Annotated in this window: 41 protein-coding genes (1 of these 41 running past the window's edge); 24 read left to right on the top strand and 17 right to left on the bottom strand. The window is 69.1% G+C overall.

Annotated elements, in window-relative coordinates:
* The 3 genes from Q5H91_RS11060 to Q5H91_RS11050 form a co-directional block, all read right to left on the bottom strand.
* Nucleotides 1-193: the 5' portion of an ABC1 kinase family protein gene (locus Q5H91_RS11060; RefSeq protein ID WP_370655259.1), read on the bottom strand. 1,175 nt of this gene lie to the left of the window's left edge; 193 of the gene's 1,368 nt are visible here — the first part of the coding sequence; the start codon lies at nt 191-193; its stop codon lies beyond the left edge, outside the window.
* 120 nt (nt 194-313) lie between these two features.
* Complete coding sequence (locus Q5H91_RS11055) at nt 314-895, bottom strand: YkgJ family cysteine cluster protein (protein ID WP_305173464.1); 582 nt, start codon at nt 893-895, stop codon at nt 314-316.
* A gap of 154 nt (nt 896-1,049) precedes the next feature.
* Nucleotides 1,050-3,881, bottom strand: a complete 2,832-nt coding sequence (locus Q5H91_RS11050; protein ID WP_305173574.1) for a glycoside hydrolase family 127 protein — start codon at nt 3,879-3,881, stop codon at nt 1,050-1,052.
* A 126-nt stretch (nt 3,882-4,007) separates the two neighbouring features.
* Here Q5H91_RS11050 and Q5H91_RS11045 point away from each other — a divergent pair, with 126 nt between their 5' ends.
* Nucleotides 4,008-6,395 (top strand): glycoside hydrolase family 127 protein, encoded by a 2,388-nt coding sequence (locus Q5H91_RS11045; protein ID WP_305173463.1) that lies wholly within the window; start codon nt 4,008-4,010, stop codon nt 6,393-6,395.
* Nucleotides 6,392-7,942 carry a family 43 glycosylhydrolase gene (locus Q5H91_RS11040; RefSeq protein WP_305173462.1) on the top strand — a complete coding sequence of 517 codons (1,551 nt, stop codon included), beginning with the start codon at nt 6,392-6,394 and terminating at the stop codon, nt 7,940-7,942. Before Q5H91_RS11045 ends, Q5H91_RS11040 begins: the two co-directional genes overlap by 4 nt.
* Nucleotides 7,943-7,949: 7 nt before the next feature.
* Here Q5H91_RS11040 and Q5H91_RS11035 read toward each other — a convergent pair whose 3' ends face one another.
* Nucleotides 7,950-8,873: a glycoside hydrolase gene (locus Q5H91_RS11035; protein WP_305173461.1), complete on the bottom strand. Its 924-nt coding sequence runs from the start codon at nt 8,871-8,873 to the stop codon at nt 7,950-7,952.
* Nucleotides 8,874-9,001: 128 nt separating this feature from the next.
* Here Q5H91_RS11035 and Q5H91_RS11030 point away from each other — a divergent pair, with 128 nt between their 5' ends.
* Nucleotides 9,002-10,483, top strand: coding sequence for a glycoside hydrolase family 27 protein (locus Q5H91_RS11030; protein ID WP_305173460.1), 1,482 nt, complete (start codon nt 9,002-9,004; stop codon nt 10,481-10,483).
* Nucleotides 10,484-10,494: 11 nt separating this feature from the next.
* On the opposite strand, the gene Q5H91_RS11025 is transcribed toward Q5H91_RS11030, so the two are convergent.
* The 4 genes from Q5H91_RS11025 to Q5H91_RS11010 form a co-directional block, all read right to left on the bottom strand.
* Nucleotides 10,495-12,279, bottom strand: a complete 1,785-nt coding sequence (locus Q5H91_RS11025) for a discoidin domain-containing protein (protein WP_305173459.1) — start codon at nt 12,277-12,279, stop codon at nt 10,495-10,497.
* An 11-nt stretch (nt 12,280-12,290) separates the two neighbouring features.
* A complete protein-coding gene (locus tag Q5H91_RS11020) occupies nt 12,291-13,826 on the bottom strand; it encodes a tryptophan halogenase family protein (protein ID WP_305173458.1) in 1,536 nt (511 codons plus the stop codon).
* Nucleotides 13,827-13,914: 88 nt separating this feature from the next.
* A complete protein-coding gene (locus tag Q5H91_RS11015; protein WP_305173457.1) occupies nt 13,915-17,043 on the bottom strand; it encodes a TonB-dependent receptor in 3,129 nt (1,042 codons plus the stop codon).
* A 270-nt stretch (nt 17,044-17,313) separates the two neighbouring features.
* Nucleotides 17,314-18,849 carry a carboxylesterase/lipase family protein gene (locus Q5H91_RS11010; protein ID WP_305173456.1) on the bottom strand — a complete coding sequence of 512 codons (1,536 nt, stop codon included), beginning with the start codon at nt 18,847-18,849 and terminating at the stop codon, nt 17,314-17,316.
* Nucleotides 18,850-19,006: 157 nt separating this feature from the next.
* Here Q5H91_RS11010 and Q5H91_RS11005 point away from each other — a divergent pair, with 157 nt between their 5' ends.
* The 8 genes from Q5H91_RS11005 (at nt 19,007) to Q5H91_RS10970 (ending at nt 32,857) form a co-directional block, all read left to right on the top strand.
* Complete coding sequence (locus Q5H91_RS11005; protein ID WP_305173455.1) at nt 19,007-21,274, top strand: TonB-dependent receptor; 2,268 nt, start codon at nt 19,007-19,009, stop codon at nt 21,272-21,274.
* 115 nt (nt 21,275-21,389) lie between these two features.
* A complete protein-coding gene (locus tag Q5H91_RS11000; protein ID WP_305173454.1) occupies nt 21,390-22,697 on the top strand; it encodes a spinster family MFS transporter in 1,308 nt (435 codons plus the stop codon).
* Nucleotides 22,694-24,325, top strand: coding sequence for a carboxylesterase/lipase family protein (locus Q5H91_RS10995; RefSeq protein WP_305173453.1), 1,632 nt, complete (start codon nt 22,694-22,696; stop codon nt 24,323-24,325). Before Q5H91_RS11000 ends, Q5H91_RS10995 begins: the two co-directional genes overlap by 4 nt.
* Nucleotides 24,322-25,908, top strand: coding sequence for an AMP-binding protein (locus Q5H91_RS10990; RefSeq protein WP_305173452.1), 1,587 nt, complete (start codon nt 24,322-24,324; stop codon nt 25,906-25,908). Before Q5H91_RS10995 ends, Q5H91_RS10990 begins: the two co-directional genes overlap by 4 nt.
* A gap of 137 nt (nt 25,909-26,045) precedes the next feature.
* Nucleotides 26,046-26,732 (top strand): TetR/AcrR family transcriptional regulator, encoded by a 687-nt coding sequence (locus tag Q5H91_RS10985; protein WP_305173451.1) that lies wholly within the window; start codon nt 26,046-26,048, stop codon nt 26,730-26,732.
* A gap of 102 nt (nt 26,733-26,834) precedes the next feature.
* Nucleotides 26,835-28,322, top strand: coding sequence for an ATPase domain-containing protein (locus tag Q5H91_RS10980; protein ID WP_305173450.1), 1,488 nt, complete (start codon nt 26,835-26,837; stop codon nt 28,320-28,322).
* Nucleotides 28,323-28,397: 75 nt separating this feature from the next.
* Nucleotides 28,398-30,389 (top strand): PAS domain-containing hybrid sensor histidine kinase/response regulator family protein, encoded by a 1,992-nt coding sequence (locus tag Q5H91_RS10975; protein WP_305173449.1) that lies wholly within the window; start codon nt 28,398-28,400, stop codon nt 30,387-30,389.
* Nucleotides 30,389-32,857 carry an ATP-binding protein gene (locus tag Q5H91_RS10970; RefSeq protein WP_305173448.1) on the top strand — a complete coding sequence of 823 codons (2,469 nt, stop codon included), beginning with the start codon at nt 30,389-30,391 and terminating at the stop codon, nt 32,855-32,857. Before Q5H91_RS10975 ends, Q5H91_RS10970 begins: the two co-directional genes overlap by 1 nt.
* Nucleotides 32,858-32,940: 83 nt before the next feature.
* On the opposite strand, the gene Q5H91_RS10965 is transcribed toward Q5H91_RS10970, so the two are convergent.
* Complete coding sequence (locus tag Q5H91_RS10965) at nt 32,941-33,816, bottom strand: CE1 family esterase (protein WP_305173447.1); 876 nt, start codon at nt 33,814-33,816, stop codon at nt 32,941-32,943.
* Nucleotides 33,817-33,923: 107 nt separating this feature from the next.
* On the opposite strand from Q5H91_RS10965, the gene Q5H91_RS10960 reads away from it, so the two are divergent.
* The 5 genes from Q5H91_RS10960 to Q5H91_RS10940 are packed head-to-tail and all read left to right on the top strand — an operon-like array spanning nt 33,924 to nt 40,470.
* Complete coding sequence (locus tag Q5H91_RS10960) at nt 33,924-35,846, top strand: M61 family metallopeptidase (RefSeq protein WP_305173446.1); 1,923 nt, start codon at nt 33,924-33,926, stop codon at nt 35,844-35,846.
* Between the two features lie 49 nt (nt 35,847-35,895).
* A complete protein-coding gene (locus Q5H91_RS10955) occupies nt 35,896-36,360 on the top strand; it encodes a MarR family winged helix-turn-helix transcriptional regulator (protein WP_305173445.1) in 465 nt (154 codons plus the stop codon).
* Nucleotides 36,351-37,754, top strand: a complete 1,404-nt coding sequence (locus tag Q5H91_RS10950) for an efflux transporter outer membrane subunit (RefSeq protein ID WP_305173444.1) — start codon at nt 36,351-36,353, stop codon at nt 37,752-37,754. The genes Q5H91_RS10955 and Q5H91_RS10950 overlap by 10 nt, the downstream gene beginning before the upstream one ends.
* Nucleotides 37,751-38,923: an HlyD family secretion protein gene (locus tag Q5H91_RS10945; protein ID WP_305173443.1), complete on the top strand. Its 1,173-nt coding sequence runs from the start codon at nt 37,751-37,753 to the stop codon at nt 38,921-38,923. Before Q5H91_RS10950 ends, Q5H91_RS10945 begins: the two co-directional genes overlap by 4 nt.
* A complete protein-coding gene (locus Q5H91_RS10940) occupies nt 38,923-40,470 on the top strand; it encodes a DHA2 family efflux MFS transporter permease subunit (protein ID WP_305173442.1) in 1,548 nt (515 codons plus the stop codon). Before Q5H91_RS10945 ends, Q5H91_RS10940 begins: the two co-directional genes overlap by 1 nt.
* A gap of 34 nt (nt 40,471-40,504) precedes the next feature.
* On the opposite strand, the gene Q5H91_RS10935 is transcribed toward Q5H91_RS10940, so the two are convergent.
* Together Q5H91_RS10935 and Q5H91_RS10930 are read right to left on the bottom strand one after the other, a co-directional pair.
* Nucleotides 40,505-40,903 (bottom strand): DUF6165 family protein, encoded by a 399-nt coding sequence (locus tag Q5H91_RS10935; protein WP_305173441.1) that lies wholly within the window; start codon nt 40,901-40,903, stop codon nt 40,505-40,507.
* The gene (locus Q5H91_RS10930; RefSeq protein WP_305173440.1) at nt 40,891-41,778 is read right to left on the bottom strand and encodes a glycosyltransferase family 9 protein; all 888 of its coding nucleotides are present in this window, start codon (nt 41,776-41,778) and stop codon (nt 40,891-40,893) included. The genes Q5H91_RS10935 and Q5H91_RS10930 overlap by 13 nt, the downstream gene beginning before the upstream one ends.
* 168 nt (nt 41,779-41,946) lie before the next feature.
* Between Q5H91_RS10930 and Q5H91_RS10925 the strand changes: the two genes are divergently transcribed.
* The 4 genes from Q5H91_RS10925 to Q5H91_RS10910 are packed head-to-tail and all read left to right on the top strand — an operon-like array spanning nt 41,947 to nt 46,168.
* Nucleotides 41,947-42,738, top strand: coding sequence for a TIGR04290 family methyltransferase (locus tag Q5H91_RS10925; RefSeq protein ID WP_305173439.1), 792 nt, complete (start codon nt 41,947-41,949; stop codon nt 42,736-42,738).
* Nucleotides 42,735-43,715: a glycoside hydrolase 5 family protein gene (locus Q5H91_RS10920; RefSeq protein ID WP_305173438.1), complete on the top strand. Its 981-nt coding sequence runs from the start codon at nt 42,735-42,737 to the stop codon at nt 43,713-43,715. The genes Q5H91_RS10925 and Q5H91_RS10920 overlap by 4 nt, the downstream gene beginning before the upstream one ends.
* A 4-nt stretch (nt 43,716-43,719) precedes the next feature.
* Nucleotides 43,720-44,820 (top strand): polysaccharide pyruvyl transferase family protein, encoded by a 1,101-nt coding sequence (locus Q5H91_RS10915; RefSeq protein WP_305173437.1) that lies wholly within the window; start codon nt 43,720-43,722, stop codon nt 44,818-44,820.
* Nucleotides 44,813-46,168, top strand: a complete 1,356-nt coding sequence (locus Q5H91_RS10910) for a Coenzyme F420 hydrogenase/dehydrogenase, beta subunit C-terminal domain (protein ID WP_305173436.1) — start codon at nt 44,813-44,815, stop codon at nt 46,166-46,168. Before Q5H91_RS10915 ends, Q5H91_RS10910 begins: the two co-directional genes overlap by 8 nt.
* Nucleotides 46,169-46,233: 65 nt before the next feature.
* Here the strand turns inward: Q5H91_RS10910 and Q5H91_RS10905 are convergent, their stop codons facing one another.
* Nucleotides 46,234-47,205, bottom strand: coding sequence for an SDR family oxidoreductase (locus tag Q5H91_RS10905; RefSeq protein WP_305173435.1), 972 nt, complete (start codon nt 47,203-47,205; stop codon nt 46,234-46,236).
* A 139-nt stretch (nt 47,206-47,344) separates the two neighbouring features.
* On the opposite strand from Q5H91_RS10905, the gene Q5H91_RS10900 reads away from it, so the two are divergent.
* The 3 genes from Q5H91_RS10900 to Q5H91_RS10890 all read left to right on the top strand — a co-directional run bounded on the left by Q5H91_RS10900 (nt 47,345) and on the right by Q5H91_RS10890 (nt 50,111).
* Nucleotides 47,345-47,932 (top strand): SRPBCC family protein, encoded by a 588-nt coding sequence (locus Q5H91_RS10900; protein ID WP_305173434.1) that lies wholly within the window; start codon nt 47,345-47,347, stop codon nt 47,930-47,932.
* A complete protein-coding gene (locus tag Q5H91_RS10895; RefSeq protein ID WP_305173433.1) occupies nt 47,929-49,119 on the top strand; it encodes a zinc-dependent alcohol dehydrogenase in 1,191 nt (396 codons plus the stop codon). The genes Q5H91_RS10900 and Q5H91_RS10895 overlap by 4 nt, the downstream gene beginning before the upstream one ends.
* A gap of 206 nt (nt 49,120-49,325) precedes the next feature.
* On the top strand, nt 49,326-50,111 hold the full coding sequence (locus Q5H91_RS10890) for an SDR family NAD(P)-dependent oxidoreductase (protein ID WP_305173432.1): 786 nt from the start codon (nt 49,326-49,328) through the stop codon (nt 50,109-50,111).
* 114 nt (nt 50,112-50,225) lie between these two features.
* Here Q5H91_RS10890 and Q5H91_RS10885 read toward each other — a convergent pair whose 3' ends face one another.
* Nucleotides 50,226-51,584 carry a sensor histidine kinase gene (locus Q5H91_RS10885; protein WP_305173431.1) on the bottom strand — a complete coding sequence of 453 codons (1,359 nt, stop codon included), beginning with the start codon at nt 51,582-51,584 and terminating at the stop codon, nt 50,226-50,228.
* On the bottom strand, nt 51,581-52,249 hold the full coding sequence (locus Q5H91_RS10880) for a response regulator (protein WP_305173430.1): 669 nt from the start codon (nt 52,247-52,249) through the stop codon (nt 51,581-51,583). Before Q5H91_RS10880 ends, Q5H91_RS10885 begins: the two co-directional genes overlap by 4 nt.
* Nucleotides 52,250-52,456: 207 nt before the next feature.
* On the opposite strand from Q5H91_RS10880, the gene Q5H91_RS10875 reads away from it, so the two are divergent.
* The gene (locus Q5H91_RS10875; RefSeq protein WP_305173429.1) at nt 52,457-53,035 is read left to right on the top strand and encodes a single stranded DNA-binding domain-containing protein; all 579 of its coding nucleotides are present in this window, start codon (nt 52,457-52,459) and stop codon (nt 53,033-53,035) included.
* Between the two features lie 20 nt (nt 53,036-53,055).
* On the opposite strand, the gene Q5H91_RS10870 is transcribed toward Q5H91_RS10875, so the two are convergent.
* The 3 genes from Q5H91_RS10870 to Q5H91_RS10860 all read right to left on the bottom strand — a co-directional run bounded on the left by Q5H91_RS10870 (nt 53,056) and on the right by Q5H91_RS10860 (nt 57,484).
* Complete coding sequence (locus tag Q5H91_RS10870) at nt 53,056-54,438, bottom strand: efflux transporter outer membrane subunit (RefSeq protein WP_305173428.1); 1,383 nt, start codon at nt 54,436-54,438, stop codon at nt 53,056-53,058.
* 275 nt (nt 54,439-54,713) lie between these two features.
* Entirely contained in the window at nt 54,714-55,841 is a 1,128-nt protein-coding gene (locus Q5H91_RS10865; protein ID WP_305173427.1) for an HlyD family secretion protein, read from the bottom strand.
* A complete protein-coding gene (locus Q5H91_RS10860) occupies nt 55,838-57,484 on the bottom strand; it encodes an MFS transporter (RefSeq protein ID WP_305173426.1) in 1,647 nt (548 codons plus the stop codon). The genes Q5H91_RS10865 and Q5H91_RS10860 overlap by 4 nt, the downstream gene beginning before the upstream one ends.
* Nucleotides 57,485-57,671 lie beyond the last annotated feature (187 nt).

The raw sequence follows: 57,671 nt of genomic DNA, 5'->3' as shown, positions 1-57,671 counted from the left end.
CGGCATTGGCCGGCGTCAGGACCAGTTCGCCAAGGCGCGGCCGCTCGCCCACGGCCAGCCGTCGTGCACCCTCCGCGATCATCCCGCCTGCAACCCCGCCAGCCAGCCGGCCGAAGGTGCCCAGCCGAGCGAGGCGTCCGGATGGTACTGCCCGGTCGCGCTCGCGCCGGCTGGAGGGATCGTCGTCGTTCACCAGGTCAGGACTGGCGGGCTCCGCAATCGTTCCCTGCGGCCAGTGCTGCGGTGCCCCGAACGCGCGGCTGTGATTGGCGATCACCAACGTCGAAAGCAACGCGGCGAGGCGTTCTGTCGATCAGCCGTCCCTGTCGGCGCCGACCGACGCGAAAAGGCCGTAGCGCAGCCGCCACTCCCGCACTTCATCCTGCAAGTGGACGGGTGCGGGCGTTCCGGCGATGACGTGCTGCGCAACGGCGTTGTCGGGGTGCACCAACATCTTCTCTGCTCCGCGGCTGACCCAGACGGGCACGAACCGATCGCACAGGCTGTCGAGCACGCGCGCCGCCATCCCGTCTGCAATCGCCGTACTGTCGGGCAGGATGCGGACGGTGATCGCGATACCCTCGAAGCAGTTCCTGGGCTCTCGAACGAAGCTGATCGAGACGAGGAGGCCGGATCGGTCGGGTCGCGCCTCTTCGGGCATCGCCGCGACCCGGCGCCAGGCGCAGAACCACGTCCTGCAGATGTGCGGACGGACGGCGTGGATGGTGCAGCCGCTCTGGCCGATATGACGACACGGCGTTTCGGCGGGCTTCTGGAAGTCGGGCGCGTCGACCCTCAGGGTCGTGCAGCACACGGTGCAGTCGCCGCAGCTGCGCTCTTCCAGTACCGGACCCAACAGGGTGGTTTCGACAGAGACGTCCGGTTGTTCCCGCATGCGATCGTTAAGCCATCTTCCTCGCCGGCTTCGACTATCTCACCGCGGATCCGGCCTGACAGTATCCGCCGCATTCTGGGGATCAAGTCCGGCGGGCGGCGGCGATGGCCGCCCGCCATGTGTCTGCCCCATTGGCAAGGTGCCGAACCGGCGCTTACCCGGTCGCGATCCAGACCTGCGAACGGGTGGTCCTGGTGTGCTGCCGTGGCTCGGCGCTGGCGACTTGTGCCGACGCATCGCCATCTGCCGCCAACGCGCCCGGTGCGTATTCCACGCCGGAAGGTTCGCCGGGAAATTCCTTGATTCCGCCACCATCGCGGTTCGCCCGCGCGAAGTTGGGGATGGCGAGCATCGGCGATCCGTCCGCCCATGTCCCGCGGATCACGGTCACACCGCCGAGCAGATCGGGCCGCCACTCCGGCGTCAGGGTCGCGTTCGACAGCGGCTGGTCGATGCGCGCCTGGTCCGCCCGTTCCACATTGTAGACGAGCGGGCCGAAGCGCAGCGCGACCTTGTTGCGCGTCGCGTCGACCCGCTTGTCGGCGGTGACGCGCTGTACCGCCATCGGCAGTTCCACCTCGATCCGGTCGCCGCGCCGCCACTCGCGGGTGATGACGGCGTAGCCGTTTTCGAGTTGGGGGGTCATTCGTTTGCCGTTGACTTTCAGGCTGAGGAGTCCGGCGACGGCGGGTTCGGCCGTGTAGAGCGCGCTCGTCCTGCGATCGGGAACGCGCACGCGGACCGCGAAGCGGCGGGTTTCGGCAGGGTTGACCGTGATCGCGACCGCGCCCTTCCACGGATAGTCGGTTTCCTGCACCATCTGGAGGCGGGTGCCCGCCACCTCGCCCACGTCGATGCGGCTGCCCACGAACAGGTTCACATAGACCCCGCCGGCATCCTTCACATAAGTCCACGTCGGCATCATCAGCAGGGTGCGCGGGATGTTGCCGACGCAGCACGGGCAGGTGTGCCACTTGGCCCGCTCGGTATTCTCCAGCGGGTTGGTGTAGCAGAAGCTCTTGCCCGCGAGGTCGGTCGCGCCGAGCAGCGCGTTGTACATCGTCTCCTCGTACAGGTCGGCGTATTTCGCGTCGTGGTACGACAGGTTCAGCTTGTACTGGAAGAAGATGAGCCCGCAGCTGGAGCAGGATTCGCAGTACGCGTCGTTGCGCAAGGCGTAGTTGCCGCCGAACCCCTCCGACGTGTCGCCGCTGCCGACGCCGCCGGTGACGTAGTATTTGCGGTTCACCATATTGTCCCACAGCGACATGGTGGCGCTCTGATAGTCGCGATCGCCGGTTTCGGCGGCGATGTCGGCCATACCCGAGTAGAAATAGACCGCGCGCACCGCGTGGCCCACCGCCTCATACTGCTGTTCGGGCGGCAGGTGGCTCTGGTCATATTCCGACCCGCCCTCGCGCGAATCGAGCAGGAAGCGCGCGAGCCGGATATAGGCGTCGCCGCGGCCGCCACCCTCGACATCGTTGACGAAGCGGCCGAAGCGGACGAGCGCCTGCTCCATCTCCTGATGCCCGTCGAACCACGGCTTCTTGCCCGGCCCGATGTTCGCCACCCAGCAGTCCGCCAGCTTCTTCGCCGCGTCGTAGAGGCGCAGGTCGCTGCCGCCGGTCAGCGTGTGGTGATTGATCGCCGATTCGATGAAATAGCCCGCGACATAGCCCTCATGGTCGCCGCGATGCTCGGGCGACCAGCGCTCCGGCCAGTCGCGTCGCTGGGCGAGAGTGTAGGCGGTGTGGAGATAGCCGTCCGGCTCCTGCGCGGCGAGGATGACGGGGATCCAGCGCGCCAGCGTCGCGCGCATGTGCGCCTGCGCCTGCGCGATGTCCGCGTCGCCCTGCGGATCGACCATCAGCGCGATGCACATCGACTCCATGGTCTGGTGGACCCAGGCGTTGGAGAAGACATAGCCCTTGTGGGGCGCATGGGCCTCCCCCCGCAACGCCTTGCCCGCCTCGACGAAGTTATCCAGCCCGCCCTGGCCGGTCTTCAGGTCGGTCCGCTCGCAATAGGCGATGCAGTGCGGGATCCAGTTGACGATCAGCGCCTTGGCCCGCTCGTTCCACAGCGGACTGTTGATCGCATAGGGGGTGGTGTAGACGACATCGAGCCGCTTGGCCGGCGGCGGGGCGACCACGCGCAGCGCCACGTCGGCGGTCGACGCCTTCGCACCGGCATTGGCGGACAGTCGCAGCACATAGTCGCCGGGGCGGTTCGCTGCCGCCTTGGTGGCGGGGGCGGCAGGATCGGCGAAGATCACCTCGCCGGGGCCGCTCACCTTGGTCCAGCGCACCCCGTCACCCGCGCCGCGCTGCAACCAGTCGGCCTTGCCCGCCAGATAGGTCTGCCCGCCCATGACCATCGACCGGTCGACGCCCGCCACGACGGCCGGCGCGAACACCGGCACGGGGCCGACGTTCCAGACCCGCCACTGGAGGATGCCAACCGACTTCTCGCCGTCGCCCTGCATCTCGAGCTTCAGCCGGGTCGTGGTGACGGGATCGAAGCCGATCCGGTTGAACCGGTCGGCGGCCAGCCCGCCCCCACGCGGATTGCGCACCGGCACGAAGTCGCTGCCGTTCCAGTAGAGCAGCCGCGCCGTCCGGGGCAGCGCGATACCCTGCCCATCCTGCCACCAATAGATGTCGACGCTGTCGGTCCTGACCGGTGCGCTCCATTCATAGCTGACCCACTGGCGGTCGGTGCGTGGCCAGGTGCCGAAGGCGCCCGATGCCGTGTCGGCGGAGTTGGCCGGCTCGGCCCCGCTGTTGAGTGCGCCCAGCCGGGTGTCGCCCGAGACATATCCGCCCGCCGGCACCGCCACCTTGGCCAGGTTGACCCGCGCCGGGGGTTCCGCCGCTCGGGCCAGGCCATTGTCCGCCAGGGTCACCGCCGTGGCGCCCGCGGCGGCCTTCAGCATCTGGCGGCGGTGAAGACCGCCCACGGGGAACGCCGCTTTGCCGGACATCACGCTTCTTCTCCTCGATCGACCTGCATCGGGCGGCATGCAATGCCGGACGCCCCTGCACTTTATCCAAAACCGTATACGAACTTAACTTGTCCGAGTATAGATGTGGAAAGACGGAGAGGTACCATGTTCGCTCGCCCCATCGCCCGCCGGACGTTGATGTCCGGATGCAGCATGCTCGTCGCGACGGCGATGATGCCGCGCCCGCTTGCTGCCGCGACGCTTGCCGAGGGTGGATCGCTGCCCCCGGCGCAGCCGCTGCCGCTCGGGAATGTTCGCCTCATGCCATCGGACTTCGCGACGGCGGTCGATGCCAACCACCGCTATCTGCTGGGCCTGAGCGCCGACCGGCTGCTGCATAATTTCCGCAAATATGCCGGGCTGGAACCCCGGGCGGAGATCTATGGCGGTTGGGAGAGCGACTCGCTCGCCGGCCATACCCTGGGCCACTATTTGACCGCGCTGACCCTGATGCACGCGCAGGTCGGCGATCCCGAGTGCCGGCGCCGCGCCGACTATATCGTGGCGGAACTCGCGGAGGCGCAGGCGAAGCGTGGCAGCGGCTATGTCGGTGCGCTCGGCCGCAAGCGTAAGGGCGAGAGCGCGATCGTCGACGGCGAGGAGATCTTCCCCGAGATCATGCGCGGCGAGATCCGCTCGGGCGGGTTCGACCTGAACGGCTCGTGGTCGCCGCTCTACACGGTGCACAAGCTGTTCGCCGGCCTGCTCGACGTCCATCAGGCATGGGGCAACCGCCAGGCGCTGACCGTCCTGATCGGCCTTGCGACCTATTTCGAGCGGGTCTTCGCCGCGCTCGACGATGCGCAGATGCAGGCGGTGCTGGGTTGCGAATATGGCGGCCTGAACGAGAGCTATGCGGAGCTGTACGCACGCACCAAGGACCCGCGCTGGCTGAAGGTCGCGGAGCGGATCTGGGATCGTCGCGTGCTCGATCCACTGGCGGCGCGGGAGGACAAGCTCGCCGGCTTCCACGCCAACACGCAGGTGCCCAAGCTGGTCGGGTCGGCGCGGCTGTGGGAGCTGACCGGGCAGGAGAAGTATCGCACCGCCGCCCGCTTCTTCTGGGACCGGGTGACGGGGCATCACAGCTATGTCATCGGCGGCAATGCCGACCGCGAGTATTTCTTCGGTCCCGACCGCATCGCCGGCGCGCTGAGCGAGGCGACGTGCGAGCATTGCAACACGTACAACATGCTCAAGCTGACCCGTCAGCTGTTCAGCTGGGCACCCGATGGCGCGCTGTTCGACTATTACGAGCGCGCGCACCTCAACCACACGCTGTCGCAGATCAATCCGCGCAATCGCGGCTTCACCTATTTCACGCCGATGCTGTCGGGCGCGGCACGCGAATATGCGCCGGCGGGTGAGGAGGGCTTCGTCTGCTGCGGCGGCAGCGGCATGGAGGCGCATGCCAAGCACGGCGATTCGATCTTCTGGGAAAGCGGATCGATGCTGATGGTGAACCTCTACATCCCCGCACAGGCGAAATGGGCGAAGGCGCGCGCGGTCGTGACGCTGGACACCGGCTATCCCTATGGCTCCGACGCGCAGCTTGCCTTCACGGCGCTCGGCCGGCCCGGCCGCTTCGCCGTGGCGCTGCGCATCCCCGGCTGGGCCGCCGGTCGCGAGACGGTGACGGTCAACGGCGAATCCGTAAACGTCACCCGGCGCGCGGGCTATGCGGTGGTGGAACGCCGCTGGAAGGAAGGCGACACGATCGCGATCAGCCTGCCGCTCGACCTGCGGATGGAGACGGCACAGGGCGGCGGCCCGGTCGCGATGCTGCGCGGGCCGCTGGTGCTGGCGGCCGACCTGGGCGCGGCCGATACGCCATGGACCGGGATCGAGCCCGCACTGGTCGGCGACACGCCGCTGGCCGGCTTCGTCCCCACGGCATCGCCCGGCAGTTACGACACGCGCGGTGTGATCCGCCCGGCCGATCTGGGCTTCGTACCCTTCTATCGCCAGTATGACCGCCGCAGCGCCGTCTATTTCCGCCGCTTCACCGACGCGGAGTGGCGCGTCGAGGAAGCCGCATACGCCGCCGAGCAGCAGCGGCAGAAGGACGTGGCGGCGCGCTCGATCGACATCATGCATTTCGGCGAGATGCAGCCGGAGCGCGATCATGGGCTGGAGAGCGAGCAGTCGTGGCCGGTCAGCTATCGCGGACGCAACGGCCGCGACGTGCGGTCGGGCGGCTATATGGCGTTCACGCTGAAGGCACGGTCGGGTCCGCTGATCCTCCAGGCGACCTATTGGGGGGAGGACCGCAACCGCGGCTTCGACATCCTGGTCAACGATGTGAAGGTCGCGAGCGAGCTGCTGAAGGGCGAGTCGCCGGGCAAGTTCGTCGATGTCGACTATCCGCTGCCCGTGGCGCTGACCCGCGGCAAGGCGGCGCTGCGCATCCGCGTCGTGCCCCATGACGGGCAGACCGCCGGGCCGATGTTCGGCGCGCGCCTGCTGGCGGCCAAGGCGGGAGAGACGCGGTGAGAGCGATCGCGACCGCAGCCGCCGCAGTGATGCTGCCTGCCGCCGCGGCGGCGCAGACGGGGACGCCGGTCACCGCACCGGGTAACCCGATCCTGGCCGATGGGCGCTATTACTCGACCGACCCGGCACCGATCGTGGACGGCGACACGCTGTGGATCCTGACGGGGCGCGACGAGGCGGCGGCCGGCGTCAACGACTTCGTGATGAACGAGTGGCAGCTGCTGTCGACGCGCGATCCCGCGTCCGGGCGCTGGACGCACTATCCGGCGATCGCCCGGCCGGCGGCCGTGTTCGCCTGGGCCGAGCCGGGCCGCGCCTATGCCGGACAGATCGTGAAGGGACGCGACGGCCGCTTCTACCTCTACGCGCCGGTCCTGCAGCGCGACAGCAAGGCCGAGGACCGCTTCGCCATCGGCGTCGCGGTCGCCGACCGCATGACCGGCCCATGGCGCGACGCGCATCCTGCCGGCCCGATCGTGTCGCAGGTCACGCCGGTCGCCAACACCATCCAGAACATCGATCCCACGGTGATGATCGACGATGACGGCCGGGTATACCTCTATTGGGGTACGTTCGGGCAGTTGCGCGGGATGGAGCTGGCCGCCGACATGGTTACGCCCAGGGGGCCGGAGGTGCCGGTGACGACGCTGACCGGCTTTTTCGAGGCGCCGTGGCTGATGAAGCGGCGCGGCACCTATTACATGCTGTACGCCGGCAACAATGCCGGCCCGGATTCCCGCTGCACGCCCGCCCTCTACCATGCCTGTATCGGCTATGGCACGGCGCCGTCGCCGCTGGGGCCATGGACCTATCGCGGCACGGTCCTGAAGCCGGTCAGCTCCACCACCAGCCATGCCGGCGCGATCGCGTTCAAGGGGCAATGGTATCTTACCTACCACACCGCCGACGCGGTGGGCGGCGGCCATTTCCGCCGCAGCGTCGCCATCGACCGGATGGAGTGGGACGACAGCGTCTCGCCGCCCGCGATCCGTCCCGTCACCCCCACGCGCCGGCCGGTTCCGCCCGCCGCCCCGACCCGCAACATCGCCGCCGGGGCCGAGGCGCACGCGTCGAACGAGCCGGTCCCGGTGCAATACTGGATCAAGGCGCTGAACGACGGCCTGGTCAGGGCGGCGCCGCTGCCGCCCGACCTGTGGGGCAGCTGGACGCCGAACAATCCGCCCGGCCAGTGGATCGAGTATCGCTGGGCGAACCCCGTGACGCTCGACGGCAGCCGCATCCGCTTCTGGGCGGATCACCCCGCCGGGGCGGACGAGGGCGTGGCCCCGCCGGCATCGTGGCGGCTGGACTATTGGGACGGCGGGTGGAAGCCGGTGCCGGATGCCACCGCCTACGGCACCGCTGCCGATGCGTGGCAATCCGTCCGCTTTCGTCCGATCACCACGCGCTGCCTGCGTGCCACGTTCGTGGCGTCGGGGCGGGCCGGCCGTCATGCCGGGCTGGCGGTACAGGAGTGGGAGGCGCTTGCGCCCCGACCGCAGCCGGCGCCGTCGTCACCTGCGGCGCCGGTCGCGGGCTGCGGCTGACGGTCGGTCAGCAGACCTCGGCGGTCGATGTCGGCAGCGGCCCCGGCGGAACGCGCGCCGGATGCTCGAAATATGCGTCGCCGGGCAGCCGGTGGCGCGTGCCATAGACCTCGCTCAGCACGTTGTAGAGCGCCACGTCATAGCTGGCCAGGTCCGCGTCCGACAGGATGCGGCGGCCGTCGACGACCGCCACCTTGTTCGAATTGAACCAGGTCTGCGTGCCTTCCGCCCAATATTCGTCGATCGTCACCGCCGCATATTCGCCCTTCCACATGCCCCGCTGCATCGCGGCGGCATAGGCGCGCTCGACCCGGGCGTAGAGCGCCGGATCGACCTGCCGCGCGGCTTCGAGGATCGCGTGCGAGAATTCGTGGACGAAGATATTCTCGCCGTAATAGCGGGTGCCGGGTACGCCGAGCAGGTTCTCGGTCGCCGCGCTGGTCAGCAGGCCGCCCATGCCCCGTGCCCGGCCGTTCCAATATTCGCGGTCGCTCAGCTTGCCGATCCGCTCCGCGTAATGCTTGCGCTCGCAGATGGTCAGCCGCGTGTCGTCGGCGGTCGGCTTCTTCCAGTCCCGCTGCTCGGGCAGGTCGACCGTCCCCTCGGCCGCGGCCATGATCGCGACGCGAAAGCCGGAGGCCACCATGGCGCGGCGCAGATCGGGGCGATCGGCCAGCATCGCGACCGCGATATCGCGCGCCACGAGCAGAGCCGCATCCGGCACTGCGGCCGACGATGCGATCGGAATGCCCTGCGCATCGATGTATCGCTGGTAGAAGGGATCGAGCTTCGCCGCCGTCGGCGGGCGGCCGATCACCTGCGCGGCATAGGCGGCGGCCGATCCGTCGTTCGCCGGTGGAGCCGCCGCGGCGGACGCGGCGGACAGCAATGCCACCGCGACGAGCGGAAAGAACGACCTGTATGCGGACACCATGAATTTTCCTTGGCAATGACGGTATACCGTATAATTACGCGTGGGAAACAGGCAAGGGGAGGTCATCGATGATCGCGCAGGGCATATACGCGTCGGCACGGCAGGCTCTGGCCATACTCGCAGTCATGATCCTGTCGGCTCCGTTTGCGGCCCACGTCGCGGCGGCGGAGACCTGGCTGTTCGACGACGGACCGGCCTATCCGGGTGTCACGATGCTGCAGGTCGCCGATGGCGCGACGCCGAGTGGCGCGCTCACGACGACATGGTACGGCACCATTCCGATGCTGAACCCGCGGCGGACCGGCGACACGCTGGTCTTCGACACCCGCAACCTGAACGATCCGGCGCGTCCGACGCGGCACTGGACCGCCCGCTTCGCCGACGGGGCGGTCACGCTGGAGGGCGGGATCTGGCATGCCGACCTGAAGCAGACGGGGCACCCCGGCACCGACGCGGAGGCGGCGCGCCGCGCCTTCCACCCCGCACCCGACCTGCCGCCGCTCGGCACGCTGCCGCCCGACAATCTGGCGCTGACGCCGCCGATGGGCTGGTCGAGCTGGAACAAGTTCGCCGAGCATATCGACGACGCCACGATCCGCGCCATGGCGGACGCGATGGTATCGAGCGGGCTGCGCGACGCCGGCTATCGCTACATCAACATCGACGATGGCTGGCAGGGCACGCGCGACCGCAACGGCGTGCTCCAGCCCAACGCCAAGTTCCCGGACATGAAGGCGCTGGCCGACTACGTCCATGGCAAGGGGCTGAAGCTCGGCCTCTATACCTCCCCCGGGCCCCGCACCTGCGCGGGGTATGAGGGCAGCTATGGCCATGTCGAGCAGGACGCGCGCAGCTTCGCCGGCTGGGGCATCGATTATGTCAAATACGACCTGTGCTCGGGCGAGTGGTTCTACGCCGATGCCGACAGCGTGCAGCGCACCTATTACCAGATGGGCGCCGCGCTGAAGGCGACCGGGCGGCCGATCATCTACTCGCTGTGCGAATATGGCCGCTTCGCCGTATCGCGCTGGGGCCAGCAGGTCGGCGGCCATCTGTGGCGCACGACCGGCGACATCACCGACGATTATGCCACCATGTCGGACATCGGTTTCACCCGTAACCCGAAGTTCGCTCCCGCCGGGCCCGGCGCGTGGAACGATCCGGACATGCTGGAGATCGGCAATGGCGGGATGAGCGACGACGAGTATCGCACCCACATGACCCTGTGGGCGATGCAGGCCGCGCCGCTCATCATGGGGCACGACCTGCGCCGGACGACCCCGGCGGCGCTGCGGCTGCTGACCAACCGCGACGTGCTGGCGATCGACCAGGACCCTGCCGGCGTGCACGGGCAGATGGTGCGCAAGGTGGGCGATGTCGAGATATGGCGCAAGGACCTGCGCGACGGCTCGGTCGCAATGGCGCTGTTCAACCGGGGCGAGCGTGCGGCCACCGCCAGCGCGCTGCCGGCGGATACCGGACGACCGACCATCGGGGCGATGCGCGACCTGTGGGCGCACAGGGCCGTGCCGGCCGCCACGCGCTTCCGGATACCTCGGCACGGCGCGATCCTGCTGCGGATCGACGGTCCCGCGCCCCCGAACTGACGCTGCGCGCGTTACATCGGGGCTACGCGGCTGAGCGCGGAAACCCCGTTCTCGTCAAAGGCCTCGACCGCGACGTAATAGTGCTGCCCCACCGTCAGCGCACGCAAGGACAGCGTTGCGGCCTCGCCCGCGGCGACGCGGTCGGCGAACACCTGATAAGTCAGCGCGAGGCGGTCGGGGCGGATACCCCAGCGCACGTTATAGCCCACGGCTCCGGGTACCCGCTGCCAGCGGATGGTGGCGTTGCGAGAGTCGCTGTCCCGCGTCGCTGCGATCATCGCGGGCGTGGGCGGCGCCGTGCCGCCCGCGCTGCCGAAGACGCGCAGGTCGCCGATGGCGAGATTCGCGCCGCCGATATGGCCGTGCACGTAGCGGACGTATCGCGCCCGCACCGGTGACGGCAGTTCGAAATAGGCGTTGGGGCGATCGCGGCGCGGTGCGTCCGTTCGCGCCAGCGGGTTCCAAGTGCGACCGTCCAGCGACCGCTCCAGACGGAAGGCGGTGTAGATGTCGGGCGCATCGCCGAACCGGCCGGCGCGGTAATCGGCGAAGTTTACCTGGACCGCGCGCACCGTCTTCGCTGCGCCCAGATCCACGGTCAGCGTGGTGCCCGGCGCCTTGGTCGGCGACAGCCAGAAGCTGCGGGGATCCTCGTCGGTGGCGTCGGTGGCGGGGTGGTCGGAGACGCTGGCGCTGGCGGTCGCCGCCTTGCGGTAGCTGAGCAGCATCCACCCGGTGAACAGCGCGTCCGGGTCGGTGATCCGCGCCGTCGGCATGCGCTGCGGGAAGTCGCCGAAGCGTGTGGACACGCGCATCTGCCCGTCCGCGTCGAAGACGGTCGGCCACATGGCGATCCGTCGCTCGAACGCCCAGTTATAGCCGACCCACGGCGTTCCGGTGTTCCACCAGTTGCCGTGCAGATCCCGGAAGGTGTTGCCATGCCCGGCGCCCTGCACGAACCCGCCGGGCTTGTACCCGACCGGATTATACGCCGCATAGGTGAACGGCCCCATGGGAGAGGAGCCGACATAGGTCCCGGTGGCATAGGCGTTATACTCGGTGCCGGGCGCGCCGTACTGGAGATAGTAGCGCGTGCCCACCCTGGTCATCCAGGCGCCCTCCATGAAGGGCTTGATCGGCGTTCCATCGGGCAGGGTGCCGCTGTGGTCCTGGCCGAAGCGTTCCCAGCCGTGACGGTCGGGATCGAGCAGGATGAACGCGCGGCGTGGCTCGCCATAGGTCATCCTGCCATCCGCAAAGGCCACGGGGGCGCCATAGATCGGGAAGACGTTGGAGGAGTTCCAATAGAGGTACCAGCGCCGGTCCGCGTCCTGAAACAGGTCCGGATCCCAGGGGCCGGGCGGTACCTGGCCGGGTCGGACCGTGTCCTCCTGACCCGATCGCACCGCGCCGGGCAGGGCCGGCATGCGGCGGACGAAATAGTCGATCCCGCCGCTCGCCGGATCGCTGGTGGAATAGATCGTCCCCTGCGTCGTCATCGACGGCATGATGAGCAGCCGCGTGCCGTCCGACGTGACGGCAGGGGCGACGATCCCTTCCGCCGGCCAGCGGCTGGGCTTGACGAACCGCCAGGTGACGAGGTCGGTGGAGCGCCAATAGCCGTCCGCCAGCGTGAGGAACAGGTAATAGGCGCCCTTGAACGGCACGATCACCGGATCGGCACCGGTGCGGTACGATATGCCCTCGTTCACCTGTTCGAAGTTGTAGCGGTAATCGAGGTCGATCGGGTTGGCATAGGTGTGCGCGGCTGCGACGGCGAGGAGCAGCGGCGTCATGGCATCACGCTCTAGGACGCCCGGCCGGCGGATGCGGCACAGCAGCGCGCGATGAACTGTTCGTGCGCCGGCATCAGCGACACATTGGACGCGACGACCTTTTCCACATGATCGACCAGCGCGTGGAGATCGGCCGGCGCGACCCAGTCGACGGCGGGGTGATGGCTTTGGGGATAGAGACCCTGACCCAGCATCACCTGCACCCAGCTGGTCAGCCCGAACATCTCGGTGCCCGAACGGAAGAACTGGCCGTTGGCGACGAAGAGGTCGATCACATGCCGCAACGTGTCGGGCACGGCCATGGTCCGGACGTAGGTCCAGAAGTCGGAATCGGTCCGCTGGGTGACGTGATAGTGCAGGATCAGGAAATCGCGGATCCGCTCATATTCGAACGCCGACTGCGCGTTGTAGCTGGTCTGCAGGGCGGGGTCGCAGTCGCTGTCGGGGAACAGCTGCATCAGGCGGTTGATCCCCGCCTGGATCAGATAGATCGCGGTCGATTCCAGCGGCTCGAGAAAGCCGCCTGCCAGGCCCACCGCGACGACGTTGCGATCCCACAGGCGCCGTCGCATGCCGCTGGTGAAGCGCAGCGGTTTGGGGTCGGCCAGCGGCTTGCCGTCCAGGTTGCGCATCAGCAGGTCGGCGGCGCGTTCGTCGCTGGTGAAGCGGCTGCTATAGACATAGCCGTTGCCGGTGCGGTGTTGCAGCGGAATGCGCCACTGCCACCCCGCCTCCCGCGCGGTCGAGCGGGTATAGGGCGTCGGCGGCCCGACCTTCTCGCACGGCACCGCCAGCGCCCGGTCGCAGGGCAGCCACTGCGACCAGTCGTCGAAGCCGACATCCAGCGCGTCGCCGATCAGCAGCGCGCGAAAGCCGGTGCAGTCCAGGAACAGGTCTGCGCCGATCCGCTCGCCGGTTTCCAGCTGCACGGTCTCGACGAAGCCGCGTGTTCCGCCGCGATGCACCGCGACGACCTTTCCCTCGACCCGCCGCACGCCCTGCGCCTCGGCGCGGCGGCGGAGGAAGCGGGCGTAGAGCACGGCGTCGAAATGATAGGCATAGGCGATCTCGGCGAGCGGCGAGTTCGGCGGCGCGTCGCTCGCCGAGGCCATGAACTTGCCGAGTGGTGCCGCGACGGTGTTGAGCGAGTAGCGGCCGATGTCGCCGCCGCGACCCTCTGCCCGCGCCTTCAGCCAATATTGGTGGAACGGCAGCATGCCGACGTCGCGGCCGATCGTGCCGAACCCGTGGATATAGCTGTCGCCGATCTGGCCCCAGTCGTTGAACTGGATACCCAGCTTGAAGCTGCCCTGCGTCTGACGGACGAACTCCGCTTCGTCGATCTCCAGCAGCCGGTTGAACGCGGACAGGTGCGGGACGGTGGCCTCGCCAACGCCGATCAGGCCGATCTCTTCCGATTCGACCAGCACGACGTCGACCGTGCGCCCGAACATCTTGGAGATGGCGGCCGCGCTCATCCAGCCGGCGGCGCCGCCGCCGATGATGGCGACCGACCGGATCGGACGTGCGGTTCGCTGCTCTGTCATCGCCCACCGGATAGCATAGCAGAACGCGGCGAACATCCGCCCCCCATGGCCGGCGCACCGGCATGGGGAGCGGCATCGCGGCCGGCCGTCAGAATTTCAGCCCGGCCGACAGCTTCACCGTGAAGGGCACGCCGATGATCGGCCCCTGCCTGTTGTACACCGGCGTTGCCCTCAGCGTCTCGTTCGTCGCCTGTTGCGCGTCGGTCGCGGTGCTCGCCGGATAGGAGACGGCGGCCGGATCGTAGTTGTGGAAGTTGAACAGGTTGAGCACGTCGACGCGGACATAGCCGGACAGGTCGTTCCAGAAGTCGATGTTCTTGGTCAGCTGTACGTCGATTTCCTTGTAGCCCAGGAATTCCTTGGGCGGACGGCTGACGAACAGGGTGGCGCCGCCCTGCGCGTTGCAGACAGTGGGACAGCCCACGATGTTGGTCGTGCTGTTCGGGGTTGCCAGCTCGACCTTGGTCGCCGCCTGGATGCCCCAGAACAGGTCGCGGCTGTAGGTCGCGACGATGCGATGGCGCGGCGCCGCCGTACCGCGCACGAACGGATAATCCGAAGCATAGGGCAGATCGAAGAGATACTGGTTGCTGTTGATCGCGTAGGGATTGGCGCCACCGGCCAGGTTGTTCTGCTCCGAGAAGGACAGCGTGTACGAGAAGGTCGCGCTCCAGCCCGAGTCCTTCGTATAGGGCTTCTGCGCGCCGAGGCCGAGCTGGAGCAGCCGATCCTTCGCGCCGTTCTCGAAGATAATCAGGCCGCCGACACCCGGCACACCCTGTCCGCCCCAGGGCGAGCCGTTCTGGAAATAGGCGCCGTTGGCATAGCGGTTGCCGAGCCGGCCGACGATCCCGTCGAAGCTGGCGACATAGGACACGGTCGCCTGCGTGTTCCACTCGCCGATGGTGTTGCGCATGCCGAGGCTGAACTGGTCGGAATGCGGCGTCCGGATCTTGTTGGGCAGGACGTCGACTTCGCTGGCGCTCGAGCTGACCTGCAGCCGCGCCAGCCCCTCCGGCGTCAGATACGACGGATCGAAGGCGTAGCAGTGGTTGGCGGGGTTGATGTCCGCTGCCGTGGCGCAGGGGCCGAACGCGTTGCGCGTGATGGCGGAAGGGAAATAGATCTCCGGATTGTTGTTGAGCGCCAGCTTCGTGCTTTCGAGCGCCAGCGTCGAGAACTGGTTGCGGTTGTACGCGCGGGCGTAGCCACCGAAGATCACGTGCCGACCATCGCCGCCGAAATCGTAGGAGAAACCGATACGCGGCGAGAAATTATTTGGCGCCTTCCGGTTGTTGCCGGTGCTGATATAGTCGTTGATGTCGTAGCCGCGGGTCGTGCCGTTCCCCTGTGCCAGCACCGAGGCGTAGCTCTGGCTCGTACCGGGGAAGGGGCCGTTGATCGCGGCGACGACGTTGGCCGGCGTGACATAGTCCAGATAGGCCGGCACCACCTCGTGATCCCAGCGCACGCCGAGGTTGAGCGTCAGATGCTCGTCGACGGTCCAGTCGTCCTGGACATAGGCGGCATATTGCTTGGCGTTCGTGGTGACGTTCCCGCCCCCTGTGAAGCCCGAGTTCACCACGGGAAACTGCAGGAGGTACGGCGTCGCTGCCACGCCGCTGGGCGTGACTCCGTAATAATAGGTCGCGTTGGCAAGATCGGCGCTGGCGTTCTGCGACGTCAGCTTGATCGCGGCAAGGCTGGCCCCGACGCGCAGCGTATGGCTGCCCATGAGCTGGATGTTCGGCAGCGTCAGGTCGTCCTTGAACGTGAAACCCCGCTGCCGATTGATCGCGCCGACGCCCGATCCGGGGCCGCCGACGGTGATGAGTGCGGTCGTCGGCGCGGAGGGCGAATTGTTCGGAAAGTAGACATACTGGAACTGCGGCGACGCGGTCGTCGCCGTCGTCGACGCGCGCGTGTTCTGGTAGCTCAGCCGCGCCTCGTTGACCCAGCGATCCTCGCTGTGCTGCCAGCGGATGTCGCCGCGCTTGTCGTTGTTGATGAACGGCGCCGCGGTCGAGGCTGCGGCCTGGCCGTTGCCGCCCGAGATCTGGTCCTGGATACGGAAGCGGCCGGTAAACTCGATCCGGTCCTTGTCGGTCGGCTCGACGTCGATCTTGCCGAAATACAAATTCTCTTTGAACGGGTTGGTCACCGGTCCGTATTGGCTGCCGACATCGGTGGGCAGCAGCGCCACCGCCTGCGCCTGGGTGACGCCCGAACCCGGGTAGACGCTGCTCTGGATCGAGAGGCTCTTATGCTCCCAGGTAAAGAAGAAGTGGGCGACGTCCTTGATGATCGGACCGCCCAGCGCCGCGCCATATTCCCAGCTCGGCAAGCGAGCCTTGGCGATATCGGCTGCCGTTTCCGCCGGGGTCTTGAGGCGCAGGTCCTGGTTGGTGAACTGGCCGAATGCCTCGCCGTGGAACTGGTTGGTGCCCGACTTGGTCTGCGCGATGATGATCGCGCTCGCCGCGTCGCCATACTCGGCGCTGTAGTTCGACGTCGCGACCTTGTACTCGGCGATGGCGAGCTGCGGGAAGGGGTTGCCCGGGTCGCCGTTCCCCTGCGCGCCGGCACTGCCGGTGATGCCCGATCCGCCGCCGACATAATCCTTCTGGCTGACGCCATCGATATAGACGTTGACCGCCGAGGCGAGCTGCGCGCCGCCGCGCAGCGAGGTGTTGCCGGTGGCATCGACGTTGAACTGGACGCCCGGAACCGTGTCGGCGAATTCCAGGAAGTTGCGCGTGGTCTGCGGGATCACCGCGATGTCGTGGAGCGACACGAACTGGTTGACGGTCGAGGACCGCACATCGACCGTCGGCCGTGCGCCGGTGACCACGATCTCCCCCGCATCGGCGCCCGCTTCCGCCGTCGGTTCATCCAGGTTCAGCGTCCCCGTCGACGCCACGGCGATGACGGTGTCGGCCGATCGGTCGCCGGCAGTCACATGATAGCTGCCCGGTTGCAGGCCGGCGATGACATAGGTGCCGTCGGTGCCGGCCGTCGTCCGGCGAACCGCGCCGGTGTTCACTTCGGTGGCGACCACCTCTACCCCGGCCGGCGCCCGCCCGCGCAGGGTCGATCCGGCGGTCTGGGCCACGGCGATCGTCGGGGCCATGCCGACCATGCCTGCCGCGGCAATCGCTGCGAGGCTGGTCCCCGCCTGCGCAAAAGCGGCGAACTTGCCGACGAAAACCTTCTTCATGCCAACCCCCTCCATGCCCTCAGCGGTTGCGGCTCATGCAACGCGCGTTGCCCGGATTATTGACGATGTATCCGGTTACATGGATGATTAGGCGGGGTCGATGGCCACGCAAAGTGAAGAAAATGTCATCGAAAGACATTATCCGGCATAATGACATGCCGGATATTGGACCGGGACTGCGCACGCGATCACGGGTTGTTGGATGACGACTCTGTCATCTTTCGCGTCGGAGCCCGACAGGAGGCGCGGATGCCAGGTGGAAGGTCGCCGTCAGGGCCGCGGCATCGCCGCCCATTTCCGGCGCGCGTCCGCCATGGCTGCGGCCTTGGCCTTTTCCTGTACGGGCTGAAGCCGCGCGGCCTTCGTCGTCGCGCCGACGGCCAGATAGGCGGTCGGCAGCGTCGTCGCTTGCGGCCAGTGCGGGGTGCCGCCGCCATTGGGATCGCCGGTACGGGCAAAGCGGACCCAGTAATCGCCCATCAGCTTCGACACCGCCGCGTCGCGGGCGTCCCAGCGGTGCTCGACCGGCTTGGTGCCGAACACATATTCGATCTCGCCGCCGTGATCGGCGCCTGCGGCGGTGGCACGCTGGTCAACCGGGACCTGGTCGAAATAATAGACAAAGGCCCTGTGTCCGGCGGCCGCATGCTGGTCGGCGAGCGCGAAGGAGGGAAGGACGAAACCGGTATCCTCGGCCAGGTCGACCGCGGCCGCCGCGGCGGGCTTGCCGGTCATCGCCACATATCCGTCGAGCAGCGGCTGGAAGTCGGCGCCGAGCAGCGCCTTCGCCGCCGCCTCGGTCATGCCGCCCAGGCTCGATTCGTTCGAGTTGCCACCGATGATGAGGGGAATCGGCAGCTGCGCCTGGCGATAGAAGGGTTCGCCGGGGCTGTGCACCACGACTCTGCCGTCGATGAACGGAAAGGCGCGGCCGTTCTTCACCACGTCCGCGAGCGGGATGGCGCGCAGCTGCTCGGCGGTGGCGTTCGGCAGGCCGAGGCTCGTCGCCCATAGCTGCCCGACCGCCTCTGCGTTGAGCGCGCCGCCACGGATCGGGAACAGCGCGCTGCTGCCCGCCCCCGACTCGGAGATCGCCTTGTGGAACAGCCCCTTGGCGTCGGGCGAGTCCATCAGGATCTGGACGCTGCCGGCACCCGCCGACTCGCCGAAGACGGTGACGTTGGCGGGATCGCCGCCGAACGCCGCGACGTTGCGCTTCACCCACTGGAGCGCCGCGATCTGGTCCATGATCGCGTAATTGCCGAGCCGACCCTCCGGGCTCTCGCGAGTCAGCGCCGGATGCGCGAAGAAGCCGAGCCGACCGAGCCGGTAATTGATGGTGACGATCACGGCCCCACGCGCCGCCAGCGCCTCGCCGTCGTAGAGCGGCACGCCCGCGGCACCGTAGGTGAAGCCGCCGCCATGGATGAACACCATCACCGGATATCGGCCGCTGCGCGCGGGGCGCCAGACGTTGAGGAACAGGCAATCCTCACTCTGCGGACCGACCTGCGCCCAGGGTTCCTTGTGCTCGGGACCCTGCGGGCAGGCGGCGCCGAACCGACTCGCGTCGCGGGTGCCGACCCAGGCGGCGGGCATGGCCGGTGGTCGCCAGCGCAGCGCGCCGACCGGCGGCGCGGCATAGGGGATGCCCTTGAACACCAAGGTCTCGCCCGAGCGCGCGCCCCGCAACGCGCCGGTGTCGATCGTGACCTGCGGTGCCTGGCCGGCGGCGGGACCCGCGATCGTCAGTGCGGCCAGACCGGCGATGCGCAGCGTTCTGCGCAGCATGTGAGACATGCCCATGATCCTCTCCTCGACGCCGGTTTGTCCGGCTCTGCGTGCTTCATGCCACACCGGGATAATACTCACTAGCGATTTAATGAAAGTTGACGTGGGGCCGGATCGGTGTCAGTCATCACCTGGACGCGCCAAAGAGCGCGACATTCAGAGAGGATGATTGATGCGCACGTTCCTGCTGTCGGCGTCGGTGATCGCCGTGATGACCTCCACCGCCGCGTTCGCGCAGGTCGGTCCTGCCGAATCGCCCGCCACCGCCGCCCAGAAGACGCCGCAGTCGTCGCAGAACCCGGTCGACGCGACCGACCCGAATGCGATCCCCGGCGACACCGGCAACGACATCGTCATCACCGCCGAGCGCCGCTCGACCAGCCTGCAGAAGACCGGCGTCGCCGCATCGGTGCTGACCGGCGAGGACCTGATCCGCAAGAGCGTGAACACGGTCGAGCAGCTGCAATTCTCGACCCCGTCGCTGACCGTCAACACGTCGGGCCAGGCGAACAGCTTCAACATCCGCGGCATCGGCAAGACCGAGATTTCCAGCTCGGTCGGCGTCGGCGTCGTCACCTATCGCGACGGCGTGCCGGTCTTCCCCGGCTATTTCCAGAGCGAGCCCTATTACGACATCCAGTCGGTCGAGGTGCTGCGCGGGCCGCAGGGCACTTTCGCCGGCGGTAACGCGACGGGCGGCGCGGTGTTCATCACCGAGACCAACCCGACCCTGGACCGGGTGAAGGGCTTCGCCACCGCGCAGTACGGCAACTACAACCAGCTGAAGGCGCAAGGCGCGGTCAACCTGCCGCTCAGCGACACGCTGGCGATCCGCCTCGCCACCAATCTGGAGAAGCGCGACAGCTTCTTCACCGTGACGGGGCCGTGGACCGGCAATCCCGGTAACCTGAATTCGATCAGCGGCCGCGCCAGCCTGCTCTGGCAGCCGGACAGCCACCTGCGCCTGCTGGTGAAGGGCGATTACAACAAGATCAACATGGGCGGTTTCCCCAACACGCCCGCCTATTTCGGCAGCGCCAATGCGCCGACGCTGAACACCAGCGATCCGTTCAACGTCACCAGCAACGCGTATCTGACCGGCCAGGACGAGTTCGGCCGCATCTCCGCGAACCTGAGCTACACGTTCGACAGCGGGCTGATGATCCGCTCGATCAGCGCGTTCCAGAAGGGCACGCTGCAGGAGACGCTGGACGCCGACGGCACCAGCACCGGCCGCGACACGTTCCAGGACTTCGCCAACGAGCATATCTGGTCGCAGGAGGTGAACATCATCTCCCCCGACACCGGCCGGTTCACCTGGCTGGTCGGCGGCTTCTACCAGTATGACAAGTACGAGTTCCCGGTTGGCAACGGCTATGTCGCGCTGTCGCCGACCGGCGTCGTCCGCTCGCTGCGGATCGAGGGCACCAATCCGCACACCGCCACCGCGGTGTTCGGCCAGATCGGCTACAAGCTGACCGACGCGCTGCAAGTGACGCTGGGCGGGCGCTGGTCGCGCACCACGTCGCGCAACGACGTCAACTATCCGATCGAGCTGGCGCTGGGCGGGCCGACCACGTTCAAGACCGTGCTGGTCCAGAACGACTTCACCGCCAACAAGAACGTCGACGCCAAGCTGGCGCTGAACTGGACGCTGAACCCCGACCATTTCCTCTACGCGTTCGTCGCGACCGGGACCAAGGCGGGCGGGCTGAACGGCGCCAACCTGTTCGGCGTGACGCCGCGCGGCTTCGTCCCCGAGAAGGTCACCGATTACGAGATCGGCTGGAAGGGCACGCTGATGAACGGCCACCTGCGCACGCAGCTGGGCGGCTATTACAATACCTACAAGAATTTCCAGGTGACGATCGTCGACCCGAACACGCCCAACTTCAACTCGATCTTCAACGTGCCGGAGCCGACCAAGCTCTACGGCGTCGAGGCGTCGGCGCAGGGGTCGTTCGGCCAGTTCCTGTTCGACTTCTCGACCTCGGTCTCGCACTCGGAGCTGGGCCAGTTCTTCGCCTTCGATCCGCGCCGCGCGCATACCGGCGCATGCAACCCGGTGAGCGGCCCGGCGACCACCACCGGCTGCGTCGACCTGGGCGGCCGGCGCCAGACCTATGCGCCGAAGTTCACGCTGAGTGCGGGTGCGCAGTACGCGATCCCGGTCGCCGACGGCATGACGCTGACCCCGCGGCTCGATTACGCGCACATCGCCGGGGTCTGGGCGGCCCTGTTCCAGCAGCGCCAGCTGGGCGACTATCTGGTCCCGCGCAACATCTTCAACGCGCAGCTGACGCTCGACAACGGCACCTGGTCGGTCGCCGGGTTCAGCACCAACCTGAGCGACCAGCACTATATCGGCTCGCTGAACGGCATCCGTCGCCAGGCGGGCGCGCCGCGCCAGTATGGCATCCGCGTCAGCACCAAGTTCTGATCGGGCGCCGGGCGCGGGACTTTCCCCCCGCGCCCGGCCGGACGCCATCGTCACGGGCCATCGTCTCAGGCCCCGTTTCAGGCCCCGTTTCAGGCCATCGTCTCAGGAGCGTGTCATGACATCGGCCACGCCAGCCGCACCGCCAGCCGCCGCCCCCCGGAGTGATCGATACGCCTGGCTCGTGCTCGGCATATTGTGCTTCGTCTATGTGCTGAACTTCCTCGACCGGCAGCTGCTGTCGATCCTCGCCAAGCCGATCCAGGACGATCTGGGCATCACCGACGGTCAGCTCGGGCGGCTGGGTGGTCTCTACTTCGCGCTGTTCTACTGCATCCTCGGCGTGCCGGTGGCGTGGCTGGCGGATCGCGGCAACCGCACCCGCGTGCTGACGATCGCCTGCGCGCTGTGGAGCGCGGCGACGATCGCGTGCGGGCTGTCGGCCAATTACGGCCAGCTCGCCGCGGCGCGGATGAGCGTGGGGATCGGCGAGGCGGGCGGCGTGCCGCCCTCCTATTCGATCATCTCCGACTATTTCCCACCGCACAGGCGCGGCCGGGCACTGGCGCTGTTCAACCTGGGTCCCCCGCTTGGCCAGGCGCTGGGCGTGGCGTTCGGGGCGAAGATCGCCGCGGCGTATGACTGGCGGCTCGCCTTCATCCTGCTGGGTGCGGCCGGGCTGATCGCGGCGGTCGGCGTGTGGGCGTTCGTCCGCGAGCCGCGGCGCGGTGCCACCGATACGCAGCCGGTCGCGGCCGACATGGCAGGCGAGGCGGTCAGCTTCTGGATGACGGTGAAGACGTTCTTCGCGACGCCGACGCTGCTGCTGGTCGCGCTGGCGGCCGGCGCGACCCAGTTCGTCACCTATGCGACGCTCGGCTTCACCACGCTGTTCCTGATGCGCGAGAAGGCCATGACGCTCGACCAGGTCGCGATCTGGTACGCGCTGGTGCTGGCGATCGGGGTGAGTTCGGGCATCTACCTGTCGGGCCGGCTGATCGACCGGTACGCGGCGCGGCGTCCGCAGGTCTATGGCACCATTCCCGCCTATGCGCTGCTGCTCGCGGTGCCGTTCTTCATCGGCTTCGTCGCCGCGCCCGGCTGGCCGCTCGCGATGACGTTCCTGATCGTCCCGACCTTCCTCAATTACTTCTACCTGACCCCGGCGGTGACGCTGGTCCAGAACTCGGTCGCGCCGCGGCAGCGGACGCTGGCGGGGGCGGTGCTGCTCCTCATCATGAACCTGATCGGGTTGGGCCTCGGGCCAACCTGGCTCGGCGCGGCGAGCGACTGGTTCAGGGCGAGCCATCCCGACCACTCGCTGCAATATGCCTTCTACACGCTCGTCCCCTTCTACCTCATCGCCGCCGCCCTCCACCTCGCGGTCGCCCGCACGGTGAAGCGCGCCCACGGAGTCCAGTCATGAAGATGCTCGCTTCGATCCTCGCCGCCGCGCTGTCGGTCGCGGCAGCACCCACGCCGCCGACCGTGACGATCGCGCAGGGGCAGCTCGCCGGTACGACCCTTGCCGACGGCACGCGGGTGTTCCGCGGCATCCCCTATGCGGTGCCGCCGGTCGGCGACCTGCGCTGGAAGCCTCCCGTCGCCGCCGGCGGCTGGCAGGGCGTGCGCGACGCGACGCGGTTCGGCGCGGCGTGCATGCAGCCCAAGTCCAAGCCCGACAGCCTCTATGCCGACGATCCGGCGGCGATGAGCGAGGACTGCCTGTCGCTGAACGTCTGGTCGCCCAAGGGTGCGAAGAAGGCGCCGGTGATCGTGTGGATCCATGGCGGCGCGCTGGTCGCCGGCTATGCCGCCAGCCCGATCTTCGACGCGCAGCACATCGCCGCGAAAGGCGTGGTGGTGGTGTCGGTCCAGTACCGGCTCGGCATCCTCGGCTTCCTCGCCCATCCGGGCCTCAGCGCGGAGTCGCCGCAGCACGCTTCGGGCAATTACGGGCTGCTCGACCAGATCGCGGCGTTGAAATGGGTGAAGGCCAATGTCGCGGCGTTCGGCGGCGATCCCGCCAACGTCACCATCATGGGTGAGAGCGCCGGCGGCCTCAGCGTCATGGACCTGCTCGCCAGCCCGCTCGCCAAGGGCCTCTATACCAAGGCGATCGCGCAGAGCGCGTATATGGTCACCAACCCGGCGCTGAAGAGCGCGGTCTACGGTGCGCCGGCGGCCGAGCAGGTCGGTACGATGGTCGGTCAGGCATTCAAGGCGCCCGATATCGCCGCACTGCGCGCGGTGCCGGCGGCGACGCTGACCGACACCGCGCCGACGCTCGGTTACCTCACCCAGCCGACCATCGACGGCTGGGTACTGACCAAGCAGCTGGTCGACACGTTCGACGCCGGCGAGCAGGCGCATGTGCCGCTGCTCGCCGGGTTCAACGCGGGCGAGATCCGCTCGCTGCGCCGGCTCGCGCCGCCGATCCCGACCGATGCCGCCGCCTACGAGAAGGCGATCCGCGCCAATTACGGCAACCTCGCCGATGCCTTCCTGAAGCTCTACCCCGGCACCGACGTCGAGGAGAGCGTGCTCGCCGCGACCCGCGACGGCATCTATGGCTGGACTGCCGAGCGGCTGGCCGAGAAGCAGAGTGCGGCCGGGCAACCCGCCTATCTCTATTATTACCAGCACAGCTATCCGGCGGCCGATGCGCGTGGGCTGAACGCGTTTCATGCCAGCGAAATCCCGTACGTCTTCGGGCTGATCGGCGCAGCCCTGCCGGTCAACTGGCCGGCGCCACCGGTGACCCCGGCCGAACGGGGCCTGTCGGACGCGATGATCGACTATTGGACCACGTTCGCGAAGACCGGCACGCCGCGTGCGGCGGGCCATCCGGCCTGGTCGCCCTATGGCAAGGCGAAGGCGTACATGGCGTTCCGCGACCGCCCCGTGGCGGGCACGAACGTGCTGCCCGGCCACTATGCCTTTAACGAAGAGGTGGTGTGCCGCCGCCGCGCCGCCGATCAGCTATGGTTCGTCAATATCGGCGTCGCCGCGGGCAGCGTGCCCCAGACCCCCTGCGCCGGACCGCAGCGATGACCCCGGGCGCGATGCAGCCCTATGCGCTGACCCTCGACAAGTTCATCGACCATGCCGCCAGGTGGCACGGCACGACCGAGGTGGTGACCGGCGGCGACGGCGGCAGCGCGCGGATCGGCTATGCCGCGCTGCGTGAGCGCGCCAACCGCCTGTCGGGTGCCTTCGCGGCGCTGGGCCTGCGCGCGGGCGACAATCTTGCGACGCTCGCGTGGAACAGTCAGGCGCATATGGAGTGCTGGTACGGCGCGATGGGGACGGGGATCGTCTGCCACACGCTCAACCCCCGCCTCGCGCCCGCGCATCTGGCGGCGATGATCCACCAGGCGCAGAACCGCGTGCTGGCGGTCAGCCCCGGCCTCGCACCGCTGGTCGAGGAACTGGTACAGCTCTGCCCGACGATCGAGCACGTCGTCCTGTTCGACGAACCCGGCGCGCCGTCGCCGGCACCGGTGTCGGACCGGGTGCGTGTCTGGCAGCTGGAGGAGCTGCTCGCCGCACATGGCGCGACGGTGCCCTGGGGCGGGTTCGACGAGCATGCGCCGGCCGGGCTTTGCTTCACCTCGGGCACGACCGGCGCGCCCAAGGGCGTGACCTATACCCATCGCTCCAACTATCTCCACACCACCCACCTGCTCGCCGCCGACGTGATCGGCATCACGGCGCAGGACGCGGTGCTGGTCGCGGTGCCGATGTTCCACGCCAATGGCTGGGGCTTCGCCTTCGCGGGACCGGCGGCGGGGGCCAAGCTGGTGCTGCCCGGACGCAACCAGGACGGTGCCAGCCTGGCGCGCCTCATCAACGAGGAGGGAGTGACCGTCGCCGCCGGCGTCGCGACCGTGTGGCTGGGGCTGGTCGATCACCTGGAGCGGACCGGCGGCACCGTCCCGTCGCTCCAGCGCGTGCTGCTCGGCGGATCGTCGGTGCCGCAGGCGCTGATGGACCGGCTCGAGGCGCGGCTGGGCGTCACCGTCCAGACCAGCTGGGGCATGACCGAGCTGTCGCCGCTCGGCACGATCACGCCCGCGATCGCGCCGATCCGCGCGTCGAACAAGTCGGGTCGGCCGCCGATCGGCGTCGACCTGCGCCTGACCGATGCGGACGGTGTGCCGCTGCCCGACCAGCGCGATGGCGAGGGGCATCTGTGGGTCAAGGGGGCGAGCACGGTCGCGCGCTATTTCGGGCAGGAGGCGGACGCGACCGATGCCGAGGGCTGGTTCGACACCGGCGACCTGGCGCGGATCGACGGCGAGGGTAACCTCAGCATCACCGGCCGCGCCAAGGATCTCATCAAGTCGGGCGGCGAGTGGATCAATCCCGGCGAGATCGAGGCGATCGTGGGAGCCCTGCCAGAGGTCGCGCTGGTCGCGGTCGTCGGCCGCGCGCATCCGCGCTGGGGCGAGCGCCCCGTGCTGGTCGTCGAGGAGCGACAGGGCGCCGACCTGCCCGACGAGAAGCTGCTCGATGCGCTGCGCGGCCGGATCGCCAGCTGGTGGCTGCCCGACGCGATCGTCCGCGTGCCCGCCATGCCGCTGGCGCTGACCGGCAAGATCGACAAGATGCGCCTGCGGGCCGAGCATGGCTGAGAGTCCGTCCGACAATGCGCCGGGGGCGCACTTGGCACCGCTTCGAAGCTCGCCCTTTCGCGGGTGTTCAAATGGCCGCTGACGCGTCGGCCCGGCCCGGTCTTGCCCGCTCCCCCGCACGGGCGCAGAGGAGCGGCATGACCGACGCGCCGATCCGACCCAAGCGCCGCCCCAAGACCAAGGCCGACCAGCGCGCGGCGACGATGACGCAGATCTTCGACGCCGCCGAGGAGTTGTTCGCCAAGCACGGCCTCTATGGCGTCACGCTGAAGGAGGTGGCGCAACGGGTCGGCGTCCACCAGTCGCTGCTCCACTATTATTTCAAGGACAAGAAGGAGCTGTTCGACGCGGTGATCGCCCGTCGTGCGCCGGTCACGATCGAGCGGCGGATGGCGACGCTCGACGCCTATGAGCGCGAGGCGGCGGGCAAGCCGACCGTCGAGGGGGCGCTCCACGCCTATCTCGATGCCGACCTCGACCTTTATGGCAATGGCGATATCGGCTGGCGCAACTTCGGCATGCTCGGCGCGCAGATGAGCAACACCGCCGAATGGGGTGCCGAGCTGATGGACACGCACTTCGATGCGGTCGTGCTGCGCCTGATCCAGATCCTGAAACAGGCGCTGCCCGCGTGTTCGGAGGAGGACCTGTTCTGGGGATACCACTTCGTCACCGGCGGGCTGATGCTGTCGCTGGGGCGGACCGGGCGCATCGACAAGCTGTCCGGCGGGCTGTGCCGGTCGGAGGATTTCGAGGCGATCAAGTCGCGCATGGCGCGGTTCATGGCGGCCGGCTTCATCGCCACCTGCGCCGCGCGGAGCTGACCGCCCCTATCACGACCGTTGTCGTTCTTGTCGCCGCGTGCGAGATGCGGGCGCGAGGGGCGGTTGTTGAACCGTCGTAACGCGTTGGAACGGCTGCGAACGATGGCGACATCCGAGATCATCTCGACGGGCAACCAGGGGCTCGACACGATCCTGCGCGGCGGCCTTCCCGCAAACCGGCTCTACCTGCTCGAAGGCGCACCCGGATCGGGAAAGACGACGCTGGCGCTCCAGTTCCTGCGCGCCGGCGTGCAGCGCGGCGAGAAGGCGCTCTACATCACCCTGTCCGAAACCCGCGAGGAGCTGGACGTCGTCGCCGCCTCGCACGGCTGGGATCTGAACGAGTTCGACGTGTTCGAACTCAACTCCGCCGACGGCGTGCTGGGCGAGGGGCGCGAACAGTCGATCCTCCACCCCTGGGAAATGGAGCTGAGCGGCACGATCAAGCTGATCCAGCAGGAGGTCGAGCGCGTGCAGCCGTGCCGCGTCGTGTTCGACAGCCTGTCCGAGATGCGGCTGCTGGCGCAGGACCCTCTGCGCTACCGCCGCCAGGTCCTGGCGCTGAAACAGTTCTTCGCGGGGCGCCGGACCACCGTGCTGCTGGTCGACGACCTGACCGGCGCGCGCGACGCGGGCGGCGACACGCACCTGCACAGCCTGTGCCATGGCGTCATCACGCTGGAGCGGCTGACGCTCGATTTCGGCGCCGCGCGCCGGCGTTTGCAGGTGCAGAAGCTGCGCGGCATCGACTTCGTCGCGGGCTATCACGATTTCGCGATCCGGCGGGGCGGGCTGGACATCTATCCGCGGCTGATCGCCGCCGATCATCACGCCAGCTTCGTCGGCGATCCGGTGCCGAGCGGCGTCACGGCGCTCGACTCGCTGCTGAACGGCGGGCCGCTGCGGGGCACCAGCACGCTCCTCACCGGCCCGGCGGGCACCGGCAAGACGACGATCGCGCTGCAATATCTCCACGCCGCATGCGAGCGGGGCGAGTGCGCGACGATCTATGAGTTCGACGAGCGGATCGGCACGCTGGTCGCACGCGCGCGCGCGTTCAACCTGGACCTGCAAAAGCACCTCGACAGCGGCTGCCTGTCGATCCAGCAGGTCGACCCCGCCGAGCTGTCGCCCGGCGAGTTCGCCGCACGCGTTCGCCGCGAGGTGGAGGAGCGGGGCATACGCATGCTCGCGATCGACAGCCTGAACGGCTATCTGGCGGCGATGCCGCAGGAGCAGCAGCTGATCCTGCAGATCCACGAGCTGCTGTCGTACCTGAGCCAGAAGGGCGTGGTCACCTTCCTCATCAATCCGCAGCAGGGGCTGCTGGGGACGATGGCGACCAACCTCAACGTCTCGTACGTCGCCGATGCGGTGGTGATGCTCCGCTTCTTCGAGGCGGACGGGCGGCTGCGCAAGGCGATCTCGGTGCTGAAGAACCGCGCCGGCCAGCATGAGGATGCGATCCGCGAACTGCGCATCGACACGCACGGCGTGCGGGTCGGCGATCCGCTGGTGGCGTTCCGCGGCGTGCTGACCGGCACGCCCGAGTATAGCGGCGCGCGCAGCCCGCTGATGGAGGACCGCTGAACCTTGGGCCATCGGACGGCATCCGAGGGGAGCAGGGTCCTGATCGCGGCACCGTTCGGCCGCGACGCCGAAAGCGTGCGCGACCTGCTGGCGGGGCAGGGCTATGACGCGCGCGTCTGTGCCGATCTGACGGCGGTCGTGGCGGCGCTGGACGAGCAGGTCGGCGTCGTGGTGATGACCGAGGAGGCGCTGGCGGGGGACAAGGCGGTGCTCCAGGCCGCGCTCGACGCGCAGCCGGCCTGGTCGGACGTGCCGTTCGTGCTGCTGGCGGCGCGTCGGACCGGGCATCCGCTGGCCATCGAGCGCGCGCGGGTCGCGCTAATCGAGCCGTTCACCAACGCGATCGTCCTGGAACGGCCGATCGGATCGGCCTCGCTGACCAGCTCGATCGCCTCGGCGATGCGCTCGCGCCAGAAGCAGTTCGAGGCGCGTGACCAGCTGCTCAACATCGAGGCGGCGCGGCGCGCCACTGCCGCGAGCGAGGCGGAGCTGCGGCTGGTCGCCGATTCGCTGCCGGTGCTGATCGGCTTCATCGATCGCGACCTGCGCTACCGCTTCGCCAACAAGGCGTATGAGGACTGGATGTACCGGTCACCGCAGGAGGTGCTGGGCCGGACCGTGCGCGAGATCGTCGGCGACCAGGGGTTCGCGCTGCGCGAGGACGCGATGCGCCGCGCGCTGGCGGGCACGCCGGTGTCGCTGGCGCTGTCGTGGCCGCACCGCGACGGGCGCCGGCGCGAGGCCGAGATCCGCTATCTGCCCCGCCGCGACGCCGACGGGACAGTCGACGGCTTCTACATCTTCGCGCTCGACGTCACGATGCAGCGCGAGGCCGAGGAGGAGCTGGAGCGCCGCGTCGCCGAGCGGACGGTGGCACTGGAGCTGGAGATGGAGCGCCGGGCCAGCGCCGAGACGGCGCTGCGCCAGAGCCAGAAGATGGAGGCGGTGGGCCAGCTGACCGGCGGTATCGCCCATGACTTCAACAATATGCTCACCGGCGTGATCGGCGCGATGGACATCATGCGCCGCCGGCTCGCCGATGGCCGAACCGACGATCTGAACCGGTTCATGGACGCAGCGACCCAGTCGGCCCAGCGCGCGGCGGCGCTGACCGCGCGGCTGCTCGCCTTCTCGCGGCGGCAGTCGCTCGACATCCGCGCGACCGATATCGGCGCGCTCCTGACCTCGCTGCAGGACCTGCTGCAACGCTCGGTGCGCGAGGATATCGTGCTGCGCGTCGTGCAGGGTACGGATCTGCCAAAGGCGACGACGGACGCCAACCAGCTGGAAAACGCGATCCTCAACCTGGTCATTAACGCGCGCGACGCGATGCCCGAAGGTGGCACGCTGACGGTGGAAACCAGCGTCGTCGTGCTCGACGAGGCTTATGTCGCGACGCGGGGCGACGCCGCACCCGGTCGCTATGTGATGGTCGCGGTGTCCGACACCGGCGTCGGCATCGCGCCCGACGTGCTGGAGCGAATCTTCGAGCCGTTCTTCTCGACCAAGCCGATGGGCGAGGGCACCGGCCTTGGCCTGTCGATGGTCTATGGCTTTGCGCGCCAGTCGGGCGGGCAGGTGCGCGTTCACAGCCAGGTCGGGCAGGGCACATCGGTCAAGCTGTTCCTGCCGGTCGCTGCCGACGACGAGCAGGGCGCCAATCCGCCCGAAGCGCCCGCGGCGATCGAGGGGCGCGGCGAGACCGTGCTGCTGGTCGAGGACGACAGCTCGGTCCGGCTGCTGGTGCGGGCCGTGCTGGAGGAGCTGCGTTACCGGATCATCGAGGCGGGCGATGCGGGCGAGGCGGTGCCGGTGCTGGCATCGGACCGCCATATCGACCTGATGATCTCCGACGTCGGACTGCCGGGCATGAACGGCCGTCAGCTCGCGGAAATCGCCCGCCGCCACCGGCCCGACCTGCCGATCCTGTTCGTCACCGGCTATGCCGAGAATGCGGCGATCCGGTCGGGCTTTCTCGGTACCAATATGAGCATGATTACCAAGCCCTTCACGATCGACACGCTGTCCGCGAAGATCGCCGAGATGATGCCGGCGGATCGCGGCTGATGGACGACCGCACCATGGTGGCGCTCCGCGAGAGCGAGGTGCAGCTGCGTTTCCTGAGCGAGCTGGACGGCGCGCTGCAGACGGCGCGCGATGCGCCGACGGCGATGCGGGCGGCGGCCGAGCTGCTGGCACGCCAGTTGGACGCGTCGCGCTGCGCCTATGCCGATCTCGACGCGGACAATGACCGCTTCGTCATCCGCGACGACTATACCGCGCCCGGGGTGGCGAGTTCGGCCGGCGTCTACAGCCTGGACCTGTTCGGTTCGCGTGCCGCGGCCGATATGCGCGCCGGGCGGACGCTGGTGGTGCGCGACGTCTCGCGCGAGCTGTTGCCGGCGGACGGGCGCGACATGTTCCTGTCGATCGGCATCGCCGCGATCATCTGCTGCCCGCTGCTGAAGGACGGGCGGCTGGTCGCCATGATGGCGGTGCATCAGGACGGCGCGCGCGACTGGCACGATCACGAGATCCGGCTGGTCGCCGCCGTCGTCGCGCGGTGCTGGGCGCATGTCCAGCGGATCGGCGCGGAGGCGCGCCTGTCGGAGAGCGAGGCGCGCTACCGCACCCTGTTCGAGGCGGTCGATGTCGGCTTCTGCGTGGTCGAGATGCGCTTCGACGCGGACGGCCGTCCGGTCGATTACCGGTTCGAAGAGGTCAACCCCGCATTTCAGCGCCAGACCGGGCTGGCCGACGCGGTCGGCCACTGGGCGAGCGAGCTGGTGCCCGGCCTCGAGCAGCACTGGTACGACATGTACGGCGCGGTCGTGCGCACCGGCGAGCCGGTGCGGTTCGAGAACGGGTCGGCGCAGATGGCCCGCTGGTTTGACGTCCACGCCTTTCGCACCGGGCCCGCCGGGCGCCGCCGCGTCGCCATCCTGTTCAACGACATCAGCGCGCGCAAGGCGGCCGAGGACCGGTTGCGCGAGTTGAACGAGACGCTGGAACGACAGGTGGCGGCGCGCACCGACGAGCTGCGCCGCTTCCACGACATCGTCGAGGCGACCGTGTCGCCGATCTGCGCGTTCGACCACGACTTCCGGCTGATCGCGTTCAACAAGGCGCACAACGACGAGTTCCGGCGCGTCAACGGGTTCGAAACCCGGCTGGGCGACCGATTTCCCGACCTGTTCATTCCCGAGCAGCGCGACATCATCCGCGGCTTCATGGCCCGCGCGCTCGCCGGCGAGACCTTCACCGTCACCGAGACGTTCGGCCGCGTCGAGTTCGGCCAGCCCTGCTGGGAAATTCGGTACACGCCGCTGCGCGACGATGCTGGCCGGATCATCGGTGCGTTCCACCTTGCCGACGATATCTCGGCCCGGCTGAACGCCGAAGCCGAGCTGATGAGCGCGCAGGAAGCGTTGCGCCAGAGCCAGAAGATGGAGGCGATGGGCAGCCTGACCGGCGGTGTCGCGCACGACTTCAACAACCTGCTGACCCCGATCGTCGGCAGCCTCGACCTGCTTCAGCGCAAGGGCGTGGGCGGCGAGCGCGAGCAGCGGCTGATCGCGGGCGCGATCCAGTCGGCCGAGCGCGCCAAGACGCTGGTCCAGCGCCTCCTCGCCTTCGCGCGGCGCCAGCCGCTCCAGCCCCGTCCGGTCAATGTCGGCACGCTGGTGACCGAGATGGCCGACCTGGTGTCCAGCACCTCCGGCCCGCAGACGCGGGTCGCGATCGACGTCGCCGACGACCTGCCGGCCGCGATCGCCGACCAGAACCAGCTGGAAATGGCGATCCTGAACCTGAGCGTGAACGCCCGCGACGCGATGCCCGATGGCGGGCGGCTCAACATCGCGGCGCGTGCGGTCGACCTGGCCAAGGGGCACCGCTCGGGCTTGAAGCCCGGGCGCTACGTCCACCTGTCGGTGGCCGACACCGGTCAGGGCATGGATGCCGAGACGCTGCAGCGCGCGATCGAGCCGTTCTTCTCGACCAAGGGCATCGGCAAGGGTACCGGCCTAGGCCTGTCGATGGTCCACGGCCTCGCCGCGCAGCTGGGCGGCGCGCTGGCGATCGACAGCCGGCCGGGGCTCGGCACCAATGTCGAGCTGTGGCTGCCCGCGACGGACCAGGACGCACCCGACCCGGTGCGCGCCGACGAGCCGGAGGAGCGCGCCGGCGTCGGCCGCGCGCTGGTCGTCGACGACGAGGAGATCGTCCGGGCCAGCACCGCCGACATGCTGGTCGAGCTGGGCTATCAGGTGATCGAGGCGGGATCGGCCGAGGAGGCGCTGCGCCTGGTCGATGGCGGGCTGACGCCGGACCTGCTCGTCACCGACCATCTGATGCCGGGGATGAACGGCACCGAACTGGCGCGCGAGCTGCTCCGCCGCCTGCCGGGCACGCGCACGCTGATCGTCTCGGGCTATGCCGCCGTCGAGGGCGTGGCGCCGGACCTGCCGCGCCTCGTCAAGCCGTTCCGCCAGACCGACCTTGCCGCCCGCCTGGCCGATCCGGTCGGATCCTAGAGTGTGATCCACCGAAACTGAAGCACTTCCCCGGCCTCCGCCGGGGAGGCCAAGTGGCTGGTTCAATCCGAGAGGATCACACTCTAACCGCCGCGCCGGTGGCGCGACAGCAGCTCCCACAGCGCTTCATTGTCGACCACCCAGCTATGTCCGCCGCCGACGGTGATCCGCGCCACCACTTCGGTTCCCTGCCGGCAGTCGGCGTAGCGTTCCTCATAGACGCTGCGCGAAACCCGGCGGGTTGTCGGGGAGGCGGTGCAGCCGTTCAGCTGCGCCCAGCGTTGCTCCGCGGCGTGCATCGGATATTGCCAATATCCCGCGCCGCCGCCGCCGACCGGGTTGGTCCTGTCGGCGTCGCCGGCAAAGGCGATCACCGTGACCGGTGTCTTCGGACGGCAGGTACGGGGATCGGGACGCTGCGGGTCTCCGGCCAGCGGGTTGCCGGCGCGTAGCCCGACCACCGGCGCGATCGCGGCGAACCGGTCGGGGGCGACGCAGCCGAGCCACGACGTCATCCGCCCGCCGCCCGACAGGCCGGTGACATAGACCTGCGCCGCGTCGGCACAGCCCGCCGCGACCAGCCGGTCGACCATCCCGGTAAGATGGGCGACATCGTCGCGCGCGTCGGGGCCGGGTACCTTGCCCTCGACCGTCGGTACGCCGGGAATGTTCCAGACGAAGCCGCCGCCCGCCCGGATGCCGCCGTCCGGATAGGCGATCAGGAAATTATGCCGGTCCGCCGTCGCGGCCAGCCCGGAGTCGCGGAGCATCGCCGCGCCGGTCGCCGTGCTGCCGTGGAGCAGGATGACGAGCGGCAGCGCGCGGTCCCCCTGCCACCCGGCCGGGGCGCGGACATCGGCGGGCAGGGTGCAGCGCTGCGCCGTGGCCCGTCCCGCCACCAGCAGGGCGAACGCGGAGGCGAGCAGTATCGGCAGGCGGGAGCATGACACGGTCTTCATCGGCCGCTGGTGCGCGGTGCAGCCGCGGCGGTCAAGCGCGTCGACAGGGGTCGCTTTCCTGGAAACAGCTGATAACGTTGCGCTATCCCGATCGAAAGTTGCTCCCGATGATCCGTTTGTTTCTCGTATCTGCCCTGCTCGCCTCGACCGCCGTGTCCGCCGTGGCGCAGGTACCTGCCGGTAATTCCGCGCCGCAGCCGGTGCCGATCGTCGACACCATCCCGGCGCCGCGCGACGTGCCCTGGCCGGGCGGCACCATCCTGCTCGACGTCGATGCGACCGATACCGAGCGCGGCATCTTCCGGGTCAAGGAGACGATTCCGGTCGCCGGCGGCGGGCATCTGGTGCTGCTGTTTCCCAAATGGCTGCCGGGCAGCCACTCGCCGACCGGGCAGATCGACAAGCTCGCCGGGCTGGTGATCCGCGCCGGCGGGCAGGTGGTGCCATGGACGCGCGACACGGTCGACGTCTTCGCCTTCCACCTCGACGTGCCGGAGGGCGCACGCCAGCTCGACGTGCAGTTCCAGTTCCTGTCGGCGACCAAGAGCGACCAGGGCCGGGTTGCGATGACGCCGAACCTCATCAGCCTGCAGCCCAATTCGGTCAGCCTCTATCCCGCCGGCTATTTCACCCGGCAGATTCCGATCCGGATGACCGCGCATTTTCCGCAAGGGTTCACCGCGGCGGGCGCGATCCCGGCGACCGCGACCGGATCGACCTATGCCTATGGCGAGACCAACTACGAGATCCTGGTCGACTCGCCGGTGCTGGCGGGGCGGTACGGCAAGGTCTGGTCGCTCAGCCCGCGCGTCAACCTGAACGTCTTCGCCGACAAGCCCGAGATGCTGGCCGCCAGCGACGAGCAGATCGCCGCCCATCGCCGGCTGGTCGACCAGGCGGTGAAGACCTTCGGCGCGCAGCATTACGACCGCTACGAATTCCTGCTGTCGCTGTCCGATCAGCTGGGTGGCATCGGGCTGGAACATCATCGCAGTTCGGAGAACGGCTCGCGCACCGGATACTTCACCGAATGGGCGCAGAACGCGCCAGCCCGCAACTTGCTGCCACACGAGTTCACCCACAGCTGGGATGGCAAGTTCCGCCGCGGCGCGGAGCTGTGGACACCCGACTATCGCACGCCGATGCAGGGCGCGTCGCTGTGGGTGTATGAGGGGCAGACCCAGTTCTGGGGCTATGTCCTTCAGGCGCGGTCGGGTCTGGTGTCGAAGCAGGAGACGCTCGACGGCTATGCCTCGATCCTCGGCACCTACGACACCGCGCCCGCGCGCCAGTGGCGGCCGCTGATCGATACCACCAACGATCCGATCATCTCGCAGCGTCGGCCCAAGGGCTGGACCAGCTGGCAGCGGTCTGAGGATTATTACAACGAAGGGCTGATGGTGTGGATGGAGGTTGACGCGATCCTCCGCCAGCAGTCGCGCGGGCGGAAATCGATCGACGACTTCGCCCGTGCCTTCTTCGGCATCCGCGACGGCGACTGGGGCGAGGTGACCTATACCTTCGACGACGTCGCCCGGACGCTGAACCGCATCGTCCCCTATGACTGGGCGGCCTTCCTGAAGACGCGACTGACCGAGACGGGGCAGCCGGCGCCGCTGAAGGGATTCGAGATGAACGGGTACAAGCTGGTCTACGGCCCCGAACAGTCCGACTTCCTGAAGCAGAACGAGAAGACGCGGAAGAATATGGACCTCAGCTACTCGCTGGGGCTGGTGATCGGCGAGGGCGGCGCGGTGACCGCGACCATCTGGGATTCGCCGGCGTTCAAGGCGGCGATCGACGTCGGCACGCAGATCCAGGCGGTGAACGACGAGGCATACAGCAACGACGCGCTGAAGGCGGCGATCGTCGCGGCCAAGGACGGCAAGGACCCGATCCGCCTGCTGGTGAAGAACGGCGAGCGGCTGCGCACCGTGTCGATCAATTACCATGGCGGCCCGCGCTATCCGAAGCTGGTGAAGACCGGCACCGGCCAGACTGGGCTCGACCGGCTGCTCGCGCCGCGTTGAGGGAGACTACGTAATTGACTGCCTAGGCAATCATTGCCAAGGCAATGATATGGTCCGCTACAGCGACACCGGGTATTCGCCCGACCGATCGATCGGCTATCTGGTGCGCCGCGCCCATCTGCTGGGCAGCAGCGCGCTGGAGCCGATGTTCGCGTCGGAGGGGCTGACCGGCATGCAATGGTCGGCGCTGGTGCTCATCTGGTTCAAGCCGGGTGCCACCGCCGCCGATCTCGCCCGCGAGTTGGGACACGACAAGGGCGCGATGACGCGGCTGGTCGACCAGCTGGCCGAGCGCGGATGGATCACGCGCGAGCGGGTTCCCGAAGATCGGCGCTGCATCAACCTGTCGGTGACCGAGACGGGCGCGGCGGTGGCGCTGCGCTGCAAGCATCGCGTCGTCGCCTGCTGGAACGACTGGCTTTCCGACTGGCCGGAGGCCGAGGTCGAAACGCTGATCGTGCTGCTCCAGAAGCTGCGCGCCACCCTGACCGATGCGGAGGGCCCATGCGCCTGACCCCTTACCTGATCCTCGGCCCGCTGCTGCTCGCCGGCTGTGCGGCACCGGCGACGCATCAGGCGGTGGCGCCGGTCGCGCCCGCCGCGCTGGGCCTGACCGGCACCGCGCCCGCCATCGCCAGCGAATGGTGGCGCAGCTTCGGCGATCCGCAGCTCGACCGGCTGGTCGGCGACGCGGTCGCCGGCAATCCGACGCTCGACGCCGCACTGGCCCGGGTCGGGCAGGCACAAGCGACGCTCGCGGCACGGGGCGCGGACACGGGTCCGAACGCCACCTTCGACGCGCAGGGACAGGTCGCACGGCTGAGCGGCCGCTACACGATTCCGCCGCCCTATGGCGGGACGGTCCGCTTCGTCGGCACGGGCGTCGCCAATCTCGGTTGGAACCTCGACCTGTTCGGACGCCAGCGTGCGGCGATCCGCGGCGCGCGTGCCGGAGCGGAGGCGGCGGCGCTCGATTTGGCGGCGGCGCGGCTGGCGCTGACCGGATCGGTGGTCGCGACCTATCTCGATCTGGCGCGGGCCGAAGCGCAGGCGGCGATCGCGCAGCGCACGATCGCGGCGCGCAGCGACTCGCTGCGACTGGTCGACGTGCGTATCCGCAACCGGCTGGCGAGCCAGCTCGACCGGCAGGCGGCATCGACCCTGTTGTCGCAGGCGCAGCAGGCGCTGGTCCGCGCCCAGGCGGGTGCGACGCTGGCGAAGAACGCGCTGGCGGCGCTGGCCGGTCGCGGGGTCGATTATCCGGCGACGATCCGTCCGACCGCGATACGGCTGGACGGGGCACTGCCGCTGCCCGCCACCGTGCCCGCCGACCTGCTCGGCCGGCGCGCCGACATCGCCGCGGCCCAGGCGCGGATCGCCGCCGCCAGCGAGGGCAAGCAGGTCGCAAGGCTCGCCTGGTATCCCAACGTAAACCTGGCGGCGATGGCCGGGTTGCAGGCGATCGGCGTCGGCAACCTCTTCTCGCTCGATGCCGGCACGGCCGGTGCTGGGCCGGCGCTCAGCCTGCCACTGTTCGACAATGGCCGCAGGCGTGCCGATCTGGCCGGCGCCACCGCCGCGCTCGACCTCGCCACCGCCGACTACAACGACCGCGTCGTCGGCGCGGTGCGCGAGGCGGCGGACGGCATCGCCCAGGTCGCCGCCGTCGCCGCGGAGCGGCAGCGCCAGGCCGAGGTGGTGCGCGGCTATCGCGAAACCGGCCGGCTGAACGCGATCCGCGTGTCGAGCGGGCTCGATAGCCGGCTCGACCTGGTCGACAACGATATCCGCACGCTCGACGCCGAACAGGCCGACGCGAACCTGGCCGTCGATGCCGCGCAGGCGCGCGTGCGGCTGGCGCTGGCGCTTGGCGGTGGCTTCGACGCTTCACAGGATCCTGCCCGATGACCGACACGTCTGCCCCCCCGCCGCCAGCCGCCGCCAGCACCCCGGCGGGCAAGCCGCGCGCGCGGCGCATCGGCCTGATCCTGCTCGCCGTCGCGGTGGTCGCGATCGCGATCGTCTGGGCGGTGTTCCACTTCCTGCTGGCGAGCCCGGAGGAGGAGACCGACGACGCCTATGTCGCGGGCGACGTGGTGGCGATCACCGCGCGCGATCCGGGCACGGTGCTGGCGATCCATGCCGACAACACCCAGACGGTGCGGGCCGGCCAGCCGCTGATCGATCTGGACGCGGCGACGGTGAACGTCGCGCTCGCCTCTGCCGCGGCCGATCTGGCGCGGGCGGTGCGCGCGACCCGGTCGAACTTCTCGGCGGTGGACGAGAGCGGCGCCGCCGTCGCACAGGCGCGCGCGCAGCTCGCCGAGGCGCAGGGTGACCTGCAACGCCGTCGTGGCGCCGCGGCACAGGGCGCAATCTCGGGCGAGGAGCTGAGCCACGCGCAGGATCAGGTCCGCGTCGCGCTCGCCAACCTTCGCCTCGCGCAGAGCCGGCAGACGCAGTCGCGCACCGTCGTGCGCGGCACCACGGTGGAAACCAACCCGGCAGTTCAGGCGGCGATGGCCGCCTATCGCCGCGCTGCGATCACGGTCGGGCACATGCACATCACCGCGCCGGTCGCGGGCGTCGTCGCGCAGCGCACCGTCCAGATCGGCCAGCAGGTCGCGGCCGGCACGCCGCTGATGGCGGTGGTCCCGCTCGAGCGGCTGTGGGTCGACGCCAATTTCCGCGAGACGCAGCTGCGCGACCTGCGCATCGGCCAGCCGGCGACGATCACCAGCGACATCTATGGCGGCGATGTCGTCTATCACGGCCGGGTCGTCGGTCTGGGGGCGGGCAGCGGCAACGCTTTCGCCCTGCTGCCGGCGCAGAACGCGAGCGGCAACTGGATCAAGATAACCCAACGCGTGCCGGTCAGGATCATGCTCGACGCGGGCGAACTGCGCGCCAACCCGCTGCGCGTCGGCCTGTCGGTCGCCGCGACCGTCGACACCAGCAATGTGTCCGGCACCCGGCTGGGCCAGCCGGCGCGCGCCGCCTATGGCCAGCTGCCGACCGCAGCGGGCGATCCGGCGGTCGAGGCGCGCATCCGGCAGATCGTCGCGGCCAACCGCTGATGGCCGGGCCCCCGGCCGCCGCGGGACAGGCGCCGCTGGCGGGCGGCGCGCTGGCGCTGACCGCCTTTGCCCTGGCGCTCGGCACCTTCATGCAGGTGCTGGACGGCACCATCGCCAATGTCTCGCTGCCGACGATCGCCGGCAATCTGGGCGTGTCGAGCGACAATTCGACCTGGATCGTCACGGCCTTCGCCGTTGCCAACGGCGTCGCGGTGCCGCTGACCGGCTGGCTGATGGGCCGCTTCGGCGTGGTGCGGACCTTCTGCACCTCGGTCATCCTGTTCACCATCGCCTCGTTCCTGTGCGGCATCGCGTGGAACCTGCCCTCGCTGATCGCCTTCCGCATCCTTCAGGGCGCGGTATCGGGGCCGATGATCCCCGGCAGCCAGGCGCTGCTGATCGCGATCTTTCCACCGCACAAGCGCGCGACCGCGCTTGGCATCTGGTCGATGACGACGCTGGTCGCGCCGATCATGGGTCCGATCCTGGGCGGCTATATCTCCGACAACTATCACTGGAGCTGGATCTTCCTCATCAACGTGCCGTTCGGCCTGTTCTGCGGCTTCACATGCTGGCGCAGCCTGAAGTCGCGCGAGACGCCGACCCGCAAGTTGCCCATCGACCAGGTCGGGCTGATCCTGCTGGTGGTGTGGGTGGGTGCGCTCCAGATCGTGCTCGACTTGGGCAAGAACGACGACTGGTTCGCCTCCGACCGGATCGTGATCGCGACCGTGATCGCCGCGATCGGCTTTGTCGGCTGGCTGATCTGGGAGCTGACCGACGCCAACCCGGCGGTCAACCTGTCGCTGTTCGGTCGGCGCAACTTCGCGATCGGCACCATCGCCTTCTGCCTGGGTTACGCGGTGTTCTTCGCCAACACGCTGCTGCTGCCGCTCTGGCTGCAGACCCAGATGGGCTATACCGCGACATGGGCGGGGCTGGTCGCGGCACCGTCCGGGGCGGTCGCCGTGGTGCTGACGCCTTTCATCGCGCGGATAAGCGGCAAGGTTGACGCGCGACTGCTGGCAACGATCGCCTTCGCCTCGTTCGGCGTCTCCTATTACCTGCGTTCCGGCTACACGACCTATGCCAGCTTCTACGACCTGATGCTGCCGCTGCTGGTGCAGGGGATCGCGATGAGCACCTTCTTCCTGGCGATGCTGACCATCTCGCTCGACCGCATTCCGCCGGAGCGATTGCCCTCGGCCACCGGCATCTCGAACTTCGCGCGGATCACCGCGGGCAGCTTCGCTGCCTCGATCATCACCACGGCCTGGGATCGGCGTGAGGCGCTGCACCAGAGCCGGCTGTCCGAAGCGGTCGGCAGCGGCATGCCGTACCGCATGGCACAGAACGCGCTGACCCGCATGGGGCTGACCGACGTGCAGGCGGCGGGGGCGATCACCCGGCAGATGGTCGGGCAGGCCTATCTGCTCGCCTCGACCGACCTGTTCCGGCTGTCGGCCTGGCTGTGCCTGGCGATGACGGTGATCGTGTGGTTCACGCGCCGCCCGGCGCCGCCGAGCGGGCCGATCGCGGCGGATTAGGCTCGAATAGCCTCTTCTGACGGGGAGGACCGGGTCAGGCCGCCGACCAGTAGCTCTTCTCTTCGGTCAGTTCCGATCCTAGCGCCCGGTCGATGCGGCGTTTGATCGCCGCACGCTCGTCATTCTTTCGGTACACCGAGCGGGCGAGCGCGACGAAGGACGGGCCGAAGCGCGCCTCCACTTCCTCGGCACGGATCGCGTCCTCGATCTCCCACAGCGCCTCGTTCACGTCGCGCAATTCCCGGAACAGGCCGGCGACGGCCGCCTCGCGCAGCGCGCCCTCGCCGACATGGTGGAGCAGCTCATATTCGCGCACCACATTGGCGCGCGCGTCGGCTGCGGCGATCCGCTCGCGCTTGATCCCCAGGATCGTCAGCTTGTCGAGCAGTTCGCCCCATGACACCGGAATTGACGGGGCGGCTAGGCTGGCCATGGGACGGAGCTCCTGTGCGGCATGAGGATGGAGAGGTCGGCGATCACGTCGTCCAGCACCGCCGCCCAGTCGCCCGCGCGCGGCTGCGCGTAGAGGCGCATCGTCGGGTACCAGGCGCTGTCGCGCGCGCACGGCGACCAGCGCCAGTCGGGCTCGCTCTTCAGCAGCAGCCAGGTCGGACGTCCCATGGCGCCCGCCAGATGCGCGATCATCGTGTCGACGGTGACGACCAGATCCACTCCAGCGACCAGCGCGGCGGTCTGTGCCATGTCTAGCGGGCAGCCCGCGGGATTGAGGACCGGCAGTCGGGTCGGCGCGGCCGCCAGCGTAAGGCAGTCATACCGCGCGCACAGGGGCTGGAGCAGAGCTTCGGACACTTCGCGTTCCGGATCCCAGTCGCCAGCGCGGTGGCACAGGCCGATCGTGTCGGGCGGCAGCGCAGCGGGCAGGTGGGCGATATAGGGCGCGGCCAGGTCGGCGGGTGAGACGCCCAGCGCACAGGGCAGCTCGGTGATCTCGATGTCGCATTCGGCCGGGGGCAGCGGCCGGGCGGGGTCGAACGGCACGATCCGGTCCACGCCCAGACCGGCCAGCAGCGTCGCCAGATGCGGCTGCACTTCGAGCGTCACGAACCGTGCGCGCTCGGCCAGCACCGGCAGGTAGCGCGCGAACTGGATGGTGTCGCCGAGCCCGTGATAGCAGCGGACCAGCACCTCCCGACCATCGACCGCGCGACCGTCCCACACCCAGCGCTGGTGATAGGGGAGCGCCGGATCGTCGCGCGTCGCCGGGTCGCGGGCCGCGATCGTCGCCCGTTCCAGCGCCCAGGCGGCCTCGAAACGGCCTGCCCGCATGGCGTCGATCCACGGCGTCATCCTGCCCTCATGCGCTTACGAATGATGCGGGTGCCGGGCTGGTTCCGGACAAGTTCATTGATCTGGATCAATGATATAGCAGCCAGGGAACGGTGGAAATCACTGGACGTTCGCGTAACGATGTCCCGGTGATTTCCAGGATCGGGCAGTTGCGAGAAGGGGGAGCCGATGCCCGTTACCGAGGATGACGCGCTGCGGGCCGAGGTCGCCGCGCTGGCGCCATGGTTCCACAATATCGACCTGAACGGCATCCCGACCGCGCCCGATCATTTCCTGGGCGACTATCCCCGCGACAAGTTCGCCGGCTTCGCGCAGGTGCTGCCCGCCGATCTGACCGGCAAGTCGGTGCTCGACATCGGCTGCAACGCCGGCTTCTACTCGGTCGAGATGAAGCGCCGCGGCGCCGAGCGGGTGGTCGGCATCGACAGCGACGATCGCTATCTGGCGCAGGCGCGGCTCGCCACGCGCGCGCTGGGCTTCGACGGGATCGAGTTCCGCAAGCTCGACGTCTATCAGGTCGCGGAACTGGGGGAGCGGTTTGACCTCGTGATCTTCATGGGTGTGCTCTATCACCTGCGCCACCCGCTGCTCGCGCTCGACCTGATCCGCGAGCATGTCGCGGGTGACCTGATGCTGTTCCAGACGATGCAGCAGGGGTCCGATACGATCGCCGAGGTGGCGGAGAACCACCCGTTCTTCATGCCCGGCACCTATGACAAGCCGCGCTATTTCGACGATCCCGGCTATCCGAAGATGCACTTCATCGAGCATCGCTACGCCGACGACTGGACCAACTGGTGGGCGCCCAATCGCGCCTGCAGCGCGGCGATGCTGCGCGCGGCGGGCTTTGCAATCCTCGACAATCCGGAGCCGGAGGTCTTCCTCTGCCGCACCGCGCCCGTACCCTATGCGCAGTTCGGGCCGGCCGCCGTCTATCCGGCCAAAGGGGCCGCGGCATGATCGAAGCCGCGATGATCTGGAACGAGCCCAACAACCGCGCGCACTGGGACCGGGCACTGGACCCCGACGGCGCGGGTTTCGCCGATCTGGCGATCCGGGCGGGGCAGGCGATCCGCAGTGCCAATCCGGCGGTGACGCGGGTGCTGGGCGGGGTGTCGCCGATCGATCCTGCGTGGCTGGCGGACATGCGGGCGCGGGGCGTGCTGGATGCGGTCGATGCGGTCGCGGTCCATGGCTTTCCGGTCGACTGGAACCTGTGGCCGCTGGACGCCTGGCCCGCCAGGATCGCCGCGGTGGAGGCGGCGGTGCCCGGAATGCCGGTCTGGGTGACCGAGGTCGGCGTCGGCTCGTTCGGAGCCGAGGAGGTGCAGCTGTTCGGGCTGGAGCGGACCGCGCAGTTGCTGGTCGGGCGGGTGCCCCGTATCTTCTGGTACTCGCTGTTCGACCTGCCGATGACCTGGGGCGAGGACGGGCGCCACCGCGAGGCAGAGGGGTCGAGCTATTACCGGCACTTCTACATGGGGCTGATCCGCCCGGACGGCAGTCCCAAGCCGGCGCTCGACGTCTATGCCGCCCATGCCGCCGATATCGGCCTGATGCAGTGGTTCGATTTCGAGGATTCGCGGCTCGACGAGGCTGTCGGCTGGCTGCGGCGGCTCGGTACGCGGCGGGTGCGGACCGGGCTCAGCTGGGCCGACAGCTTCCGCCCCGGCGCGCTCGACTGGTTCGACCGGCAGATGGCGGCCCTAGCCGAGTTCGACGTCACCCTGACCTTCGCCTTCACGCCCCGGCACCTGGGGCTGGCGCCGCACCACGCCAGCCCGCCACGCGATCCGCAGGCGTTTGCCGACTTCTGCGCGGCGATGATCGCGCGTTACGCGCCATCGGGCGCGACGCGATCGCCTGTTCCCTTCACGGTGGTGGAGGGCGCGTCGCCCTCGCCGCTCGACTATGCCACGCGCAAGGACGCTGCCTGACCTGATGACTACCTCCTGGGCACAGGCGCGCGCCGGCGCCGCCGTCACGCCGGCTGACGCGATCGGCGTGCTGACCTTTCACGACAGCATCAACTACGGCTCCTACTGGCAGGCGCGCTGTCTGGTCGAAGGATTGCAGGCCCGGGGACGGCCGGTGGTGCTGCTCGACCATCACTCGACCGCGGTACGATCGGCCGAGCTGCGCAGCGCGTTCCAGCCCGACCTGCCCGCCCGCACCCCGCGCCGCCACCATCCCGCGCTCGGCCGCAAGGTGCGCGCCTTCGCGTCGGCGGTCGCGGCGCTGCCCCGCTCGGCCGCCTTCCCTCTTGATGCCCCTGCCGAGGCGCCGCCGGTCGACACGGTCGTGGTCGGCAGCGACGAGGTGTGGAATTTCGCCCATCCCTGGTACGCCGCCCGGCCGATCTTCTTCGGCGAGGGTCTGCGGGCGCGACGGCTGGTGTCCTACGCGGCCAGTTTCGGCAATCATGACGGCGGGCTCGACGCCGACTGGAGCGCGCGGCTGCGGCGGTTCGACGCCATCTCGGTGCGCGACGAGAACTCCCGCGCGATGGTCGCCGCGGCGCTGGGCGTCGAGCCTGCCATGGTGCTCGACCCCTGCCTGCAATTCCCGTCCGTCCTGCCGCCCGCGCCGGAGCGGCCGGGCGACTATGTCGTGCTCTATGGCCATGGTCTGCCCGACTGGTTCGTGCGCGCGGTGCGGCGCTGGGCCGAAGGGGCGGGCGTTCAGGTCGTGGCGGTCGGCTATCCCAGTCCGGTCGCAGACCGGGATCGCAGTGATGCCGGGCCGCTCGAGTTCGCGACGCTGATGGCCGGCGCGCGGGCGGTGGCGACCAGCTTCTTCCACGGTGCGGTCTTCGCGCTCCATTACGGCAAGCCGTTCGTCGCCGCCGCCTCGCCCTATCGCCGGATCAAGCTGGAGGGGCTGACCGACGCGCTCGCCGCGCGTCACCGGTTGATCGACGAGGCGACCGATGACGCGACGATCCGCGACCTGCTGGCCACGCCTGTCGAGGCGGAGACGCTGGCGCGGCTGGCGGCGGGGCGGGAGGTGGGCACGCGCTACCTGGACCGCGCGCTTGGCTGAGCCGACCCCTGCGGCGATCGTCGGTTCCGGACTGTGCATCGGCTGCGGCAGTTGCGGCGCCGATGCCGGCCGCGACATGGCGTGGGACCGCAATGGCCTGCGTGCGCCGGTCGGCGCGCTGGACATGGCCGGCGAGGCGTTCGCCCGTACCTGCCCCTTCTCGCCGCAGGCGCGCGACGAGGACGCGATCGCCGCCGCGCGCTTTCCCACTGCGCCGGTGGTCGACCCGCGCATCGGCCGGTTCGAAAGCGCCCATGTCGGCCATGTCGCCGAAGGGGATTTCCGCAGCGGCGGCAGCTCGGGCGGGCTCGTCAGCTGGGTCGCGAACGAGTTGCTGCGCACCGGCGCGATCGACGGTGTCGCGCACGTCGTGCCGACCGATGGAGCGGACGGCGTGTTCTTCCGCTACGCCATCTCGCGCAGCGCCGAGGACGTCGCGCGGGGTGCGCGCTCTCGCTACTTTCCGGTCGATCTGGCCGCTGTGATCCGCGAGATCCGTGCCACGCCGGGCCGTTACGCCATCGTCGGGGTGCCGTGCTTCATCAAGGCGATCAACCTGTTGCGCGCCGAGGATGCGGTGCTGGCCGAGCGCGTCACTCACCTGCTCGGCCTGTTCTGCGGTCACATGAAAAGCGCGGCGTTCGTCGACAGCTTCGCCTGGCAACTGGGTGCGCTGCCCGAGCAGGTCCGCGCGGTAGAGTATCGGCGCAAGGACGCCGGCCGCCCCGCCAACTGGTACACCGCGCAGTTGGAGCTGGCGGACGGCAGCGTGCGCGACCGCGACTGGTGGCATCTGGCCGATGGCGACTGGGGAGCGGGCTTCTTCCAGGCATCGGCATGCAATTGGTGCGACGACGTGGTCGCCGAGACCGCCGACATCGCGTTCGGCGATGCGTGGGTCGAGCCCTATGCCTCGGACGGGCGCGGCACCAATGTGGCGATCGTCCGCTCGCCCGAACTGCGCGACATGATCGCGGATGGGGTGCGGGGCGGCAGGCTGTCGCTGGAGGCGGTCGATGCCGACTTCATCGCCGATACCCAGGCGGCTGGGCTGCGCCAGCGGCGTGAGGGACTGGCGTACCGGCTGACCTGGCCGCGATCGGGGATCACGCCGCGCAAGCGGGTGGCACCGGGGCGGGGTGATCTCGGCTGGCGGCGGCGGCTGATCTACCGCGCGCGCTACGCCATCTCACGCGACAGCCACTGCATGGCGCGGCTGGCGAGGCGAACCGGGCAGTCGTGGCTCTACGTCCGCTGGGCCGCGATGATGCTCGGCCTTTATCAAGGGCTTGCTTATCATCGCGGCTGGGCGGGACGCCTGTTCGACTGGCTGGAGCGGCGGCGGTGAATTGAATGTCACAACGCTCCTTCGCCCCTCCCCTTCACGGGAGGGGCTAAAAGCACTCCGGAACCCTAGATTGCGCCGGTGCCGCCGTTCGCGCCGAATGCACTACCAGTCGTGAAGCTGTTGCCGCCTTCCGCCAGCGCGACGTAAAGTCCAGCCAGTTCAGCGGGTTGGCCGGCGCGACCGAGGGGCGTGTTCTGGCCGAACTTGCCGAGTTCGCCGGGCAGCTGTCCGCCCGCGACCTGCAATGGCGTCCAGATCGGGCCGGGTGCGACCATGTTGACGCGGATGCCCTGCTTGCCGAGCTGCTTGGCCAAGCCCTTGGTAAAGATCAGGATCCCGCCCTTGGTCGTGGCATAGTCGAGCAGCTCCTCACCCGGATCGACCGAGTTGACCGAGCCGGTGTTGATGATCGCCGCGCCCGGCTTCATCAGCGGGATCGCCGCCTTGCTGAGCCAGAACATGGCGTACAGGTTCGTCTTCAGCGTGCGGTCGAACTGCTCGAAGCTGATCTCCGCGATCGACTTTTTCGACTGCTGATAGGCGGCGTTATTGACCAGAATGTCCAACCCGCCCAATTGCTTCGCCGCCTTGCCGGCAAGGCCGGTGGTGAACGCCTGGTCGGTCAGGTCGCCCGGCAGCAGCACCAGCTTGCGACCCTCTGCACGCAGCAGCTTCGCCAGATCCTGCGCATCGGGTTCCTCGGTTGGGTAATAGTTGATTGCGACATCGGCGCCCTCCCGCGCGAAGGCAATCGCGGCGGCGCGGCCGATGCCGGAATCGCCGCCGGTTATCAGCGCCTTGCGTCCCTGCAACCGGCCAGAGCCGCGATAGCTCGCCTCGCCGCAGTCGGGCACGGGCTGCATCTCGCGCTGGAGCGCGGGCCATTTCTGCCGTTGTTCGGCAAAGGGCTGGTCGGTGTACTTGGTCTGCGGGTCGACCGGAGCGGCGGCCTGGGCGAGGGCAGGGGCGGCACTGGTGGCGAGGCCGGCGACGGCGGCGCCCTTCAGGACGTCACGGCGGTTGGTGGTATCGGTCATGGCATACTCCCGTTTGGCGACGAAGCGTTTGGCCGCGCGAATGTTTCCCTGACTGATCCAAGTTAAGTGGCGGATTTTACAGCGGAACAGACCGCATCGGCGTTCGCTTGGTCCCGGCATCCAGCATCAGGAGAAGCCGATGGGCGACCTTGCCAATGCGCAGAGCGACGACGCGCCGCTCGCCAATTCCAAACGCAGCGAAGCGGCGGCCGAGGCGGCCGCGCAGATCCCGGAGGGGCGCGGCGATACGATCGTCAACGCTGCCGTGACCATCAATAAGCCGGTGGCCGAGGTCTTCGGCTTCTTTCGCGACTTCGCGAACCTGCCGCGATTCATGGAGAATATCGAGCGGATCGACGTGATCGATCCGCAGCGCTCGCACTGGGTGGTCAAGGCGCCGGCCGGTGGATCGGTCGAGTGGGACGCGCGGGTGACCGAGGAGGAAGCCGACCGGCTGATCGCCTGGACCAGCGAGGATGGTGCCGAGGTGCCCAATTCCGGCCGGGTCGAGTTCCGCGATGCCGGCACGCGCGGCACGGTGGTGACCGCGACGATCCTCTACGATCCGCCCGGCGGCGTGATCGGCAAGGTGATCGCCAAGATGTTCCAGCGCGAGCCCGCAATCCAGGCGCGCCGCGACCTGCGCCGGTTCAAGCAGCTGCTGGAAACCGGCGAGATCGCGACGCCCGCGATGAACGCCAAACAGTTCGAGGAGATGGGGCTGTGAAAGCACTGGCCTGGCACGGCAAGCACGACGTCCGCATGGACACCGTCGACGATCCCGGCATCGTCAACCCGCGCGACGCGATCATCAAGGTCACCTCGACCGCGATCTGCGGATCGGACCTGCACCTCTATGACGGCTATATCCCGACCATGAAGGCGGGCGACGTGCTGGGCCATGAGTTCATGGGCGAGGTGGTCGAGGTCGGCGCGCAGTCGACCCTGAAGAAAGGCCAGCGCGTCGTCGTGCCCTTCACCATCGCGTGCGGCAGCTGTTACCACTGCGGCAAGCATCAATATTCGGCCTGTCCGAACGGGTTGCCGGCGGACAATCAGGATATCGCGCAGGAACTGTACGGCCACGAGATGTCGGGCCTGTTCGGCTACAGCCACATGACCGGCGGCTATGCCGGTGGCCAGGCGGAATATGTTCGCGTGCCGTTCAGCGACGTCGGCCCGCTCGTGATCCCCGACGGGGTCGAGGACGACAAGGTACTGTTTTTGTCCGACATCCTGCCGACCGGCTGGCAGGCGGCGGAATATGCCCAGATCGAGCCGGGCGATACGGTGGCGGTATGGGGCTGCGGCCCGGTCGGGTTGTTCGCGGTGCAGTCGGCATTCCTGATGGGCGCCGAGCGGGTGATCGCGATCGACCATTTCCCGCACCGGCTGGAGCTGGCGAAGCGCTTCGGCGCCGAGACGATCAACTTCGAGGAATCGGCAACCTACGACGCGCTGATGACGATGACCGGCGGGATCGGCCCCGACGCGGTGATCGACGCGGTCGGGCTGGAGGCGCACGGCCTGTTCGTCGACAATGTCATCGACCAGATCAAGGCGTCGACCTTCCTCGGCACCGACCGCCCGCACTCGATCCGGCAGGCGATCATCGCGTGCCGCAAGGGTGGGCGGGTGTCGATGCCGGCGGTCTATGGCGGCTTCGTCGACAAGTTCCCGCTCGGCGCCTTCATGGAGAAGGGGCTGACGCTGAAGACCGGGCAGACGCACGTCCAGCACTACATGCCCGCGCTGCTCAACGCGATCATGGAGGGCAAGATCGACACCGAGTTCCTGATCTCCCACCGCATGCCGCTGTCCGAGGCGCCGGAGGGATACAGGATGTTCAAGGACAAGCAGAACGAAGTGACGAAGATCGTGCTGAAGCCGGGGCTGGACCGGGTGGCGGCGTAGCATTCCGTCATCGCCCCTATTCCGTCATCCCCGCGAAGGCGGGGATCCAGACGCGCTGACCTCACCGCATGAGCCGCAACGTCAGTGTTTATGGATCCCCGCCTTCGCGGGGATGACGAGGTGGGATGCGGGGATGATGTGAGGGTTGGGACCCGAAGATACTGGATCCCCGCCTGCCCGGAGACACATAATGCAGGAGAAACACCATGGCCGATAAGTTCGCGATCATCACCGGTGCCTCGACCGGTATCGGGTTCGAGCTGGCGTCGCTCGCCGCGCAGGACGGGTACGACATCCTCGTCGTCGCCAACGAACCGCTGATCGATGCCGCGGCGGATGACTTCAAGCAGTTCGGGACCGAGGTGCGCTCGGTCGAGGCGGATCTGTCGACCCTGGAAGGGGTCGATGCGCTGCTGGCCGCCACCAATGGGCGGCAGATCGACGTGCTCTGCGCCAATGCCGGCAAGGGGCTGGGCCACGGCTTTCTCGATCAGTCGGTGGACGACTGGCGGCGGGTGATCGACACCAACATCACCGGCACGCTCTATCTGCTGCACAAGGTGCTGCCGGCGATGGTGGCGCGTAACGACGGCAAGGTGCTGGTGACCGGATCGATCGCCGGGTACATTCCGGGCTCGTTCCAGGCAGTGTATAATTCGTCCAAGTCGTTCATCGATTACTTCACCGACGCGATCCGCAACGAGCTGAAGGAGGCGGACGGCGTGACGATCACCACGCTGAAGCCGGGGCCGGTCGATACCGAATTCTTCGCCAGCGCCGACATGCTCGACACCTCGGTCGGCCAGTCGGAATCGAAGAGTGATCCCGCCAAGGTCGCGCGCGACGGCTGGGAGGCGATGAAGAAGGGCGAGGCGTCGATCTTCTCGGGGTTGAAGACCAAGATCCAGGGTGTGCTGGCGAACGTGACGCCGGCGTCGGTGCTGGCCGAGCAGCATCGCAGCATGGCGGAGCCGGGGTCGGGCAAGGAATGAAATTCGTCATTCCCGCGAAGGCGGGAATCCAGACACGCTGACGTCACGATACTATCAGCAGCGCTAGTGATTCTGGATCCCCGCCTGCGCGGGGATGACGATCTGGGGAAAGACCTAGCCCGCCGGCAACCGGATCGTCACCCGCAATCCGCCATCGCTCGCCATGGTTAGCGAGCCGCCGTGCAGCTCGATCAGTTCCCGCGCGATCGGGATGCCGAAGCCGTGGCCATCGCCGCGCTCGTCGAGGCGGCGGCCGGGACGGGTGGCTTCGGCCAGGAGCGCGGGCGGGATGCCGGGGCCGTCGTCGGCGATGGTGACGACGGCCTCGCGTCGATCGGCGGTGGCGGTGAGGGTGACGCGGCCGGCGGCGTGGCGCCAGGCATTGTCGAGCAGGTTGCCGAGCAGCTCTTCCAGGTCCTGACGGTCGCAGCGGACCGCAAGGGCCGCAGTCACGTCGGCGGCGAAGGTGACGGCGCGGTCGGCATGGATGCGGGCGAGCGCGTCGGACAGGTCGGCGACGACGGGGGCGAGCGCGATGGCGGGGGTCGCCATGTCGCCGAGACTCGCGGCACGGGCGCGGCCGAGATGGTGGCGGATCTGTGCCTCGATCCGGTCTAGCTGCGGCGCGAAGGCAGGGCCGGGCAGGTCGAGGCGCAGCGCGGCCAGCGGGGTCTTCAGGCCATGGGCGAGGTTGGCGACATGGCCGCGCGCCCGCTCCAATGCGGCGTGGTTGCTGTCGATCAGCGTGTTCAGCTCGGTGACGATCGGTTGCAGCTCGGTCGGCAGGGTCAGGTCGATGTGGCGGCGGCGGCCGGCGCGGACCTCGGCGAGCATCTCCCGCAGGCGGTCGAGCGGGCGCAGGCCGACCCGCAGCTGGACGAGCGTCGCGGCGGCGAGCAGCGCCCCGAGAAGCGCGAGCATGATGAGGAGCGGGGCGAGCGCAGTGCGGACCGGACGCTCGATCATCCGGCGCGGGACGGCGACCGCGACCCGCGCCTCGCCCGCGATGGTGGGGATGCGCAGCCAGCGGCCATGGACGCGGCTGCCGTCGGCCAGCCGCGTGTCGAAGGGGGCGGCCTCGGTGCCGGGCGCGGGTGGCGGCGGCGCTTGGGGGCGGGGGGCTTCGGGGCGGTGCGCGTCGGGAGGCGGGCGGTCGTGAGGGCGCGGCGCGGTGAGCGGGACGATCGGGCCGAGGCGGGCGGTGCCGACCGTGCCGCGCGGCGTCTCGATCCGCCACGCCGCGCCACGCGCGACCTGCGCGGCGACACGGTCGGCGAGCGGGCGGTCGATACCGCCTGCCGGGGTGACCGCCGCGGCAAAGGCGGCGAGCCGGTCGTCGAGCCGCTCGTCGATCGTCGAGGTGACGTAGCGTTCGAGGACATGGGCGATGCCGAACCCGGCTACGACCAGCGCGACCAACGTCGCGGCGGCGGCGATGGCGAGCAGGCGGCCGCGCAGCGATTGCGGCATCATGCGGGCGCACCTGCGGTCAGGCGATAGCCGCGGCCGCGTACCGTCTCGATCCGGTCGGCGCCGATCTTGCGGCGCAGCCGGCCGATGATGACCTCGAGCGAATTGGAATCGACGTCGGCATCGCCCTCGTAGACGCGCTCCAGCAGGTCCATGCGCTCGACCACCACCTCGGCCCGGAGCATCAGCGCGGACAGGACACGCCACTCGAACGCGGTCAGCTTCAGGGGCAGGCCGTCCTGCTCGAACTGGCCGGTCTGCGCGTCGAAGCTCAAGGGGCCGCAGCGGATGACGCTGGCGGCGTGGCCGGCGGCGCGGCGGACGAGCGCGCGCAGGCGCATCACCAGCTCCTCGACGCGGAACGGCTTGGTCAGGTAATCGTCGGCGCCGGCCTTGAAGCCCTGCACCTTGTCCGACCACAATTCGCGCGCGGTGAGGATCAGGACCGGCATGGTCCGCCCCTCGCGCCGCCACTCGGCCAGGATCGACAGGCCGTCGCGGGTCGGCAGGCCCAGGTCGAGGACGACCGCGTCATAGCTTTCGGTAGAGCCGAGATGGCCGGCATCCTCGCCGTCGGCGGCGACGTCGACGGCGAAATGCTGGGCGCGCAGCGCGCGGGCGGTCGCCTCGCCCAGGGCGGGATCGTCCTCGACGAGCAGCACGCGCATGATGTTGGCCTCTCCCTGTCCGTCATCCCCGCGCAGGCGGGGATCCATAAACGCTGTGGCTTGCGGCTGGAAGCGCAGCGTCGGCGTGTCTGGATTCCCGCCTGCGCGGGAATGACGATGCTGCCTAAACCGAAACTGAACCGCACGGTTCAGCGGGGGACGGGCGGGCGCGCGTAGAAGGGCGTCACCAACAACGGAGATACCCCCATGTCCCTTCCCTTCAATCTTACCCGGCGCGGCACCTGCGCCGTCGCCGCGGCGGCGCTGTTCGTGGTCGGCGGGGCCGGCGGTGCGCTCGCTGGCAAGGCGTTCGGCCCAACGGTCGAGATGGCGCCGATGCGGCCGACCGCGATCCGCGCGCTGACCGCCGGCGACGATATCGTCACGATCCGCGGCCAGGTGGCCGAGGTGTTCGGCAACAAGTTCGTCGCCAGCGACGGCAGCGGACGCGCGCTGGTCGACCTGGGCCGAGCCGGTGAGGACAAGGCGCTCGTCGCGCCCGGCCAGACGGTGAGCGTGCAGGGGCGGTTCGACCGCGGGATGCTGCGCGCCTCGTTCCTGGTCGATGCGACGAACAAGGTGCTGCCGCTGGGGCCGGCGGGCGGACCGGGCGAGCACCGTGGGCCGGGTGGTCCCGGCGGTCCGGGTCGCCACGGGCCTGACGGTCCGCCGCCCCCGCCCCCGCCCCCGGCCGACGGCGCCGCTCCTCCCCCGCCGCCGCCCGCCGGTGGCGCGGCACCGGTGGCTCCGCCGGCCCCGGTCGCGGCCCAGCCGACACAGGGCTGATCGTGTCACACCCCTCCCCGTCACGGGGAGGGGTTTTTCACATCCTCGCGTCGCCAGCCGCCGCCGAACGCCTGGTACAGCGCGACATAGGCGGTCAGGCGGTCGGCGCGCGCCTGGATCAGGGTCAACTCGGCGGTCAGCAGCCCGCGCTGCGCATCGAGCTGGTCGAGATAGCCCGAATAGCCGGCGCGGTAGCGGTTGGATGCGGTGCGCAGCGCCGCGGCGAGTGCATCGCGCTGGCCGGCGAGCGCCACCGCCTGTTCGCCCGAGCGGCGGACACCGGCGAGCGCGTCGTCGACCTCGCGAAAGGCGGTCAGCGCCGCGCGTTGATAGGCATAGGCCGCCTGGTCACGGCGGGCCGCGGCGACATCGGCCTGCGCGCGCAGGCGGCCACCGTCGAACAGCGGCGACAGGATGCTGCCGCCCAGCGAGAACACCCCAATGGGATCGGCCAGCGCCGTCGACAGGACGATGCCGGCGCTGCCGGTGAGCGCGACGTTGGGCATCATCGCGGCGCGCGCGCTGTCGAGCGTGCGGTCGGCGGCGACCAGCGCCTGCTCCGCCTGGAACAGGTCGGGCCGGCGGCGGAGCAGGTCGGCGGGGAGGCCGGCCGGGATCGGCGGCGCGGCGAGCCGGTCGAGCGGCAGGCCGCGCGGTATCGGGCCGGGATTGGCGCCGAGCAGCACGCCGATCGCATTCTCTGACCGCGCGACCGCCAGTTCGGCCTGGGGCACGAGCTGTTCGGTGGCGCGGTACTCGGCCTCCGCCTGATGGAGTTCGAGGTTGGAGGTATAGCCGGTTTCCGCCCGGCGGCGGGCGATGCGCAGCCCCTCGGCCCGCGCCGCCAGCGTCTGGCGCGCGACGGCGAGGCGCAGGTCGAGCGCGCGCAGGCCGATATAGCTGCTGGCGACGGTACTGGCGACGGCAAGGCGGACGGTATCACGTGCGCCTTCGCTGGCGAGCAGCTGCGCGGCGGCGGCGCGGTTCGCCTGGCGCAGGCGGCCGAACAGGTCGAGGTCGTAGCTGGCCTGGAGCAGGGGCTGCGCGCCGAAGGCATCGCTGGGCGTGCCGAACGGGCTGACCGACTGGCCCGCGGTGCCGGGTGCGCCGGCCGACAGGGTCGGGGTGCGCTGGGCACGGGCGAGACGGAGGCCGGCGCGTGCCTCCTCGACCCGAGCGGCGGCGGTGAAGATGTCCGGATTTGCGGCGAGCGCGCGGGTGACGAGGTCGGTGAGGACGGGGTCGCCGAACGCGGTCCACCACCGGGCGTCGATCGGCGCGATGCCGGTGGCGGGGGTGCGCCAGCCGGCGGGCGGGGTGACGGCGGCGGTGCGCGGGATGTCCGGACGCGGTCCGGCGCAGGCGGTCAGGGTAAGAGCCGCGGCAAGAGCGAGGCGCAACATCAGATCCTCCCCTTGCAGGGAAAGATTATTGGTTCGCGCGATGGCGCTAAGGCGCAAAGATGATGCTGCTTTCGCGATTGCCGCTGTCGCGCGTGATCGCGGGGGAGAGATGGCCAAAGCGCTGACCTCTTCGCGCCTTTGCGCCTTTGCGCGAAACACTCCGTCTTTGCCGCAAGCGCAGCGTTCGCGGTGGGGGTGGAGTGGGTTCGCGTGGCTCCGCGTCTCCGCGTGAGCATTCGATTGAGGGCCGCTGGCGCGGCGGGTTCGTGGACGCGTCATCGCGTCGCGTCCGAGGACGTGTCGATCCTTGCCTGCACCGACATGCCCGGGCGCAGGCGGGCGGCCAGCGGCTGGCCGGGGTCGATGCGGATGCGCACCGCGATACGCTGGGGCACCTTGGTGAAGTTGCCGGTGGCGTTGTCGGCCTTCAGCACCGCGAATTCGGAGCCGGCGGCGGGCGAGATACGCTCGACCCGGCCGGTCAGGCGCTCGTTGGCGAGGGCGTCCACGGTGAAGGACGCCCGCTGGCCGACCACGACGCGCGCGGTCTGCGCCTCTTTCAGGTTGGCGATGATCCAGGTCTCTGGCGGGACCAGGAACATCAGCTGCGACCCGGCGGTGACGTACTGGCCGACGCGGACGCCGACTTCGCTGAGCCGCCCCGCCTCGGGCGCGCGGATGACGGTGTTGGCGAGGTCGATCGCGGCCAGGCGGCGGGCGGCCTCCGCCCCCGACACGCCGGCCTGCTGGCCGCCACGGCCGACCTCGACCGTGCGAATATCCTGCCGGGCGATCTCGCGCGCGGCCTTCGCCTGCTCGACGCCGGCCTGCGCCTGGCGGAGCGCAGCAAGCGTCTGGTCGCGTTCACGCAAGGAGACGGAGCCGTCCTTCGCCAGGTCGTCGACACGGGCCATGTCGGCGCGCGCGCGCATCAGCTGTGCCTGCGCATTGGCGACGGCGGCGTCCTGCGCGGTCAGGCTGGCGGCGCGGCTGCGGCGGGCCTGGACAGCGTTGGCGAGGGTCGCCTGTTGCGCGGCCACCTGTGCCGCCGCCTGCTCGACGCGCTGGCGATAGATGCGGTCGTCGATCGTCACCAGCGGCTCGCCCGCGCGCACATCGGCGAAGTCGCGGACGAGGACGCGGGTGACATAGCCGCTGACCTGCGGGCTGATGACGGTGGTGCGACCGCGGACATAGGCGTTGTCGGTCGCCTCATACGCGGTGGTGAAGGGCGGCAGCCGCCATGCCGCCAGCACCGCGAGCACGCCGGCAAGGGCGACCAGCGCCAGCACGATCAGCACGGTGCGGCTGCTGCGCGGCGGGTGCCAGCCCGAGCCGGCGGGAGCGGCCTCTGCGGCGCGTTCCTCGGTAACGGGCGTGGGGGAGACGGAGGTGTCGGTCATCGTGCGGACTTTCGGGCACGCCACGTCCGGCGGCCGAGGAGGAACATCAGATAGCCCGAGGTCGTGGCGGCGAGCAGCGCGACGAGGCGGAACACGTCGTTATATGCCAGCACGTTCGCCTCGCGACTGGTGGTCTGGGACAGGAGGGCGGCGCCCTCCGCCGCGCGCAGGCTGGCGTCGCCGACGACGCGGCCGATCGCGGCACCGCCGGTGGCGAGGCGCTGGGCCACGATCGGGTCGGTAGGGTCGATCGCCTGGACGAGGGCGGCGCTGTTCGCCTTCTCGCGCAGCTGCTGGTAACTGCCGAGGAGCGCCGTGCCGGCGAGGCCGCCAACCGAGTTGATGATCCCGAACAAGGCGATGAAGCTGATGATATGGCCGCTGCCGCGCTGGAGCGCGCGGGTCATGCCGAACAGCAGCGAAGGGCCGAGGAACAGGGTGCCGGAAAAGGCGATCAGCGCTTGCGTCACGTACATCTGCGGCGCGCGCGTCAGGCTGGTCGCGTGCGAGTCGATCCAGGCGGCGGCGGCGACGATGGCGATGGCGAGCATGACCGGGTGGGCGAGCCGCTCGACGTCGAGGGTCACCGCGCTGACGACGACCCCGGCGACCGAGGCGAGGAAGACGATCAGGAAGAACGGCCCCAGCTGGTCGTTGTTCTGGCCCAGCAGCGTCAGCAGGCCGGTGGCGGCATAGCTCTGCTCGGCCAGGACGATGCGCGCCATGATCGTGACGATGGTGAAGCGGACGATGTCGGCGCTGCCCAGCCAGCGGGTGTTGAGGAGCGGGTTGGCGCGGTGGTGCTCGATCGCAACGGCGGCGGCGAGCATCGGGATGGCGGCGATCAGCGCCCAGCCGATCCACGCGGCGTTGGTCCACCAGACGATGCGGCCGAGGCCGAGGACCGCGCAGACCAGCCCGGTGCCGACCGCGAACAGGAGGAAGGTGACGAAGTCGAGCGGCTCGAACGCCTTCTGCCGCTCGGTCGGGGGCAGGCGCAGCCAGGCGACGGCGGCGAGCGACAGGAGTGCGAGGCCCAGCTCGAACAGGTACAGCGTCCGCCACTGCGACAGGGCGAGCAGGTCGGGCGAGAAGAGGCGCGCGAGCGGGGTGGCGCACTGCGGCACGCCGATGCCCAGCACCACTGCCTTCAGCCGCCACTTCGCCGGCAACGCCTGCATCATGTAATAGAGGCACAGCGAGCTGACCGACGCGCCGACCATGCCGCTGACCGCGCGTACCGCGATGGCGGAGTTGAAGTCGCGAACGAACAGATGCGCGAAGGTGACGAGCGCGTAGAGGCCGAGAAAGACGAGTGCGAAGGGCCTCAGGCCGAACTGCTGGCGGAACTTGATGAGCAGCAGGTTGATCGACACGTTGGTCATCACATAGACGGTCGGCAGCCACGCGATCCCGGCCGGATCGAGGCCGAGCGCGCCCTGCAAGGTCGTGGTGTTCGCGGCGATCAGTGCGTTGCCGAAGCCGGCGGTGAGGCCCAGCAGCACGGCGATGCCGCCATATGCGACGCGGCGCGCGGTCGGGTGCTCGGGCGAGCCGGGGGAACCGGGCATTGCCGGCCGCTCGTGCGGGGCGAAGGCCCAGCGCTCTTCGGCGAGGAAGTGGTTGAGGCGGCGGCGGATCACCTGGAGGCGATAGGCCGATGCTGGGGGCGGTGCCACTGGTTTGGATGGAGGTGGGAGGGCATCGTCACCTTGTCCCCTGCCGTCATCCCCGCGCAGGCGGGGATCCAGACGCGCTGACGTTGCGACTTCATTACTGGCGCTAGCGGGTCTGGATTCCCGCATTCGCGGGAATGACGAAGGAGGCGGA

Origin of the sequence: Sphingomonas aurea (assembly GCF_030678875.1) — a bacterium.
Classification (GTDB): domain Bacteria; phylum Pseudomonadota; class Alphaproteobacteria; order Sphingomonadales; family Sphingomonadaceae; genus Sphingomonas; species Sphingomonas aurea.
The sequence above is the reverse complement of the archived record's forward strand: the minus strand, read 5'-3'. Positions and strand labels throughout refer to the sequence as shown.

Bases quoted from the DNA above. Each gene is read 5' to 3' on its own strand.
- Q5H91_RS10885 (WP_305173431.1), bottom strand. From the start codon at position 51,584: ATGATGCCGCAATCGCTGCGCGGCCGCCTGCTCGCCATCGCCGCCGCC.
- Q5H91_RS10980 (WP_305173450.1), top strand. From the start codon at position 26,835: ATGGCGACATCCGAGATCATCTCGACGGGCAACCAGGGGCTCGACACG.
- Q5H91_RS11020 (WP_305173458.1), bottom strand. From the start codon at position 13,826: ATGACAGAGCAGCGAACCGCACGTCCGATCCGGTCGGTCGCCATCATC.
- Q5H91_RS11010 (WP_305173456.1), bottom strand. From the start codon at position 18,849: ATGGGCATGTCTCACATGCTGCGCAGAACGCTGCGCATCGCCGGTCTG.
- Q5H91_RS11050 (WP_305173574.1), bottom strand. From the start codon at position 3,881: ATGTCCGGCAAAGCGGCGTTCCCCGTGGGCGGTCTTCACCGCCGCCAG.
- Q5H91_RS10900 (WP_305173434.1), top strand. From the start codon at position 47,345: ATGGGCGACCTTGCCAATGCGCAGAGCGACGACGCGCCGCTCGCCAAT.
- Q5H91_RS11005 (WP_305173455.1), top strand. From the start codon at position 19,007: ATGCGCACGTTCCTGCTGTCGGCGTCGGTGATCGCCGTGATGACCTCC.
- Q5H91_RS10945 (WP_305173443.1), top strand. From the start codon at position 37,751: ATGACCGACACGTCTGCCCCCCCGCCGCCAGCCGCCGCCAGCACCCCG.
- Q5H91_RS10985 (WP_305173451.1), top strand. From the start codon at position 26,046: ATGACCGACGCGCCGATCCGACCCAAGCGCCGCCCCAAGACCAAGGCC.
- Q5H91_RS10875 (WP_305173429.1), top strand. From the start codon at position 52,457: ATGTCCCTTCCCTTCAATCTTACCCGGCGCGGCACCTGCGCCGTCGCC.
- Q5H91_RS11015 (WP_305173457.1), bottom strand. From the start codon at position 17,043: ATGAAGAAGGTTTTCGTCGGCAAGTTCGCCGCTTTTGCGCAGGCGGGG.
- Q5H91_RS10990 (WP_305173452.1), top strand. From the start codon at position 24,322: ATGACCCCGGGCGCGATGCAGCCCTATGCGCTGACCCTCGACAAGTTC.
- Q5H91_RS10935 (WP_305173441.1), bottom strand. From the start codon at position 40,903: ATGGCCAGCCTAGCCGCCCCGTCAATTCCGGTGTCATGGGGCGAACTG.
- Q5H91_RS10965 (WP_305173447.1), bottom strand. From the start codon at position 33,816: ATGAAGACCGTGTCATGCTCCCGCCTGCCGATACTGCTCGCCTCCGCG.
- Q5H91_RS10940 (WP_305173442.1), top strand. From the start codon at position 38,923: ATGGCCGGGCCCCCGGCCGCCGCGGGACAGGCGCCGCTGGCGGGCGGC.
- Q5H91_RS11000 (WP_305173454.1), top strand. From the start codon at position 21,390: ATGACATCGGCCACGCCAGCCGCACCGCCAGCCGCCGCCCCCCGGAGT.
- Q5H91_RS10920 (WP_305173438.1), top strand. From the start codon at position 42,735: ATGATCGAAGCCGCGATGATCTGGAACGAGCCCAACAACCGCGCGCAC.
- Q5H91_RS10905 (WP_305173435.1), bottom strand. From the start codon at position 47,205: ATGACCGATACCACCAACCGCCGTGACGTCCTGAAGGGCGCCGCCGTC.
- Q5H91_RS10880 (WP_305173430.1), bottom strand. From the start codon at position 52,249: ATGCGCGTGCTGCTCGTCGAGGACGATCCCGCCCTGGGCGAGGCGACC.
- Q5H91_RS10890 (WP_305173432.1), top strand. From the start codon at position 49,326: ATGGCCGATAAGTTCGCGATCATCACCGGTGCCTCGACCGGTATCGGG.
- Q5H91_RS10915 (WP_305173437.1), top strand. From the start codon at position 43,720: ATGACTACCTCCTGGGCACAGGCGCGCGCCGGCGCCGCCGTCACGCCG.
- Q5H91_RS11025 (WP_305173459.1), bottom strand. From the start codon at position 12,279: ATGACGCCGCTGCTCCTCGCCGTCGCAGCCGCGCACACCTATGCCAAC.
- Q5H91_RS10930 (WP_305173440.1), bottom strand. From the start codon at position 41,778: ATGACGCCGTGGATCGACGCCATGCGGGCAGGCCGTTTCGAGGCCGCC.
- Q5H91_RS10960 (WP_305173446.1), top strand. From the start codon at position 33,924: ATGATCCGTTTGTTTCTCGTATCTGCCCTGCTCGCCTCGACCGCCGTG.
- Q5H91_RS11055 (WP_305173464.1), bottom strand. From the start codon at position 895: ATGCGGGAACAACCGGACGTCTCTGTCGAAACCACCCTGTTGGGTCCG.
- Q5H91_RS10970 (WP_305173448.1), top strand. From the start codon at position 30,389: ATGGACGACCGCACCATGGTGGCGCTCCGCGAGAGCGAGGTGCAGCTG.
- Q5H91_RS10950 (WP_305173444.1), top strand. From the start codon at position 36,351: ATGCGCCTGACCCCTTACCTGATCCTCGGCCCGCTGCTGCTCGCCGGC.
- Q5H91_RS10955 (WP_305173445.1), top strand. From the start codon at position 35,896: ATGGTCCGCTACAGCGACACCGGGTATTCGCCCGACCGATCGATCGGC.
- Q5H91_RS10925 (WP_305173439.1), top strand. From the start codon at position 41,947: ATGCCCGTTACCGAGGATGACGCGCTGCGGGCCGAGGTCGCCGCGCTG.
- Q5H91_RS11045 (WP_305173463.1), top strand. From the start codon at position 4,008: ATGTTCGCTCGCCCCATCGCCCGCCGGACGTTGATGTCCGGATGCAGC.
- Q5H91_RS10865 (WP_305173427.1), bottom strand. From the start codon at position 55,841: ATGACCGACACCTCCGTCTCCCCCACGCCCGTTACCGAGGAACGCGCC.
- Q5H91_RS11030 (WP_305173460.1), top strand. From the start codon at position 9,002: ATGATCCTGTCGGCTCCGTTTGCGGCCCACGTCGCGGCGGCGGAGACC.
- Q5H91_RS10870 (WP_305173428.1), bottom strand. From the start codon at position 54,438: ATGTTGCGCCTCGCTCTTGCCGCGGCTCTTACCCTGACCGCCTGCGCC.
- Q5H91_RS10995 (WP_305173453.1), top strand. From the start codon at position 22,694: ATGAAGATGCTCGCTTCGATCCTCGCCGCCGCGCTGTCGGTCGCGGCA.